Annotated in this window: 52 protein-coding genes and 1 pseudogene (1 of these 53 running past the window's edge); 31 read left to right on the forward strand and 22 right to left on the reverse strand. The window is 66.4% G+C overall.

All coding sequences use genetic code 11. From position 1 onward, the window contains the following. The 5 genes from HWX08_RS00005 to HWX08_RS00025 form a co-directional block, all read right to left on the reverse strand. Positions 1-411, reverse strand: a 411-nt coding sequence (locus HWX08_RS00005) for an acetyl-coenzyme A synthetase N-terminal domain-containing protein (protein WP_279610491.1), incomplete at its 3' end; no start/stop codon positions are given. A gap of 253 nt (positions 412-664) precedes the next feature. Further along, the gene (locus HWX08_RS00010; RefSeq protein WP_174920940.1) at positions 665-2,545 is read right to left on the reverse strand and encodes a sigma-70 family RNA polymerase sigma factor; all 1,881 of its coding nucleotides are present in this window, start codon (positions 2,543-2,545) and stop codon (positions 665-667) included. Further along, positions 2,529-2,843 carry a high-potential iron-sulfur protein gene (locus HWX08_RS00015; protein ID WP_069260646.1) on the reverse strand — a complete coding sequence of 105 codons (315 nt, stop codon included), beginning with the start codon at positions 2,841-2,843 and terminating at the stop codon, positions 2,529-2,531. Before HWX08_RS00015 ends, HWX08_RS00010 begins: the two co-directional genes overlap by 17 nt. A 97-nt stretch (positions 2,844-2,940) precedes the next feature. Beyond that, the gene (locus tag HWX08_RS00020) at positions 2,941-4,146 is read right to left on the reverse strand and encodes a c-type cytochrome (RefSeq protein WP_069260645.1); all 1,206 of its coding nucleotides are present in this window, start codon (positions 4,144-4,146) and stop codon (positions 2,941-2,943) included. A 79-nt stretch (positions 4,147-4,225) separates the two neighbouring features. Further along, positions 4,226-5,947 carry a methanol/ethanol family PQQ-dependent dehydrogenase gene (locus tag HWX08_RS00025; protein WP_174920939.1) on the reverse strand — a complete coding sequence of 574 codons (1,722 nt, stop codon included), beginning with the start codon at positions 5,945-5,947 and terminating at the stop codon, positions 4,226-4,228. Positions 5,948-6,381: 434 nt separating this feature from the next. Here HWX08_RS00025 and HWX08_RS00030 point away from each other — a divergent pair, with 434 nt between their 5' ends. Next, positions 6,382-8,712, forward strand: coding sequence for a TonB-dependent receptor (locus tag HWX08_RS00030; protein ID WP_174920938.1), 2,331 nt, complete (start codon positions 6,382-6,384; stop codon positions 8,710-8,712). 54 nt (positions 8,713-8,766) lie between these two features. On the opposite strand, the gene HWX08_RS00035 is transcribed toward HWX08_RS00030, so the two are convergent. Next, positions 8,767-9,783 (reverse strand): alpha/beta fold hydrolase, encoded by a 1,017-nt coding sequence (locus HWX08_RS00035; protein WP_174920937.1) that lies wholly within the window; start codon positions 9,781-9,783, stop codon positions 8,767-8,769. A gap of 287 nt (positions 9,784-10,070) precedes the next feature. Between HWX08_RS00035 and HWX08_RS00040 the strand changes: the two genes are divergently transcribed. From HWX08_RS00040 to HWX08_RS00070, 7 genes are all read left to right on the forward strand, one after another. Next, on the forward strand, positions 10,071-12,089 hold the full coding sequence (locus tag HWX08_RS00040) for a sigma-54-dependent Fis family transcriptional regulator (RefSeq protein ID WP_174920948.1): 2,019 nt from the start codon (positions 10,071-10,073) through the stop codon (positions 12,087-12,089). Between the two features lie 321 nt (positions 12,090-12,410). Next, positions 12,411-12,485, forward strand: a complete 75-nt coding sequence (gene pqqA, locus HWX08_RS00045) for a pyrroloquinoline quinone precursor peptide PqqA (protein WP_006485436.1) — start codon at positions 12,411-12,413, stop codon at positions 12,483-12,485. Between the two features lie 61 nt (positions 12,486-12,546). Beyond that, positions 12,547-13,470 (forward strand): pyrroloquinoline quinone biosynthesis protein PqqB, encoded by a 924-nt coding sequence (pqqB, locus tag HWX08_RS00050; RefSeq protein ID WP_174920936.1) that lies wholly within the window; start codon positions 12,547-12,549, stop codon positions 13,468-13,470. Between the two features lie 2 nt (positions 13,471-13,472). Next, a complete protein-coding gene (gene pqqC / locus HWX08_RS00055) occupies positions 13,473-14,192 on the forward strand; it encodes a pyrroloquinoline-quinone synthase PqqC (protein ID WP_069260639.1) in 720 nt (239 codons plus the stop codon). Next, a complete protein-coding gene (pqqD, locus tag HWX08_RS00060; protein ID WP_069260638.1) occupies positions 14,189-14,470 on the forward strand; it encodes a pyrroloquinoline quinone biosynthesis peptide chaperone PqqD in 282 nt (93 codons plus the stop codon). The genes pqqC and pqqD overlap by 4 nt, the downstream gene beginning before the upstream one ends. A 1-nt stretch (position 14,471) precedes the next feature. Continuing rightward, positions 14,472-15,611: a pyrroloquinoline quinone biosynthesis protein PqqE gene (gene pqqE / locus HWX08_RS00065; protein ID WP_069260637.1), complete on the forward strand. Its 1,140-nt coding sequence runs from the start codon at positions 14,472-14,474 to the stop codon at positions 15,609-15,611. A gap of 470 nt (positions 15,612-16,081) precedes the next feature. Further along, the gene (locus HWX08_RS00070; protein WP_174920935.1) at positions 16,082-16,435 is read left to right on the forward strand and encodes a TonB family protein; all 354 of its coding nucleotides are present in this window, start codon (positions 16,082-16,084) and stop codon (positions 16,433-16,435) included. A gap of 18 nt (positions 16,436-16,453) precedes the next feature. On the opposite strand, the gene HWX08_RS00075 is transcribed toward HWX08_RS00070, so the two are convergent. Further along, positions 16,454-16,792 (reverse strand): helix-turn-helix domain-containing protein, encoded by a 339-nt coding sequence (locus HWX08_RS00075; RefSeq protein ID WP_174920934.1) that lies wholly within the window; start codon positions 16,790-16,792, stop codon positions 16,454-16,456. Positions 16,793-16,870: 78 nt separating this feature from the next. Here HWX08_RS00075 and HWX08_RS00080 point away from each other — a divergent pair, with 78 nt between their 5' ends. Together HWX08_RS00080 and HWX08_RS00085 are read left to right on the forward strand one after the other, a co-directional pair. Next, the gene (locus HWX08_RS00080; RefSeq protein WP_069260634.1) at positions 16,871-17,770 is read left to right on the forward strand and encodes a hypothetical protein; all 900 of its coding nucleotides are present in this window, start codon (positions 16,871-16,873) and stop codon (positions 17,768-17,770) included. Between the two features lie 207 nt (positions 17,771-17,977). Further along, positions 17,978-18,211 (forward strand): hypothetical protein, encoded by a 234-nt coding sequence (locus HWX08_RS00085; RefSeq protein WP_069260633.1) that lies wholly within the window; start codon positions 17,978-17,980, stop codon positions 18,209-18,211. Positions 18,212-18,308: 97 nt separating this feature from the next. Here HWX08_RS00085 and HWX08_RS00090 read toward each other — a convergent pair whose 3' ends face one another. From HWX08_RS00090 to HWX08_RS00120, 8 genes and pseudogenes are all read right to left on the reverse strand, one after another. After that, positions 18,309-19,316: an aldo/keto reductase gene (locus HWX08_RS00090; protein WP_174920932.1), complete on the reverse strand. Its 1,008-nt coding sequence runs from the start codon at positions 19,314-19,316 to the stop codon at positions 18,309-18,311. 60 nt (positions 19,317-19,376) lie between these two features. Then, entirely contained in the window at positions 19,377-19,703 is a 327-nt protein-coding gene (locus HWX08_RS00095; RefSeq protein WP_069260631.1) for a carboxymuconolactone decarboxylase family protein, read from the reverse strand. 133 nt (positions 19,704-19,836) lie between these two features. After that, positions 19,837-20,730 (reverse strand): LysR family transcriptional regulator, encoded by an 894-nt coding sequence (locus tag HWX08_RS00100; RefSeq protein ID WP_174920931.1) that lies wholly within the window; start codon positions 20,728-20,730, stop codon positions 19,837-19,839. A 102-nt stretch (positions 20,731-20,832) separates the two neighbouring features. Next, a complete protein-coding gene (locus HWX08_RS00105; protein ID WP_174920930.1) occupies positions 20,833-21,711 on the reverse strand; it encodes an alpha/beta hydrolase in 879 nt (292 codons plus the stop codon). A 162-nt stretch (positions 21,712-21,873) separates the two neighbouring features. After that, a pseudogene (locus HWX08_RS34655) lies at positions 21,874-21,948 on the reverse strand (alpha/beta fold hydrolase); the annotation flags it as partial. Further along, positions 21,945-22,751 carry a DinB family protein gene (locus HWX08_RS00110; RefSeq protein WP_174920929.1) on the reverse strand — a complete coding sequence of 269 codons (807 nt, stop codon included), beginning with the start codon at positions 22,749-22,751 and terminating at the stop codon, positions 21,945-21,947. The pseudogene HWX08_RS34655 and the gene HWX08_RS00110, both read right to left, overlap by 4 nt. 104 nt (positions 22,752-22,855) lie before the next feature. Next, on the reverse strand, positions 22,856-23,287 hold the full coding sequence (locus tag HWX08_RS00115; protein WP_069260627.1) for a YciI family protein: 432 nt from the start codon (positions 23,285-23,287) through the stop codon (positions 22,856-22,858). A gap of 163 nt (positions 23,288-23,450) precedes the next feature. Beyond that, positions 23,451-25,217: an ATP-binding protein gene (locus tag HWX08_RS00120; protein ID WP_069260626.1), complete on the reverse strand. Its 1,767-nt coding sequence runs from the start codon at positions 25,215-25,217 to the stop codon at positions 23,451-23,453. A gap of 163 nt (positions 25,218-25,380) precedes the next feature. On the opposite strand from HWX08_RS00120, the gene HWX08_RS00125 reads away from it, so the two are divergent. Continuing rightward, entirely contained in the window at positions 25,381-25,611 is a 231-nt protein-coding gene (locus HWX08_RS00125; protein WP_069260625.1) for a hypothetical protein, read from the forward strand. Between the two features lie 48 nt (positions 25,612-25,659). Here HWX08_RS00125 and HWX08_RS00130 read toward each other — a convergent pair whose 3' ends face one another. From HWX08_RS00130 to HWX08_RS00145, 4 genes are all read right to left on the reverse strand, one after another. Beyond that, complete coding sequence (locus HWX08_RS00130; protein WP_069260624.1) at positions 25,660-26,361, reverse strand: oxygen-binding di-iron domain-containing protein; 702 nt, start codon at positions 26,359-26,361, stop codon at positions 25,660-25,662. 200 nt (positions 26,362-26,561) lie between these two features. Continuing rightward, entirely contained in the window at positions 26,562-27,980 is a 1,419-nt protein-coding gene (locus HWX08_RS00135; protein WP_069260623.1) for an MFS transporter, read from the reverse strand. Positions 27,981-28,129: 149 nt separating this feature from the next. Further along, on the reverse strand, positions 28,130-28,891 hold the full coding sequence (locus HWX08_RS00140) for an ABC transporter permease (protein WP_069260622.1): 762 nt from the start codon (positions 28,889-28,891) through the stop codon (positions 28,130-28,132). A gap of 3 nt (positions 28,892-28,894) precedes the next feature. Further along, complete coding sequence (locus HWX08_RS00145) at positions 28,895-29,842, reverse strand: ABC transporter ATP-binding protein (protein ID WP_069260621.1); 948 nt, start codon at positions 29,840-29,842, stop codon at positions 28,895-28,897. A gap of 423 nt (positions 29,843-30,265) precedes the next feature. Between HWX08_RS00145 and HWX08_RS00150 the strand changes: the two genes are divergently transcribed. The 15 genes from HWX08_RS00150 to HWX08_RS00220 all read left to right on the forward strand — a co-directional run bounded on the left by HWX08_RS00150 (position 30,266) and on the right by HWX08_RS00220 (position 47,230). Further along, on the forward strand, positions 30,266-30,562 hold the full coding sequence (locus tag HWX08_RS00150) for a cupin domain-containing protein (protein WP_069260620.1): 297 nt from the start codon (positions 30,266-30,268) through the stop codon (positions 30,560-30,562). A gap of 617 nt (positions 30,563-31,179) precedes the next feature. Next, a complete protein-coding gene (locus tag HWX08_RS00155) occupies positions 31,180-32,784 on the forward strand; it encodes a DUF2957 domain-containing protein (protein ID WP_174920928.1) in 1,605 nt (534 codons plus the stop codon). A gap of 71 nt (positions 32,785-32,855) precedes the next feature. After that, complete coding sequence (locus HWX08_RS00160) at positions 32,856-34,109, forward strand: DUF2957 domain-containing protein (protein WP_174920927.1); 1,254 nt, start codon at positions 32,856-32,858, stop codon at positions 34,107-34,109. 73 nt (positions 34,110-34,182) lie between these two features. After that, entirely contained in the window at positions 34,183-35,007 is an 825-nt protein-coding gene (locus HWX08_RS00165; protein ID WP_069260617.1) for an OmpW/AlkL family protein, read from the forward strand. A gap of 121 nt (positions 35,008-35,128) precedes the next feature. Next, complete coding sequence (locus HWX08_RS00170) at positions 35,129-35,632, forward strand: activator protein (protein WP_069260616.1); 504 nt, start codon at positions 35,129-35,131, stop codon at positions 35,630-35,632. 229 nt (positions 35,633-35,861) lie between these two features. Continuing rightward, positions 35,862-36,983, forward strand: a complete 1,122-nt coding sequence (locus HWX08_RS00175; RefSeq protein ID WP_174920926.1) for a hypothetical protein — start codon at positions 35,862-35,864, stop codon at positions 36,981-36,983. A gap of 131 nt (positions 36,984-37,114) precedes the next feature. Further along, entirely contained in the window at positions 37,115-39,631 is a 2,517-nt protein-coding gene (locus HWX08_RS00180) for a type VI secretion system Vgr family protein (protein WP_244122658.1), read from the forward strand. Then, positions 39,628-41,604, forward strand: a complete 1,977-nt coding sequence (locus HWX08_RS00185; protein ID WP_244122659.1) for a T6SS effector phospholipase Tle3 domain-containing protein — start codon at positions 39,628-39,630, stop codon at positions 41,602-41,604. Before HWX08_RS00180 ends, HWX08_RS00185 begins: the two co-directional genes overlap by 4 nt. Then, positions 41,601-42,335, forward strand: coding sequence for a T6SS immunity protein Tli3 family protein (locus HWX08_RS00190; RefSeq protein ID WP_174920925.1), 735 nt, complete (start codon positions 41,601-41,603; stop codon positions 42,333-42,335). Before HWX08_RS00185 ends, HWX08_RS00190 begins: the two co-directional genes overlap by 4 nt. 233 nt (positions 42,336-42,568) lie before the next feature. Continuing rightward, positions 42,569-42,826 (forward strand): PAAR domain-containing protein, encoded by a 258-nt coding sequence (locus HWX08_RS00195; RefSeq protein ID WP_174920924.1) that lies wholly within the window; start codon positions 42,569-42,571, stop codon positions 42,824-42,826. Next, positions 42,823-44,232 carry a hypothetical protein gene (locus HWX08_RS00200; RefSeq protein ID WP_174920923.1) on the forward strand — a complete coding sequence of 470 codons (1,410 nt, stop codon included), beginning with the start codon at positions 42,823-42,825 and terminating at the stop codon, positions 44,230-44,232. Before HWX08_RS00195 ends, HWX08_RS00200 begins: the two co-directional genes overlap by 4 nt. Further along, positions 44,229-44,720, forward strand: coding sequence for a hypothetical protein (locus tag HWX08_RS00205; protein ID WP_174920922.1), 492 nt, complete (start codon positions 44,229-44,231; stop codon positions 44,718-44,720). The genes HWX08_RS00200 and HWX08_RS00205 overlap by 4 nt, the downstream gene beginning before the upstream one ends. Before the next feature lie 278 nt (positions 44,721-44,998). After that, the gene (locus tag HWX08_RS00210; protein ID WP_174920921.1) at positions 44,999-46,141 is read left to right on the forward strand and encodes an MGDG synthase family glycosyltransferase; all 1,143 of its coding nucleotides are present in this window, start codon (positions 44,999-45,001) and stop codon (positions 46,139-46,141) included. Beyond that, the gene (locus HWX08_RS00215) at positions 46,138-46,632 is read left to right on the forward strand and encodes a hypothetical protein (protein ID WP_174920920.1); all 495 of its coding nucleotides are present in this window, start codon (positions 46,138-46,140) and stop codon (positions 46,630-46,632) included. Before HWX08_RS00210 ends, HWX08_RS00215 begins: the two co-directional genes overlap by 4 nt. Before the next feature lie 13 nt (positions 46,633-46,645). Beyond that, on the forward strand, positions 46,646-47,230 hold the full coding sequence (locus HWX08_RS00220; protein ID WP_174920919.1) for a dual specificity protein phosphatase family protein: 585 nt from the start codon (positions 46,646-46,648) through the stop codon (positions 47,228-47,230). 84 nt (positions 47,231-47,314) lie between these two features. Here HWX08_RS00220 and betA read toward each other — a convergent pair whose 3' ends face one another. Genes betA through betI form a run of 3 tightly spaced genes read right to left on the reverse strand, consistent with a single transcriptional unit; the run spans position 47,315 to position 51,118 of the window. Further along, complete coding sequence (betA, locus tag HWX08_RS00225) at positions 47,315-49,015, reverse strand: choline dehydrogenase (RefSeq protein WP_174920918.1); 1,701 nt, start codon at positions 49,013-49,015, stop codon at positions 47,315-47,317. A gap of 16 nt (positions 49,016-49,031) precedes the next feature. Then, positions 49,032-50,501 (reverse strand): betaine-aldehyde dehydrogenase, encoded by a 1,470-nt coding sequence (betB, locus tag HWX08_RS00230; RefSeq protein WP_107310199.1) that lies wholly within the window; start codon positions 50,499-50,501, stop codon positions 49,032-49,034. A 32-nt stretch (positions 50,502-50,533) separates the two neighbouring features. Then, complete coding sequence (betI, locus tag HWX08_RS00235; protein ID WP_069260609.1) at positions 50,534-51,118, reverse strand: transcriptional regulator BetI; 585 nt, start codon at positions 51,116-51,118, stop codon at positions 50,534-50,536. Between the two features lie 719 nt (positions 51,119-51,837). On the opposite strand from betI, the gene HWX08_RS00240 reads away from it, so the two are divergent. From HWX08_RS00240 to HWX08_RS00260, 5 genes are all read left to right on the forward strand, one after another. Beyond that, on the forward strand, positions 51,838-52,740 hold the full coding sequence (locus HWX08_RS00240; protein WP_174920917.1) for an alpha/beta fold hydrolase: 903 nt from the start codon (positions 51,838-51,840) through the stop codon (positions 52,738-52,740). Between the two features lie 67 nt (positions 52,741-52,807). Next, complete coding sequence (locus HWX08_RS00245) at positions 52,808-53,377, forward strand: methyltransferase family protein (RefSeq protein WP_174920916.1); 570 nt, start codon at positions 52,808-52,810, stop codon at positions 53,375-53,377. Between the two features lie 16 nt (positions 53,378-53,393). Then, complete coding sequence (locus tag HWX08_RS00250) at positions 53,394-54,677, forward strand: glycosyltransferase (protein ID WP_174920915.1); 1,284 nt, start codon at positions 53,394-53,396, stop codon at positions 54,675-54,677. Next, the gene (locus HWX08_RS00255) at positions 54,674-56,263 is read left to right on the forward strand and encodes a DHA2 family efflux MFS transporter permease subunit (protein WP_174920914.1); all 1,590 of its coding nucleotides are present in this window, start codon (positions 54,674-54,676) and stop codon (positions 56,261-56,263) included. The genes HWX08_RS00250 and HWX08_RS00255 overlap by 4 nt, the downstream gene beginning before the upstream one ends. Positions 56,264-56,273: 10 nt before the next feature. After that, on the forward strand, positions 56,274-56,996 hold the 5' portion of the coding sequence (locus HWX08_RS00260; protein ID WP_174920913.1) for a glycosyltransferase family 2 protein. It continues 216 nt past the right edge of the window; only the first 723 of its 939 coding nucleotides appear in the window; its start codon is at positions 56,274-56,276; the stop codon falls past the right edge of the window.

The raw sequence follows: 56,996 nt of genomic DNA on the forward strand, positions 1-56,996 counted from the left end.
CTTGCCGATTCCGCGTTTCTTCAGCGCATTCGCGAAACGCGACACACGCGCGAGGAGATCCGCATAGGTGACGCGCGTGACGGTGCCGTCGTCGGCTTCGAAAATCACCGCGACGCGCTCGCCGTTGCCGGCTTCGACGTGACGGTCGAGGCAGTTGTACGACGCATTCAGCTCGCCGTCGTCGAACCACTTGTAGAACGGCGCGTTCGACTCGTCGAGCACCTTCGTGAACGGCTTGTGCCACGCGAGGCCCTCGCGCGCGAGGCGCGCCCAGAAGCCTTCGTAATCGTTCTCGGCCTCGGCGGCGAGCGCACGATAGGCCGGCATGCCGGAAATGGTCGCCGCCTGTTCGAGCGCCGCGGGCGGCGCGAACTGACGGGTTTCGTGAAGAACCGATTCGATCTTGGACAAGCGTGTCTCCATGCGTTCATGTGATTCCTGACTGCGCTCGGGAAAACGCAACATGCGTGCCAGTCGCCCGATTGGTTCAGCGATGCGGCGAAAGCCGCGACAGCCGGGCGCATGACGTTCGATCCAGTCCGACGGGAGCGTCCCGGGCGGTCGCGCGATACGGCGCGGCGTTCATAAATGCAGCAGGATATGTTGCAGTCCTGAGCAGATGGCGGCGAAGCCGGGGCCGGAAGCAGAAAGACGGTCGGCCGCGTCAGGCGAGTAGCGACCGCAGCGCCGGCGCGTGCCTGAATTGCCGGATGCGCTCCAGCGCCGCCACCTCGAGTTGGCGAACGCGTTCGGCCGACAGGTTCAGTTGGCGGCCGATCTCGCGCAGCGAATACTCGCTTTCGACATCGATACCGTATCTCAGGCGAAGAATCCAGGCTTCGCGCGCCGGCAGGCTGTCGATCAGCGACGCAACCGCCTCACGCAGCTGGCCGGCACTCGCGGCTTCCTCCGGGGTCGGCGCATCGGGATCGATCGTGACGTCGCATAACGTAAGGTCGCGATCGGGCGAAACCGGCATGTCGGCGGAGATCGGCTCACGCACGATACCCATCAGCTCGCGCACCTTGTCGACGGGCAGCCGCATCTGCGTGGCGAGCGCCCGCGCGTCGGCGACGTCGCCGGTTCGTTGCCGGTGGATTCGTGCGAGCCGTGACAGCTTGTTCAGCGAATCGACCGTATGCGCGGGCACGCGTATCGTGCGTCCCAGATCGGCGAGCGCGTGCGTGATCGCCTGCCGGATCCACCAGGTTGCGTACGTCGAGAATTTGAAGCCGCGCCGAGGGTCGTAGCGATCGACGGCTTTCATCAGGCCGATATTGCCTTCCTGGATCAGATCGGGGAACGGCAGGCCGCGATCGGCATACCGTTTGGCGACCGACACGACGAGCCGCAGATTGCTCTGGAACAGCTTCGTTCTCGCAGGTTGCATCGCATGTTCGATACGCGACACCCGTGCGTCGAGCGCGATCGCGATGTCGAGCGGCAGCGGCGACTGGGCGGCTGCGCGAGCGAGCGCGCTGCGCGCTTCGATCAGCGCAGGCGCATGGCGAGCGAGTGCGGCGCTGCATTCGGGATGTGCGGCGCCGCATGCGTGCAACCACGCGCGTACGTCGTCGCATCGCGTGAAGAGGTCGTGGCGTGCGGGTTCGGTACGTATCCCCGAACGGGCGAGCACGTCGACGAGTCGTTTTTCGAACTTGCGAGCCCGAGTCGCGCGCTCGCCGTTCGCATGTCCGATACGTTCGATCGCGCGCGACGTGAACCGGATCCTGCCGGTCAACGCCGCGGCCTCGCGCAGCAGCGCCCGGTAACCGGCCGACGCGAAACCGTCGGCGTGCAACGCGCGGTGCATCGCCGCGGCCAGCTCGCCGGCACGTTCGAGCGCGTCGACGACCGTATCGCGCCACGCCGGGCTGTCGAGCGGCAGGCCGCCGGCGTCGTCCGGTGCCGAGGATTCCATGGTCGAATCGTCGGGTAGCGTCGGCGGCGCGCCCGCGGACGATTCGGCATTGCCCATCAACCCCGTCACGTAAACCGACGAAGCCACCTTGCCGGCGCGGATGTCGTCCGCGATCGCCGCGATGGCGGCGAGCGCGGCCGGGTCGCGGCTCAAGGCATCGACGCATGCCGCGCGACCGCTTTCCAGACGAAGCGCGAGTGCGATCTCTTCGTCGCGTTCGAGCAGCGGTGTGGCGCTCATTTCCCGCAGATAGAGCCGGACCGGGTCGCGGGTCCGGCCCGCGAGCAGATCGTCGGCCGCGAGCGGCGATGCGGCATGGGCGAGCGGCGACGTGACGTCCGACGCTTGCGCGAAATGCCCGTCGAGCGTCCATGCGGTGCGCGCGCCGGCATCCTCGCGCACCTCGATGCCAAGCTCGCGCAGCATCGACGCGGCCGCATCGAAATCCGCGCCTTCGGCTGCATCGTCGGGCAGCGCATCGGCGATGTCGCCGTGCGTGACGTACCCGCGGTCGATGCTCAGCGCGATCAACGCATGCAGGTGTTCCGCGCGTACGGCATCCGCGTCGCGGGGCGGGCCGCCGTTGCCCTCGCGAGCGGGCCCGGCATCAAGCGAGCTTGGCATAGACGTTGCACCAGCCTTCGGCGGCCACCGCCTTGCCCGCGAACATCGGGCATGTGCCGACGGATTCCCCGGCTGCGGCCTTGTAGAAGCGGCAGTTCGAACACGTCTGGCCGGCCTGATACTTCGGAAACTTGCCTGTATCGACAGTCGTTGCCTTGGCGCGGTAGCCGAGCGTCTTCGCTGCCGCGTCGTTTTCGTCGACGGGCGGCGCGGCGGCGAACGCGCGGGTGCCGGCTGCGAGTGCGGCGCACAGGCCGGCAGCCTGCGCGAAGAAGATTCTGCGATTGCGGGAAATCATGGGGTCATCCTGAACGAAGTGAAAGAAAAAGCCCGGCCCGCGCGCCGGGCGTGCGTCCCGGCGCGGCGGTCTGCCGAAGCGAAAGCGGGCGGGAAGGTTACTTGCGCGGCCCGGCGATGAGCGGCGCCTTCGATGCGTTGGCGATATCGGCGGTCAGCTTGCCCTTCGACGCGTCGTAGCCGTTCGAGTACAGCAGGAACGCCATCAGGTCTTCGTATTCCTGTGCCGTCATCTTGCCGGGGCGATCGGCCGGCATGTTGCTCGACATGTACAGGAAGATGCCGCCCACCGTGATATGCGACTTGCCCTCGGGAGCGAACGCCTCGCCGCTCAGCGCGGGAGCCGTATTGCCCTCGAGCTGGTCGCCGTGGCATTTCGCGCAGGCGTCGGCGTAGAGCTTCCTGCCGTGCTGCACCTGGGTCTCGTCGAACGACGGGATGCCGCTGCCTTCGCCGGTCGACACCTTGATGAAGCCGGTCCCTGCCGGCCGCTGCGTGGACGCGATCGCGCCGTCGAGAAACCTGCCGGGCGTCCGTGCGGCGGCCGCTTGCGCGACGGACTCGGGAAGCGTCCATCCGCGCGTGAGCGACGCGAGGCGGCCGTCGCCGCTCATCGTCGTCAGCGCGGCGTCGATGCGCTGTTGCAGCGCGACCTTGCCCGGCCCGAATGCGAACGACAGTTGCCAGTCGGAGTACGGCGACGAGGTTGCCGCGACCCGGAAGTGCAATGGCCGGTGTGCGTGCTCGTATGCGACGACGCTCGGATACCAGACGATCGCGCGCTGTGCGCGACCGGCGGCGAGCGCGCCGATCGTTTTCTCGCTGGTGTTTTCGAGGTCGAAGCGGGCATTCGCCTGCTGCGCGGCGATCAGTTGCGACGGGCTACCGTACGTGGCGGCGATCGTTTCCTTCGCACCGGACGGCGCCTGCGCATCACGCAGCGACACGCTGACGTAGCCGGAGCGCAGGTAGCCCTGCGAGAACGTCATCTTCGATCCCGACGCATCGGCGATGGCCGAGCGCGGGAAGCCGGCGATCACGTCGCAATCGCGTTCGAGCGATTTCGTCAGCTCGCCGGCGGAGATGCCGTCGTCGTCGCCGTTGTCGTCGACGCCGCGCTTGTTGAAGGTTGCAGCGATGCCCGCGGTGCGGAACACTTCGCGTGCGACGGATCGGTCGAGTGCCGTGGTCGGGCTGCCGGGCAGCGTGCAGATGCGCACGCCGGCCGCCGCGGCTGTCGGTGTCATCGCCACGCCCACGGCGAGCAGACTGGCGACGGTAACGGAAGTGAGACGAGTATTCATGGTCGTGTGTCCGGTTGAAGCGGGTGGGCGTCGCGCCCGCATCGGGCGCATGCGGGCGCGACTCGGGCCTGGCGTGCGTTCAGTCGAGCGCGAACACGTAGAGCGTGCCGCCGCGCGGAACGTCCTTCGCGATGTCGGCCATCGGGCCGCCCCAGATCGGGTTCGCGCCGCCATAGCCGGCAAGCACGGCGACATACTCCTTGCCGTCGACCTCGTACACGGACGGCTGCGAAATGATGCCGCTCGCCAGTTGCGGGCTTTCCCAGAGCACCTTGCCGGTCGTCGTGTCGAACGCGTACAGGTGGCCGTCGAGCGAACCGCTGAACGCGAGGCCGCTCGCGGTGGTCGCGACGCCGCCGTTCCACGGCTTCTTCGACCAGTGGCTCCACAGCTTCTTGCCGGTGTTCACGTCGATGGCCGTCAGCTCGCCGTAGCCTTCGCTGCCCGGTTCGGGCTTGATCTCGAAGCCTTCGCCGAGATACGGCAGGCCTTCCATGTAGCTGACCGACTTGCCGGTCAGGCTCATGCACGCATGTAACGCGGGCACGACCGCGATGTTGCGTTCCTGGTCGTACGAGATCGACCACCAGTTCTTGCCGCCGAGGAAGCTCGGGCACGTTTCGATCGTCGTGCCGGCCTTCGGGAACTTCGATTCGTCCTGGATCGGCTTGCCTTCGGCCGTGTAGCCGGTGACCGACAACGCCTTCACGAACGGGGTCGCGTAGATCAGCTTGCCGGTGGTGCGGTCGATCGCATGGAAGAAGCCGTTGCGGTCCGCGTGAATGATCGCGTCGTAGTCCTTGCCCTTGTACTTGATGTCGGCAAGGACGGCCGCGTTCACGCCGTCGTAGTCCCACGTGTCGTTGTTGGTGTACTGGTAGTGCCACTTCAGGTTGCCGTTCTTCGCATCGAGCGCGAGCAGCGAGTCGGAATACAGGTTGTCGCCGGGGCGCAGCGCCGCGAGCCACGGGCCGGGGTTGCCGACACCCCAGTACAGCGTGCGGGACGCGGCGTCGTACGTGCCGGTGAGCCACGCGGCGCCGCCGCCATGGCTCTGCATGCCGTCGGGCCACGTTTCGGCGCCTTTTTCGCCGGCAGCGGGGATCGTGTAGCGTTTCCAGACCTGTGAGCCGTCCTCTGGATTCAGCGCGGTGATGTACCCGCGAATTCCGTATTCGCCGCCGGACGTGCCGACGACGATCGCGCCGTCGATCGCGAGCGGTGCGAGCGAGAACGCGTAGCCGAGGCCCGGCTCGAACATCTGCTTCTTCCACACGAGATTGCCGGTCTGCGCGTCGAGCGCCGCGATTTCGCCGCTCAGCATCGCGATGTAGACGTTCTTGCCGTACAGCGCGACGCCGCGGTTGACGACGTCGCAGCATGCGGTCTTGAACGATGCCGGACCGAGCTTCGGCTCGTACTTCCACAGCTGCCTGCCGGTCTTCGCGTCGAACGCATAGACGTTGTCCTTCGGCGTCGTCACGAACAGATAGTTGCCGTTGACGATCGGCGTGGCCTCGAAGCCTTGCTTCAGGTCGGCGGGGAACTTGTACGCCCACACCTGCTTGAGATCCTTCGCGTTCGACGTGTCGATCTGCTTGAGCGGCGAGTGCGAGCGGCCGTCGTAGGTGCGGTAGTAGGTGAGCCAGCCGGGATCGCCATGCGCATCGGTCAGGCGCTGGTAGGTCACGGCCGGATAGTCCGCGGCCGCTTCGACGAGGCCGGGGTTCAGCGCGACGGCGGCCGCCACCGCGATTCCGATCGTCGCCAGCCGGCTCGCTGAAGCCGAGAATTTCTTCATGGTTGTCTCCTGGGTCATTGTGGTCGCACCGCCGCGCACGTTTCGTCGCGCCGGCACGGTTGGGTTCCGGGCCGAGTGCACTGCCTGTTACGCAAATCGCATGCCATTGCGGCGCGAGCGCGGTGTGGCGCGGCATACCGGGGCATCGCAGGCGATGTGTCGATGGACGACGCGCGCCATGGCGCTCGCGAAGGTGTTGCATTCGGATACACCGCCGCGCACGAAGTGTTGCCAAACATGACAGGTGGCGCAGGACGCAGCACGGTGGGCGGTCGCCGTCGCCGGTGCATGCCGTTCGAATGCGGTGCGCGGTGCCGTGCGTGCCGCATGCGCTCGCCGCGCTGGCACGGTTTTCGCACGCCAGCATCGCGACAACCCGTCGCGCGCGGTACCTCGTACCGGGTGGGCGGAATACAAATAGGGAGACGACGGAAATGATCAGGAGACCAAAGGCAGGCGGACGACACGGCGCGATGCGAAGCGACCGGCGTGCGCAATGCGTCGGCACGACCCTCGGGGCGCTCGCGCTGTTCGGCATGTCGCCCGGTGGGGCGCACGCGCAGCAGCAGGCGGACGGCGCCGCCCTCGCGCCGCACGAGTCGACCGTCATGCTGCCTGCGGTGGTCGTCGTCGGCACGACGCCGCTGCTCGGGATCGGCACGCCGCTGTCGAAGGTGCCGGCGAACGTGCAGACGGTGCGCGCGGCGGAACTCGACGTGCAGCACCGCGCGACGCTCGCCGATTTCTTTGCCGCGAACCTGCAGAGCGTGACGATTTCGGACGCGCAGGGCAACGCGTACCAGACGGACGTCAACTATCGCGGCTTCACCGCGTCGCCGCTGCTCGGCACGCCGCAGGGATTGTCGGTGTTCGTCGACGGCGTGCGCGTGAACGAGCCGTTCGGCGACGTCGTGAACTGGGACATCCTGCCGATGCAGGCGATCGATCGCGTGCAGCTGATTCCGGGCTCCAACCCGGTATACGGGCGCAATACGCTCGGCGGCGCGCTCGCGATCACGACGAAGAACGGCAAGTCGAATCCGGGCGGCGAAGCGGAGGTGTCGGGCGGCGCGTGGGGTCGCAAGACCGCGGGCATCGAGCAGGGCGGGACGATTGGCTCGAACCTCGACTACTACGCGACCGCGAACGTCGCGAACGACGGCGGCTGGGCGGACCATAATGCGAGTCGCGTGCGGCAGGCGTTCGGCAAACTGCGCTACACCGATGCGGACACGACGCTGTCGATCGCCGCAGGCGGCGCGGACAACACGCTGTCCGGCACCCAGACGATCCCGCGCTCGTTCCTCGACAACCCGAGGCAGGCGTACACGTATCCCGACCGGAACCGCAACATCGCCGGATACCTGACGCTGTCCGGCGACCGTTTTTTCGGCGAGCAGGTCGAGTTGAGCGGCAATGCGTACTACCGGCACCTGCGTAACACCAACACCAGCAGCAACAACAATACGGACTACGGATCGGCGGACGATGACGGAGCAGTTGACACGCTGCAAGGCAGCAATGCACGATCGACGGTCGTTACCGACAGCTACGGCGGCAGCGTGCAACTCACGCTGCTCGGCAAGCTCGGCGGGATGGCGAACCGGTTCGTCGCGGGCGTTTCGGCGGATGTCGCGAACTCGAGCTACGTCGCGTCGTCGCAGGACGCGTATTTCACCGATGCGCGCGCGGCAATCGGCCTCGGCGATTTCGTCCAGCAGACCAGTGCGAAGACGCGCAATGCGAATTTCGGCGTATACATGAGCGACGCACTGTCGCTGACGCCGCACTGGACGCTGACCCTGTCGGGCCGCTACGACTGGTCGAAAGCGCAGGTCGGCGACGAGAGCGGCATGCAGCCGCTGCTCGACGGCAACCATGTGTTCTCGCGCCTGAACCCGGCGGTCGGGCTCAACTGGAACCCGATCGCGGGTATCACCGCGTATGCGGCCTACAACGAAGGCATGCGTTCGCCGACCGCGATCGAACTCGCCTGCGCGGATCCCTCCGCCCCGTGTTCGCTGCCGAACGACTTTATCGCCGACCCGGCGCTCAGGCCGGTGATTTCGAAGACGTTCGAAGCCGGCGTGCGTGGCCGCATCGGCGCCGCGACGACCTGGAGCGCCGCGGCCTATCGCACGACGTTGACCGACGATATCCAGTTCATCAGCAGCCCGGCGAGCGCGCAGGGCTATTTCCGCAACGTCGGCGATACGCGGCGGCAGGGCATCGAGCTCGCAGGCCATACGCGGCTCGGCCTGCTCGGCGTCGGGCTGTCGTACAGCTACGTCGATGCGACTTACCGATCGTCGTGGACCGAACACAGCCCGGCGAATTCGGCGGCGGACGCAAGCGGCAACGTGACGGTCAAGCCGGGCGATCGCATTCCCGGTATTCCCGCGCATACGATCAAGCTGCGGCTCGACTATGCGGCAACGCCGGCGTGGGACATCGGCACGAATCTCACGTGGCGCGGCGGCGTCTACGCGCGCGGCGACGAGAACAACGCGGACGTCAACGGCAGGCTCGCGGGGTACGTGCTGGTCGACCTCGACATGCGCTACCGGATCACGAAGCGGTTCGAGGTGTTCGCGAGCGTGACGAACCTGCTCGACAAGCGCTACGCGAGCTTCGGCGCGCTTGGCCAGAATTTCTTCAACGGGCCGAACCACACGTTCAACGGCGCCAATCCGGTAAACGAACAGTTCGTCGGGCCGGGCGCGCCGCGCGGCGCATGGATCGGCGTGCGCTATGCGTGGGATTGAGCGCGGCGCGGTGGCGCGGGTCGTCGCGCCGCGATGCAGCCCGCGCGGGGGGCGTCACGGGAACGGCGCCGTCGCGAACATCGCACGCACGGCGTGTGCGACGCTGCGCGCCAACGCGGGATCGCTTGCCAGATGTCCTGCCTTCACGCGCTCGATAACGACGTCGGGTGCGGCCCGCGCGAGGCGGTCGACGTTGTCGATCGGGCAGACGGGATCGTGCATCCCGTGCGCGGCGAACAGTGGCACCCCGGCCTGCACGGCCCGACGCGCGAGCGCGAGCACGCGGCGCTCGCCGAGCCAGCAATCGCGCTGCAGGTAGTGCGCCTGGATCCGGTATTTGTCGATCAGCAGGGCGGCGGTCTTGCCCGAGCGGACCGCACGCACCGGCGAGCGCCGTGTGCGTGACGATGCGAGGAGGGCGTTTTCGTACGCGTGCCATGCGAGCGCCACCGCGCGCTGTCGGCCCGTGCTCGCGCCGCGGCGCAACCGCTGCGCGCAGCGCGCCAGCAGGCGCTCCGGCGGCCCGCCGCCGGCTGCCGCATGCAGGCGCCGCCATTCGCGGGGCGCACGCGTGCGGGAGGTCATGAACAGCCCGCGGATTTCGCGTGGCGACGTCAGGAACAGGCCGCGCAGTACGACACCGGTCACCCGCTCCGGATGCGTGCCCGCATACGCGAGCGCGAGCGCGGCGCCCCACGAGCCTCCTACGACGCCCCAGCGCGCAATGCCGAGCCGCTCGCGCACCGCCTCCAGATCGGCGATCAGCTGCGCGGTGCGGTTGTGACGCGTGCCGCCGCGCGGTGCCGACGCGCCCGCGCCGCGCTGGTCGACGAGCACGACACGCACGCGCGCGAGGTCGAACACTCGCAGGATGCCGGTCTGGCTGCCGCTGCCGGGCCCGCCGTGCAGCACGACGACCGGATGGCCCTGCGCGGCGCCGGCCGTTGCGAAGGCGATCGATTGCGCGTCACGACGCATGCGCCGGCGGGCAGGCGTTGCTCGCGACGTCGGTGTGTCGGGCGGGACCCGCAGCGCGGGCGACGGCGTGGAGGGAATCGGGCGACGCATCATGGCGATAGGGTTCTGGCGGAATCGGGAGGCGTGAACGTTGACGGCCGTGCAGCCTGATCTGTGTCAAAGCCAGAAACGCGCCAGCCGCGAAGATCGGGATTCGCACGGGTAGTCACGCGCCGGGAAATCGCGGTATCACCGGGGCCATGCTGTCGCGCGACAGTGTCAGGACGACTTTATTACGTCGTGCTTTCGGTTCGTGCCGCGGAGCCGGCGTGGCCCGATGCTTGCTTGCAACCAGGGCAAAGAGCCCGGCAATTGACCGGAACGATTCCCCGGAGGAGACGATGCGCGAAGACGTAGAGCAGGCGGCCGGGTCACCGGCCGCGCATCCCGCTGGCTGGCCCGCGCCGTCGATCCAGAAGGCCCACGAGCGCTCGGAGACGTTCGGCCTGCAGGTAACGGCACGTCCCGACTACGATGTGCTGTCGAACTCGGCGCTGGTGCTGAAGCGCGAGCAGAGCCGGGTGCTGTGCGTGCACGCGATGCCGGTGATGGAGACGTTGCACGAGCAGATCGTCAACACGCAGAGCATGATCGTGCTGACCGATGCGGAAGGGCTGATCCTGCATTCGATCGGCGACGACGACTTCCTGCGCCGCGCGGAGAAGGTTGCGCTGCGCCCGGGCGCGAACTGGGCGGAGAACCGGCAGGGCACCAACGCGATCGGCACGGCGCTGGCCGAGCTGTGCCCGATGGTCGTCCACGGCGACCAGCATTTCCTGGCCGCGAACCGCTTCCTGACCTGTTCGAGCGTGCCGATCCTCGATCCGTATGGCGATGCGATCGGCGTGCTCGACGTGACAGGCGACCACCGTGGCTATCACCAGCACACGATGGCGCTCGCGAAGATGTCGGTCCAGATGATCGAGAATCATCTGTTTACGACGACCTTTCAGGAAACGCTGCAGGTGTCGTTTCATGGGCGCCCCGAATTCCTCGGCACGCTGATGGAAGGGATCGTCGCTTTCACCGCCGACGGTCGCTTCCTGTCGGCCAATCGCAGCGCTCAGTTCCAGCTCGGCATGCCGCTCGCTGCGCTGCGCGCGCACACGCTGTCGTCCCTGTTCGACGTCACGAGTGCGCAACTGATCGACCGTATGCGCGCGAACACGGACCGGCACCTGACGCTCAATCTGGGCAACGGCGCGGTGGTCTGCGCGCGCGTGCACTTTCGCCGCGTGACGCTCGCCGAAGGCAGCCGGCCGACGGACGTGCACGACGCGGCGCAGGCCGCGCGCGCGAACGCGGCGCCCGCTCCGGCGGCGGCCAAGTCGGCCTGCCTGTCGCGGCTCAATTATCTCGACACCGGCGATGCGCAGGTCGCCAGCGTGATCGCGAAGGTGCGCAAGGTGATCGGCAAGGACATCCCGATCCTGATCACCGGCGAGACCGGCACCGGCAAGGAGCTGCTCGCGCAGGCGATCCACAACGACTCGCCGCGGCGCGATGCACCGTTTGTCGCGGTCAACTGCGCGTCGATTCCGGAGACGCTGATCGAGTCCGAGCTGTTCGGCTACGAGGAGGGCGCGTTCACCGGCGCGCGCCGCAAGGGGGCGGTCGGCAAGCTGCTGCAGGCGAATGGCGGCACGCTGTTTCTCGACGAGATCGGCGACATGCCGTATCCGCTGCAGGTGCGGCTGCTGCGCGTGCTGCAGGAGCGCCTCGTCAACCCGCTCGGGTCGACGAAGACGATCGCGGTGGACATCGCGATCATCTGCGCAACGCACCGCGATTTGCGCGACATGATCGCGCAGAACCGTTTTCGCGAGGATCTCTACTACCGGTTGAACGGCCTCGTGGTGCGCCTGCCGCCGTTGCGCGACCGCACGGATCTCGAGGTCGTCGTGCAGAAGATGCTGCAACGGGAAGCGTTCGCGAGCCCGGGCCGGCCGCCGCTGTCGGTCGCCCCGGACGTGATGGCGCTGTTCGAGCGCTGTGCGTGGCCGGGCAACTTCCGCCAGCTCGGCAACCTGCTGCGCACGGCGGCCGCGATGGTCGACGACGATGGAGAAATCCGGCGCGAGCATCTGCCCGACGACTTCTTCGACGACCTGCGACGCGACGATGCGCCGGCCGTGTCCGATCCGGCCGCCGCGGCGAGTGCCGGACCCGGCGTCGCGGACGCGTTCCCGCCTGCCGACGCGCGGCTGCAGGACGTGGCCGCGTCGGCGATCGCCGCGGCGCTGGCCCGTCACGGCGGCAACGTCTCCGCCGCGGCGCGCGCGCTCGGCGTATCGCGCAACACGATCTACCGGAAGATGCCGACGGTCGACCCGGAGCGCCACCCGTCGGACGAAAGCTGACACGCGGGCCACGCGGTATCGGCCGTCGCGCGGCGCGCGACCTGTCACAACCGGTGTGTCAAGTTGCAACACCGGTGTTCAACGTTTCAACACCTGTCACCCCCGGACGCCGCGCGCGGTCGGGGCGGCGGACTGCATTCGCGCGAATCGTGTCGGCTGTTCGTAAGGTCGGCGGCCCGATGCCCGGATGATGGCCGCAGGCCGCCGCCTGGCCGCGAAAGTGCGACATCGGCACGCTCCTTGCTGATGAGGAACCGACCGCATGATTGCCGCGGTTGTTCGACTCACCCAGCAACGCATCAACTCAACAGGAGACACACCATGCAGTGGACGACACCGTCATACACCGACCTGCGCTTCGGCTTCGAAATCACGATGTACATCGCCAACCGCTGATCGCCGTGCGTGCCGCCCGTTTCGCCGTGGTCGGCGCGGGCGGCCTCGGGAGCTGACGCCCATGAAGATCAAGATACTCGGCTCGGGAGCCGGCGGCGGGCTGCCGCAATGGAACTGCAATTGTGCGAACTGCCGCCGTGCGCGCAGTGGAAGCGGCCACGTGTTGTCGCGCACGCAGTCGTCGATCGCGGTCAGCGACGACGGCATCGACTGGGTCCTCGTCAACGCGTCGCCCGACATTCTTGCCCAGTTGCGCGCCGATCCGGACCTGCAGCCGGCGCGCGCGATCCGCGACAGCGGCATCGCGGCCGTCGTGCTGTGCGACGCGCAGATCGATCACGTGACGGGCCTGCTGATGCTGCGCGAGCGATCGGCGCCGTTGCCGCTCTACGCGAGTGCGCCGGTGCTCGACGATCTGTCGACCGGCTTGCCGCTCGTGCCGCTGCTCGGCCATTACTGCGGCGTCGCCGCTCATACGATCACCCCCGGCGAGGCGTTTTCGGTGCCGGCGGCGAGCGGGATTCGTTTCACCGCGATTGTCGTCGACAGCAAGCCGCCGCCTTATTCGCCGCGGCGCGCGTCGGCCGCACCCGGCGACAATATCGCACTGTCGATCGAAGACGTCGCGAGCGGGCGGCGCGCGTTCTATGCGCCGGGGCTCGCGGCGGTCACCGACGACGTGCGTGCTGCGATGGACGGCGCCGATCTCGTGCTGGTGGACGGCACGTTCTGGACCGGGACCGAGATGATCGATCTCGGCTTGTCGGCCAAGCACGCGGCCGACATGGGGCACCTCGCGCAGTGCGCGGAACACGGGCGGCCCGGCATGATCGACTGGCTCGATACGCTGCCCGCGCAGACGCGCAAGGTGCTCACGCACATCAACAACACGAACCCGATTCTCGATCCGCATTCCGTCGAGCACGCGCACCTGCGCGCGCATGGCATCGACGTCGCTCACGACGGCATGCAATTCCAGGTCTGACGATGAACGCACCGATCCCCGCTACGGCGTTGCACGCGACGCCCTGGAACGCGACCGAATTCGAGGCGCGACTGCGTGCGCTCGAATCGCGCTATCACATCCATCATCCGTTCAACCGGCGGCTCAACAGCGGAGCATGTTCGCCCGCGCAGATCCGCGGTTGGGTCGCGAACCGCTTCTACTACCAGATCAGCATCCCGCTCAAGGATGCCGCGATCCTGTCGAACTGCCCCGACCGCGACACGCGACGCCGCTGGGTCCAGCGGCTGATCGACCACGACGGGCAGGGCGACCACGAAGGCGGCATCGAGGCGTGGGTGCGGCTCGGCGAGGCATGCGGGCTCACGCGTGCCGAACTGTGGTCGCTCGAACACGTGCTGCCCGGCGTGCGCTTCGCGGTGGACGCGTACGTGAACTTCGCGCGGCGCGCGCCGTGGCAGGAAGCCGTGTGCTCGTCGCTGACCGAGATGTTCGCGCCGCAGATCCATCTCGACCGGCTCGCGGGCTGGCCGTCGCATTACCCGTGGATCGAGCCCGCCGGGCTGCACTATTTCCGCAGCCGGGTGCCGCTCGCGCAGCGCGACGTCGAACACGGGCTCGCGGTCACGCTGGCGCATTTCACGACACCGGATGCGCAGCAGCGCGCGCTCGGCATTCTGCAATTCAAGCTCGACATTTTGTGGTCGATGCTCGACGCCGTCGAAAAGGCCTACCCCCTATGAACGCGATCGAAGCTGCCAGCGGCGTACCGCTGCGCCCCTGCCTCCGGGGCATGTACCGACTGCAATGGGAGGCGGCGCAGGATGCGTACGTGCTCCTCTATCCGGAGGGCATGGTCAAGCTCAACCCGAGTGCGGGCGAGATTCTCGCGCGCTGCGACGGCACGCATGAACTGGACGACATCATCGGCGAACTCGAGCGCCTGTTCAGGCAATCGGATCTGGCGACCGACGTCTACCGTTTCCTCGATCATGCGCGCCTGCGCGGCTGGCTCGACTGACATGGCCCCCGACACTTCACGCCCGTCCGCGCCGCTGTGGCTGCTCGCGGAACTCACGTACCGGTGCCCGCTGCACTGTGCGTTCTGCTACAACCCCGTTGATTTCGCGACGCATGGCGCGGAACTCGACACCGATGCGTGGCGCACGGTCATCAGCGATGCGCGCGCGCTCGGCGCCGCGCAAATCGGCTTCTCGGGCGGCGAGCCGCTGCAGCGCGGCGACCTCGAGACGCTCGTCGCGCATGCGCGCGGGCTCGGCTTCTATACGAACCTGATCACGTCGGGCATCGGGCTGAACGTCGCGCGCATCCAGCGGCTCAAGGAGGCCGGGCTCGACCACATCCAGTTGTCGCTGCAGGATTCGACGCGCGAACTGAACGATTTCCTGACCAGCACGCGCACGTTCGAACTGAAGCGCGGCGTGGCGCGGCTGATCAAGGCGCACGGCTACCCGATGGTGCTCAACTGCGTGCTGCATCGCTACAACCTGCCGCACGTGGGGCAGATCATCGAGATGGCGCTCGACCTCGGCGCCGATTACCTGGAACTCGCGAACACGCAGTATTACGGGTGGGCGATGCTCAATCGCGACCAACTGATGCCGACCGTCGAGCAGGTGCGCGAGGCCGAGGAAACGGTGAACCGCTATCGCAAGCTGGTCGGCGAGCGCTGCCGGATCCTGTTCGTCGTGCCCGACTATTTCGAGCATCGCCCGAAGGCCTGCATGAACGGCTGGGGCTCGGTATTCGTCGGCGTCGCGCCGGACGGTACCGCACTGCCGTGTCACGCCGCGCGATCGCTGCCGGGGCTCGCGTTGCCGAACGTACGCGACCGGTCGCTGAAGGAAATCTGGTACGACAGCGACGCGTTCAACGCGTTTCGCGGCGACGACTGGATGCGCGAGCCGTGTCGCACGTGCGACGAGCGACATGCGGATCACGGCGGTTGCCGGTGTCAGGCTTACCTGCTGGCCGGCGACCCGAAGGAGGCCGATCCGGTGTGTGCGAAGTCCGCCCATCACGGCCAGGTCGAGCAGGCGGTGCAATTCGCGCGACGTGGCACGACGCGCGACGAACAGCCGCTGGTTTTCCGCAGCCGGGAGAATTCGCTCGCGCAATGCGGAGCGACGCCCGACTGCTGACGGCGCGCGACGAACACGACGGCCGGTGCGAACGGGGGCATGGCGCGATGGACTCTGGAGCGATCGATATGCATTCCTATTCATATCGCTGGCGAGGGTCGGGCGGGCAAGGACGGCCGGGCGGCATGCGCATCGTGTTGGCTGTCGCTGCGACCTGTGTGATGCATGCGGGCGTATTCATGCTGCTCGCACGCGAACCGGTGGCGCGCAGCGTGCCCGTGCAACGTCGACTGATGATGGCGATACTGATTGCGCCGGCCCCGGAGGGGGCGACAAGGGCGCCTGTCGCGGCGCCGTCGAAGGCCGCGTCACGCGCGCTGCATCGCGCCGTGCCTGCGGCCCGATCGTCGCAGAGCGGCAAGTCGCCGGCGATCAAACCCGTCGCGCCCGATCGCGCCGGACCGCCGGCCCATGATGCGTCGACGCCGTTACGGCCCGTGCCGGCCGCTACGTCGGTCGAGCGACGCAGCATGCCCGACGACGATCCGAGTCCCAACGCCGGGCAGACGCGAGCCGTCTCGCACGCAATTCCGGCATCCGCGCTGCCGCGCTTCGTCGTGCATCCCGAATGCGTGCTCGCTCCACCCGACTACCCGCCGCAGTCGCTGCGCACGGGCGAGCATGGCACGGCGCTCGTCGAGCTGGAGACCGATGCGGCGGGCAGGGTCGTTGCCGCGCGTGTCGTGACAGGCAGCGGCTATCCGCGTCTCGACGCGGCAGCGCGCGAAGCCGCGCTGGCGAGCCGCTGCACGCCGTACTTGGAGAATGGCGCGCCGTCGCCGATGCGGGCGCGCGTGCCCGTTACGTTCAATCTCGATGAATGACCGGGCACGTCGCCCCCATCACCCATCGTCGGCCTTCCCCTGCAGCCCCTTCAGCCCCTGAATCACGACCAGCAGCGCGCGCCCGTGCTCGTCCGACCCGTCCCATGCGTCGACGATCGCGTCGCGCAGCAGGTCGTTGTAGCGGCGGCGCGACGGCTCCGTATCGACGCCATAGAAACTGCATAGCTTGTTGAATGGCGCGCTGCGGCGCAGCCGCCGCCCGTTCGACAGCCGAAGGCGCGACACGGTCGGCTGGCTGACCCCGGAAAGTCGCGCAATTTCGCTGGACGAACGTGTATCCGCCAGCAGACGGCGCAACAGGTCTTGAACGGGAAAATCTTGGTCCGGGGCTTCCATGCGATGCATTATACCTATACAGTAACGGCTGTTGAATGGGCTTGCTGTCACCAGCGAGGCTGTATCGCGAGAAAGTTGATGACACTGAAACACCTCCCCCCCACGTTCTGCTGGACCAAGATCGGTACCGAGTCCGGCGAGGAACTGCCGACCGTCGTGCTCCGCAAGGAATGGGAGCGCCGGCTCGGGGGCGGACGTTTTCTGTGGGGCATCAACCAGCCGCTCGGCAGCAGCGCGCAAGTCGCCGCGCATCGCACGGGCTCGCTGCTCGCGCTGTTTTCGCCGGTCGCATCGCGCCCGCGCGCAGGCGAGCGGAAAAACATGCTGCTGTGGAATGCATGGATCGACGCCAACGGGCAGGTGCGGCCGTTGCCGCCGCACACGTTCATCGCCAGCCGCTCGACGCTGCCGTCGGGCCGGCGCCGCGAACAGCACTACGCGCTCGTGTGCGCGTCGTCCACCGCGCTGACGGTCGGCACGCAATTGCGCGTGTTTCCCGATCACCTGCGCAGCGTGAGCACCGGCAAGCCGCTCGGTGCCGCCCAGGGCGCGGCCGTGGTCGATTGCGTCGGGCGCGCGAAGGAGCAGACGGGCAAGAGCTATCCGCTCGCGTTGTCGGTCGAGCTCGAAGCGCCGTATTTCGTGCGGCTCGCGCAGCCGTGCGTGCTGAAGGCGCGCGATCTCGCGGAAGTGAACAAGGCCACGCGCGCGGGCGATTTCGATCGCTTCGTCGAGCTCGTCGCGCGCTTGCGCGGCCGCTCGCCGACGGACGCCGTGCGCGGCGTCACGCGCGACCTGTTCGACGTGCCGCCGATCGAAACGGCGGCCGCGTATGTTGCGCCCACGCATGTCGCACGTTTGCGCAACCGGCCGGCGGCCGAGCATCCGCGCGATCTCACCGGCGACCTGTTCGACCTGTCGCCGGGCGACGCGGCCGCGTTCGCGGGTCTGGCGCATCCGCGCATCGGGCGTGCATGACGAAACGCGCGCCGCGCGTCGCGCAAGAATTTGTTGCAATCTCGCCATAGCGGAGCGGCGAGCGTAGAGGGACAATCGGCACGAAGCGCGCTGCGCGGCGGCCGATGCGTCGACCCTCGATGGGTCGTGGTTCACGCCGCCGACATGCGCACCACGCACACTGAGCGTCGGCGTGCTTCACACTGCAATCCTGAGGGAGAAGTGTCGATGTCGACCCACATCTGTTCGCGGGAAGCCCAGGCCGCGCAACGCTTCGTCGAAGCCACGCGCAACGTCGATCAGGCGTTTCGCGCCGTGCGCGGCGAAAGCGACGACGACGTCTCGTCGGCCGAATACGCACGCGCGATGTCGCGCCTCGATCGCGCGCTCGACGAGCTGGCGCGTGCGCAGGAATTCTTCGATCGCATAGCCGGCGCCGACACCACCGCGCACGACAACTGATCCCGCGGCGTTCACGCTTTCGCGCGTCGGGCGACGCGCGTTCACCTTCATGCCGGGCATTGCGCCCGGCATGCCGTTCGATCATCCCGTTCCGGCTTCAGACCTTGCGGCCTTCGACCGGATAGCCGGGATCGGTATAGCCGTGCGTCGACGCATGCCCGGGGGGCACCAGCGAATCGACGAACCGTTCGTCGTCCGGGCCGAGTTCGAGCGTCAGCGCGTCGATGTAGCTGTCCCAGTGCGCTTCGGTGCGCGGCCCGGCGATCGTCGAGCTGACGATGCGATTCTTCATCACCCATGCCAGTGCGAATGCAACCGGGGTCGTGCCGCGCGCGGCGGCATGCGCGGCCACCTGCTGCGCGATGTGCAACGATTCGGGCCGCCATTCCGTTTGCCGGATACGCCGGTCGCCGCGGCCCGCGCGCGAATCGGCGGGCGGCTGCGCATCCGTCGCGTACTTGCCGGTCAGCACGCCGCGCGCGAGCGGGCTGTACGGCACGACGCCGATCCCGTAGTGCGCGGCGGCCGGCAGCTGTTCGACCTCGGCCGTGCGATCGACGAGGTTGTACAGCGGTTCGCTCGCGACCGGGCGATCGATGCCGAGCTGGTCCGCGAGCCGCACGATTTCGGCGATACGCCAGCCCTTGAAATTCGACAGCCCGAAGTAGCGCACCTTGCCTTGCCGGATCAGGTCGGCGATCGCGCGCATGCCTTCGTCGAGCGGCGCATCGGTCAGCGCGCGATGGAAATAGAGGATGTCGATGTAATCGGTGCCGAGCCGCTTCAGGCTCGCGTCGACCGATTCCATGATCCATTTGCGCGACTGGCCCTGCCGGTTCGGCCCGGCGTCCGGGCCGGCCGGATAGCCGAACTTCGTCGCGACGACCCAGCTGTCGCGACGCGGCGCAATCGCGCGGCCGACCACTTCTTCCGAGCGGCCGGCGTGATAGACGTCGGCCGTGTCGATGAAGTTGATGCCCTGGTCGAATGCCTTGTCGATGATGCGTGCCGAGGTCGCTTCGTCGGTCTCGCCGCCGAACATCATTGCGCCGACACACAGCGGCGACACCTTGAGCGCGCTGCGCCCGAGATAGCGGTAATCCATGGAAGCTCCATGCGGGCGCGTGCCCGCCGGTTGAATGAAGGGGGGCGCTTGTCCGCCGGCTTACACGCCGGCTTCGTCGAACACGCGCTGCGCGATCGGCAGCGCCGAGCTTGCGGTCGGCCAGCCCGAGTAGAACGCGAGGTGCGTGATCGCCTCGATCAGCTCGTCGCGCGTGAGGCCGTTGTCGAGCGCTTTTTTCAGGTGGAACGGCAGTTCGTTGATGCGATACAGCGACACGAGGCTCGCGACCGTGACGAGGCTGCGATCGCGCGGCGACAGGCCGGGGCGCTGCCACACGTCGCCGAACAGCACGTTGTCGGTGTAGTCGGCGAGCGCGGGGGCGATGGCGCCGAACGCTTTGCGTGCGGCGGAAGTCGGTTCGGACATCGAGGGCTCCGGTGGCGGTTGGGGAACCCCGACGATGGTAGCCGCCGCTGCGCGTGTCGATAATCCCCGGCGAAACGCATGCACTTATCGACCCGGCTCATGAATCGCGGCGCCGACGCGGCGCCTCGACCGCTCATGCGCGATAGCGCAGCGCGTCGACGATCACCGCGAGCGCGCGCGACGACTGCCGCCGGCTCGCGTAGTACAGGTGATGGCCGGGGAACGTCGGGCACCAGTCGTCGAGCACGCTGTCGAGGCGGCCGGCGGCGACATGCGGCGCCGCGAGTTCGGCGGGCACGTAGGCGAGCCCGTAGCCCGCGAGCGCCGCGTCGAGCGTTTCGTAGGTGCCGTTGAACGTGACCTGTCCGTCCACGCGCACTTGCAGCACGTCGTCGCCGCGCGCGAGTTCCCACGCATACAGCGCGCCGTGTGTCGGCAGGCGCAGGTTGATGCAGTCGTGCTCGACCAGATCCTGCGGCGACACGGGCCGCGCACGTTCGGCGAAATACGCGGGCGCGCCGACGATCGCCATTTTCATGTCGGCCGAGATGCGCACGGCGATCATGTCCTTCGCGACCTGGTCGCCGAGCCGCACGCCGATGTCGAAGCGCTCCGCGACGATGTCGGACAGCCCGTAGTCGTTCACGAATTCGACCTTCAGGTCGCGATAGTCGCGCAGGACCGGCGCGAGCTTCGGCCACAGCAGCGTGCGGATCGCGAAGTCGGTCGCGTTGATGCGCACGGTGCCCGCGGGCTGGTCGCGCAGCTCCGCGAGCGCCGTCAGTTCGGCGTCGATTTCGTCGAAGCGCGGCGCGAGGTTGCGCAGCAGGCGCTCGCCGGCTTCGGTCGGCGCGACGCTGCGGGTCGTGCGCGTGAGCAGCCGCACGCCGAGGCGCGTTTCGAGCGAGCGGATCGTATGGCTGAGCGCGGATTGCGACACGCCGAGCTGGGCGGCCGCACGCGTGAAACTGCGCTCGCGCGCGACGGCGATGAAGGCGAGAAGGTCCGCAAAGTTGTCGCGCGGCATGGCAGGTGTCGGAGGGTCGATGCCAGCGCATCGTACCACCGGGGTCGCCAGCCCGCGATGCGACGGGAAGCGATGCGATGCTTTGCGACGATGCCGCGCGCGTCAGCCGGCGCGCGTCATGTTCGGCGCACGGGGCGCGGGATGGTACGCGTAGCCGCCATGCTGGAACGACATCGCGAAGAACCGCATCTGGTAGCGGATCGCATTCGCCCAGTAGTCCCACGTGTGGCCGCCGGGCCGCTCCGCATAGTCGTGCGGCACGCCGAGCGCGACGAGCCGTTCGTGCAGCGTGCGGTTCGAGCCGACGAACGCGTCGTCGCGGCCGCAATCGATCGTCAGGTCGAGGTGCGCGCGCACGAACGCGCCGGCGCCGGCGACGATCACGTTGCGGTTCCAGAACGACGGATGGCGGCCGGGGTCGCCGAACACATGGTCGATGCCGGGTTCGTCCGCGCAGCAGCGCGGATCGACCGCGCCGCTGATGCTGCCGACCGCGCCGAACGTGTCGGGCCGGTCGAGCGCGATGCGCAGCGCGCCGAAGCCGCCCATGCTGAGCCCGGTGATCGCGCGGGCGCGCTGCGTCGCGATCGTGCGGAAGTGCGCATCGACGTAGGACACGACTTCGTCGCCGATGAAGGTTTCGAAGCGGCTGCCCGAGTCGAACGGACTGTCGATGTACCAGCTCTCGTGCCCGCCGTCGGGCATCACGAGGATTACGCGGTAGCGGTCGGCCAGCGCGGCGATATGCGTGTTCGACGTCCAGTCGGTGTGGTCGCCGCCCGAGCCGTGCAGCAGATAGACGACCGGATAGCGGTCGCCGTCGCGGGCGCCGCGCGCATAACCGTCGGGCAGCACGACGGTCGCCCTGAGCGTCTCGTTCATCGCGGCGCTGGGGATCGCGACGACCCGCGCCTGGAAGGCGAGAGCGGGACCGGAAATGGCGACTAGCAGAAACAGCCAGAAGGCGCGTGCCAGATTCATCGATCTTTGCATGTGTCGACCCTGTCCGGCGCCGGGCACCGGGAAAACCCTGTTCGACCGACTCTAGCAACCGCGCCTTTCAGCCATATTTCGGCGAATCCTACGGGTTGTCAGGCGGGCGGCGCGCGCAGGATGCGCTCTGGCGCGCGTCGAGAAACGCATCGGGCCGTTCCATCCGCGCACGTCGAGCGTGCCGATGAAACCGTGGACGAAGACGACGGGTGTGGGCTGGGTCATTGGGCGGGAGAGGAAGGAAGGGGCGGCAATGCGAGTTCGGCGAGCAGTTCGTCGAGTTCGAGCACGTGCGTGCGGTCGTGGTCGAGCAGTTCGCGCACGAGTTCGTCGAGCGACATGCGGCGGATGCCGTCGCGCAACCCGCAGCGCGCGAGTTGCTCGGGCGCCAGCGCGGCTGCCGTTGCGCACAGCGCGGCGCGCCCCGTGCGGAACGCGGCGACGGCCGCGTCGAGCGGCTGGGCGAGATAGTCGCGCTGCGCGGCGAGCACGGTGCCGTCGACGGACGCGATCACCGGCAGCTCGAGCGTGCGCACGGCGTCGATGCGAGCGGCGAACACCGCGTCGAGATCGCGCAGATGGCACGCGTGCTCGACGAGCGAGAAGCCCGTGCCGTCGGGGCGGCGTGTCCACAGCGCGGTCGGCACGTGCGCCGCATAGGCGGCGAGCCGATCGGGCAGGCGGCCCAGCGCGGCGACGACGTCGGCGAACGGCAGCCGTTGCGGCGCGGCGCTGAACACCGCGCCATAGCTGAACAGCGTGCCGTCGAGCCGCCCGCGCGCCTGCACGACGTCGTGGCCGTGACGGCGCATGACGTCCGCGACCATCGCGCCGCAGAACTGGCGGGCCGTCGTGTCGGTTTCGATTTCGGGGAATTTCAGCGCGATCTCGTGCTGGATCGCACCGATCGCGGCGACGCCGACGCGCGACAGCGCCGCGAATTCGGCGTAGCGCGCGGGATGCGCGATCAGCGCTTCGAGCTGGGCGCCGAGCGCGGTGGTGCGGAAACGGTCGAAACGGGAATGCATGGCGAACGGGCTCCGTCGAGTAACGTGTCAAAACGATACGTTACTCGACGGAGCCCGTCAACCTACCGGTCAGGACGGGCGCGAGTGTCGCGCCCGTCCGTCGCTCAGGACTTCTGCCGGGCGTCGACTTCCGCGCGCATCCGCGCTTCCTGCTCCTGCAGCTCGGGCGTGAATGCGTCGCCGAAATCCTCGGCTTCGAACAACGGGCGGATCTCGATGTCGGAATCGCCGGGCATCGGGTTCGGGCAGCGCTTCACCCATTCGACCGCTTCTTCCATCGATTTCACCTGCCACAGCCAGAAGCCGGCGATGAGTTCCTTCGTTTCGGCGAACGGGCCGTCGACGACGGAGCGGTTCTTGCCGGAGAAATGCACACGCTTGCCGCGGCTGCTCGGGTGCAATCCGTCGGCGGCGAGCAGGATGCCGGCTTTCACGAGTTCCTCGTTGAAGCGGCCCATCTCGGCCATGAGTTCGGTGTCGGGCAGGCGGCCGGATTCGGAATCGGCGGTGGCTTTGACGATGACCATGACGCGCATTGTCGAGTCTCCTTGAAAAGGTATGAAGGTATCCGCCGCAGGGCGACGGCAAATCGATCGGTTACGACAGTACGACGCGCGGCGGCGACGCGAATCGACATCGCGGCAGAAAAAAATCAGCGGTGATCGGAACGGGGCGAGAGCGCGTGGCGCCGGCAGTGCGTCATGCCGCGCCGGCATGCGCATCGAGCACGCTGCGGATCCGCGCGGCGAGTTCGTCGCGCCGATACGGCTTGCCGAGCAGCATCACGCCCGGGTCGAGCCGCCCCGCATGAAAGATCTCGTCGTGCGTATAGCCGGACGTGAACAGCACGGGCAGCGGCGGCTTGCGCCGCGCGGCGCGGCGCCCGAGTTCGCCGCCCTTCACGCGGCCGGGCATGATCACGTCGGTAAACAGCAGGTCGATCGGCGTCTCGCTGTCGAGCACGCGCAGCGCGGCTTCGCCGTCGGAAGCCGTGATGACCTTGTAGCCGAGCTGCGCGAGCATGTCGACCACCGTCAGGCGGACATCCGCATCGTCCTCGACGACGAGGATGGTCTCGCGGCCGCGCACCGCGTCGTGCTGCGGCGTGCGGGCGGGTTCGTCGGCCGCTTCGTGGCAGCGCGGAAACGTGAGGCGTACGGTCGTGCCGCGGCCCGGCGTGCTGTCGATCGACACGTGGCCGCCGCTCTGCTTGACGAAGCCGAACACCATGCTGAGCCCGAGCCCCGTGCCTTCACCGTTCGGCTTGGTCGTGAAGAACGGCTCGAACGCGCGCTCAAGGACGTCCGCCGTCATGCCGGCGCCGGTGTCGGCGATCTCGAACACCACGTATTCGCCGGGCGGGATCGGCGTGCGGCGTGTGCCCGGCGTGTCGACCGGATGGGTGTCGTTGTACGCGGCGATCGTCAGCGTGCCGCCGCCCTGCATCGCATCGCGCGCATTGATCGCGAGGTTCAGCAGTGCGTTCTCGAGCTGGTGCCGGTCGGCGAGCACGTTGCCGACGTCGGGCGACAGCGCCGGGGCGATCCGGACCGTTTCGCCGAGCGCGCGCCGCAGCATCTCGCTCATGCCGTCGATCAGCCGGCGCGGGTTCAGCGTCGTCGGCGAAAGCGGCTGGCGTCGCGCGAAGGCGAGCAGGTGCGACGCCAGCTGCGCGCCGCGCCGCACCGCGTTGTTCGCGCTCTCGATCCGCGGTTGCGCGCTGGCATGCTCGCCGAGTTCGACCGAGAGAATCTGAAGATTGCCGCTGATCACCTGCAGCACGTTGTTGAAGTCGTGCGCGATGCCGCCCGTCAGGCTGCCGATCGCTTCCATCTTCTGCGCGTGACGCAATTGCTCCTCGATCGCCGCGCGCTCGGCGATCGCGTCGGTCACGCGCTGTTCGAGCGTTTCGGTCAGGCTGCGCAGCTCGGCATTGGATGCCTGGAGTGCCGCTTCCGCGCGATCGCGATGGCGCGTGGCGAGCACGCGTTCGGTGGTTTCGACGACGACGGCGAGCACGCCGCCCGGCGCGCCGTCGTCGTCGGGCATCGGGCTGTAGTGCAGATCCATCCAGACGTCTTCGGGGCGGCCGCTGCGCAGCAGCACGAGCGCCTTGTCGCGATAGGTCAGCGTGCCGCCGGCGAGGCACGTGTTCATTACGTTGCGGTTGAAATCGGCGACCTCGGGCCAGCCGAGTTCGACCGGCTGGCCGAGCAGATAAGGGTGGCGGCCGCCCGCGAACCCCGCATACGCGTCGTTGTAGATCATGTAGCCGGGGCGGTCCCACAGCATTACCAGCGGCAGCGGCGACGCGAGCACGATGCGCACCGCGGCGACGAGGCTGGCCGGCCACGCGTCGAGCGGGCCCAGCCCGGTGGCCGCCCAGTCGAACGCGGCGATGCGCCGGGCCATCTCGCCCCGCCAGCCGGGGCAAGCGTGATGCTGTGCGAACAACTCGACCTGCATGGAAGCGCTCCGGTGAGGACAGGCGGCCGCGGGCGGCGCGGCCAATCGTGAAAGCGTGCTCCATTTTAGTGCGGATCGGCCCGCATGGCGGCGCGTCGGCCGTCGCGGAACCCGTCGCCAAAACTGATATGCTGATCCTCACCACGTTCACGCGGAGGGCGCCATGGCTGCTAAGGAAGTGTCGAAGAAGAAGTACCTGAAAATCCTGAACAAACGCTTGCGCGCGGAACCGGCCGCCCCGGCCGGTGCGTCGTTCGTCTTTTTCCCGCCGGGCGCGAAGGCGAAGCACGCGACGGGCGTCGTGTCCGCCGACGTGCGCAGCAAGCGCGAACTGGCGGTGATGGCCGCGGTGCATCGCAAGGCGGCCGAAGAGTTCGTCGTCGCCGGCGCCTGACCGGCATCGGCTGCACCCCAATCGAAAGACGGCCGCCGCCGCGTTTGACTACACGGCGGCGGCTTCGCAATGAGCGATCGCCCCGGCGAGCACGCGCGGGATGTCGTGCGTGATCGCCGGGCCGTGCATCGGCAGGATCACGTCGAGATCGAGCGCCTGGATTCGCCGCAGCGCATTCGCCAGGTGTGCGAGCGAAGGCAGGTAGTCCGAGCGGCGGATCGAATCGACGATCGCCGGCAGCGGGTCGTCCGCCGCTTCGTCGCCGAAGCGCATCAGGATGTCCGACGACAGCAGCGCCTTGTATGCCGGCAGGTACACGACCAGCGCATCCCATTGATGCACGTGCTTTGTGAAGACCGGCACGACGTCCACCCCTGAAATCGTCGTCGGCTCGCCGTCCTTCAACGGCTCCGCGCGCACGCCGAAGATATCGGCCAGCCCGTGCGTGCAGATCGGATGCGCATACGCGACGAGCGCCGGATTGGCCGCGAGGAAATCGGGCAGCGCGCCCATCTCGTCGACTTCGAAATGCGGAACGATCACGCTGCTCACCCTCGACGGCGCGATGCCGACGGTCGCGAGACTCGCGGCCAGTTGCGGAAAATTGGCACGCGTGCCCGTTTCGATGCAGACGACGTCGCCGTCCGGCGAGCGGACGAAGAACTGGCTGAAGCCGAGCTTCAGCTTGTCGACATAAGTCGTTGCGCGAAACAGGCCGCTGCGGATTTCTTCGATACGGGCGTGGTCCATCGATGCCATCCTTGCGCGGGCAGTGGGGGCCGGACACCGCCGTCGCACGATCGCCGCGATGTATCCGGGGCCGCGCGACGCGGTGCCACGATGCAGTCTAGCAGCGTCGGTGCACGCACGAATCCTGTCAGGTCATGCGGCAGCAGTCGCCGCCGGGCGTGGCACCGAACGCCGCGCCGGCCGTCGGGCACCTGCGGCGATCAGGACACGTTGTCGGCTGCCGGCGCGTAGCGGCCGCCGCCTGCTTCGTCGCCCGCCGCGAGCTGTTCGAGCGCGAGCCCCTTCGTCTCGATCCCGAGCGTCCACACGGCGATCGCGGCCGCGACGAACGACAGCGCGCCGAGCGTGAACACGCCGCCCTGGCCGAACACCGGCAGCACGACGCCGACCACGTAAGGCCCGATCAGCGAGCCGACGCGCCCGATCGCCGATGCGAAGCCCGAACCGGTCGCGCGCGCGCCGGTGCCGTACAGCTCGGGCGTGTACGTGTACAGCGCGGCCCACATCCCGAACAGGAAGAACTGCATCGCGAGGCCCGTGACGATCAGCAGTGTCGTGCTGCCGCCGTACAGCGCGCTCTGGCCGTACGCATACGCCATGGCGCCGCCGCCGATCAGCGACGCGATGCAGGTCGGCTTGCGCCCCCAGCGTTCGACGAGCCACGCGGCGCACAGGAAGCCCGGCACGCCGCCGAGCGAGATCAGCACCGTGTAGAACACCGATTTCGTGACCTCGAAGCCGGCCTGCTGCAGCAGCGCGCCGAGCCACGACGTGAGGCCGTAGAAGCCGAGCAGTGCGAAGAACCACAGCAGCCACACCATCACCGTGCGGCGGCGGTACACGCCGCTCCAGATCTCGCGCAGCGCGCCGCGCCCGCGGGCGGCGGCCGGTTCGGCGAGCCGCGACGGCGGCGGCAGCGTCGTGACGCCGGCCGAGCGCATCACTTTCGCTTCGATCGTGTTCATCACCGTGTCGGCTTCCGCGTGCCGGCCCGCGTGTTCGAGCCAGCGCGGCGATTCGGGCACGATGCGGCGCACGACGAGCACGAACACCGCCGGAATCGCGAGTAGCGCGAACACCGTGCGCCAGCCGAACTGCGGCAGCACGAAATACGCGACGACGCCGGCCGTGATGAAGCCGAGCGGCCAGAAGCCGTCCATCAGCGCGATCAGGCGGCCGCGCTTTTCGGTCGGCACGAATTCGGACAGCAGCGTCTGCGCGACCGGAAACTCCATCCCCATCCCGATGCCGAGCAGCACGCGGTAGACGATCAGCGCGTCGACGCTCTGCGCGGTCGAACACAGGTAGGACGCGGCGCCCCACAGCACCATGCTCCACTGGAACACGGGCCGGCGGCCGAAGCGGTCGGCGAGCAGGCCGGCGACGGCCGCGCCGAGCACCATGCCGAAGAAGCTCGCGCTCGCGACGAGGCCGGCGGCGGCGGTCGACAGCCCGAACTCCTTGCGGATCGAACCGAGCACGAAGGTCATCGTGCCGAGGTCGACCGAATCGAAGAAGAACGCGATCGCGATGATGAAGAAGATCCGCTTGTGATAGCCGGAGAACGGCAGGCGTTCGAGCCGGGCGGCGGCGGAGGCGGGTGCGGTGGCGGCGGGCATGGCGTCCTCTGAAATGAAAAGGGGCCGCGAAGCGCATGCTCCAGGGCCCCGATGCTTCATCTTCAGTAGACGCGACCACAAACTGCCGCATCAGAGGAAAAGCGCCGCCTGCTTGCCCAAATGCGTCATCGGCGGCGGCGCGTGCCGTGTCAGTTCTTCAGCTTGTAGCCGGTGCGGAACATCCACGCGACGATCGCGAGCAGGATCACGAGGAACAGCCCGGTGGCGGCGAGGCTGATCCACACATGCACGTCGGCGATCCCGTAGAACGACCAGCGGAAGCCGCTGATCAGATAGACGATCGGGTTGAACAGCGTGATGACGCGCCATGCGGGCGGCAGCATGTCGACCGAATAGAAGCTGCCGCCGAGGAACGTGAGCGGCGTGATGATCAGCAGCGGCACGAGCTGCAGCTTCTCGAAGCTGTCGGCCCAGATGCCGATCACGAAGCCGAACAGGCTGAACGTGACGGCCGTCAGCACGAGGAACGTCACCATCCAGAACGGATGGAGGATATGCAGCGGCACGAACAGGCCGGCGGTGGCGAGGATGATCACGCCGAGCAGGATCGACTTCGACGCGGCCGCGCCCACGTACGCGATCACGATCTCCCAGTACGACACGGGCGCGGACAGGATCTCGTAGATCGTGCCGGTGAAGCGCGGGAAGTAGATGCCGAACGACGCGTTCGAGATGCTCTGCGACAGCAGCGACAGCATCACGAGGCCCGGCACGATGAACGAGCCGTAGCCGATGCCGTTCACGTCGCTGATGCGCGAGCCGATCGCGGAGCCGAACACCACGAAGTACAGCGACGTCGAGATCACCGGCGCGATGATGCTCTGCATCAGCGTGCGGCGCGTGCGGGCCATTTCGGCGCGGTAGATCGCGCGGATTCCATGCAGGTTCATGCGTCAGGCTCCTTGCTGCACGCCGTTGCGGCGGTTGTCGATCAGGCTGACGAAAATGTCTTCGAGCGAGCTCTGCGTCGTGTGCAGGTCGCGAAAGCCGATGCCGGCCGAGCCGAGCGCATTGATCAGCTTCGCGATGCTCGCGTCGTCGCGTTGCGAGTCGTACGTGTAGACGAGCGCGGTGCCGTCGCCTGCGCGTTCGAGCCCGAACGGCGCGAGCGCGGGCGGCACGTCCGCGAGCGGATGCTCGAGCTGCACGGTGAGCTGCTTCTTGCCGAGCTTGCGCATCAGCTCGCGCTTTTCCTCGACGAGCACGAGCTCGCCGCCGAGGATGATGCCGATCCGATCGGCCATTTCCTCGGCTTCCTCGATGTAGTGCGTGGTCAGCAGGATCGTCACGCCGCTCTCGCGCAGCGAATCGACGAGCTTCCACATGTCGCGGCGCAGCTCGACGTCGACGCCGGCCGTCGGCTCGTCGAGGAACAGGATGCGCGGCTCGTGCGACAGCGCCTTCGCGATCATCACGCGGCGCTTCATGCCGCCCGACAGCGTCATCAGCTTGTTGTCGCGCTTGTCCCACAGCGACAGCGCCTTCAGCGTCTTCTCGATGTACGCGGGATCGGGCGCCTTGCCGAACAGGCCGCGGCTGAACGACACGGTCGCCCAGACGGTTTCGAACGCGTCGGTGGTCAGCTCCTGCGGCACGAGGCCGATCATTTCGCGGGCCGCGCGGTAGTGATCGCGGATGTCGTGGCCGCCGACCGTCACGCGGCCTTCGGTCGGCGTGACGATCCCGCAGATCGAGCCGATCAGCGTCGTCTTGCCGGCGCCGTTCGGCCCGAGCAGCGCGAAGATCTCGCCGGGGCGGATGTCGAGGGTCACGTGCTTCAGCGCCTGGAAGCCGGACGCGTAAGTCTTGGAGAGGTCGGAGACGGAAAGGATCGGTTGCATGCTCACGGCTGGCACGGCCGGCCGGCGCGACGGCGTGCGCCGCGCGTGCCCGGCGTCGGCGCCGCTGCGAAGCGGGCGGAAGCGGGAACGGCATGGCGGACGGGCGTCATGTCGAACGGTATTGTGGTGCGGGATCGCGGGACCGCCATATTAGCAATCGGTAGATGGAAATGCATTCTGGTGGAAAGGACGGGCGGTGCCGGTGCCGGATTGGCGTGAATTGCGCGTATCTCGCTCGATAAAGTGGCGATTTATTTGACTGGAGCGAACAATACGGACGCGTTTGCGCGAATCAGGCCGCGATCGCATGGCGGCGCGGACGTCGTGCCGACCGGCCTGCCCGGCGGCTCCTGCGCCGTACCGGGACGGCGTGCGCCGCGCACGTGATAATGCGTTCCTTTCATCGTTGACGGAGCGGCGCGGATGTCTTTGATCGATTTCAAATCCGTCGCGGCGGCGCAGGCCGTCGCATGGAAATCCACGATCGTCGGCGAGGTCGGGCCGGCCCGGATCAAGGTGCTGCGCATGGACGCGCAGCCGTACGAAGCGGAAGTGCACGACTACAACGAGGGGCTGCTGGTGCTCGACGGCCGGATGATGCTCGAGGTCGGCGGCGAGACGGTCGTGGTCGAGGCCGGGCAGATGTACCTCGCGCTGGCCGGCACACCTCACGCGGTGCTGCCCGGAAGCCACGGCACGCTCGCGATCGTCGACGTGTAAGGTTGCGCCGCAGCATGCGTGTGAGCCGCCGAGGCCCGGCCGGCCTGATTCGGCGCGAGTTGATGGCTGCCGTTCAAACGCGTGTTGGACAGGCTGGTTATTTGTCTGAGCAAATAAAATGAAGGCTGTTTGAAAATCTGTCAAATACCGTGTAAACGCTAGGATCGCGCCATTTCATTCGTTTGGAACTCTGCATCCATTTACTTGTTGGAATGGTCCGATCATAGTCTCGACAAACGACGCATCACGATAACGAATCAAGCGTACGTATGGAGACCACACGATGAGACGCCTATCCGCCGGGCCAGCCGGACTGCCGTTTCCCGACTTTTCGCTGAATGCAGGCGCGATGCCGATCGCGTCTCTGCGTTGCCATCTCGCCGTGTAGCGGCGAACCATTTCCCGTTTCGATCGTTCCGACGGTGCCGTGCCGCATGACGGCGCCGCGGGAGAGCGCTCGTCCGTCGCCGCGGCATGTGCCGCATCTGCCTGACCGGCAACGCGGCTGACTTGCGCGCTTCTTCATGCGCCGCGCGTTCGCGCCGCGGCGCGATACCAACCGGCGGGCCATGCAGCCTCGCCGGACGAGACTTTTCGTACCCGAAAAGGAGGGGTTGATGATTTGCATTCCTGAATGGCGGAAAGCGATTCTGTCGTGCGCGGTGCTCGCTTTGCCGTTCGTCGCCGGTTGCGGCGGCGGCGACGATCCGGGGCCGATCACGGTGCCGCAATGCTCGGGCGCCGCATGCGGGCCGAGCGGCGCAGAAACCACGCCGCCCGTCGTGAAGAAGCTGTGTCCGGATGCGCTCGATTACACGACGACGTATACGGGCGGTGCGGGCAGCGGCGAGTACGTGAAGGTGAAGTTCGACACGACGAAGCTCACCTATCAGATGCAGTTCCTCGACTCGTCGGTGCCGACGTCGGCGGGGCAGATCAACAATACGCGCGCGGGCCTGACGATCAGCGGCGCGTTCCATCATCCGACCAATCTTCCGACGGCCGAGCAGAACCGCTGCGCATTCGTGCTCGACAGCGGCGCGACGAGCGACGGCACGTATTCGGTGACGATCAATCGCGCGGACCCGCCGATGCTGTTCGTCGGCAACGGCGTCGTGGGCGGCGGGATTCCGGGTGCGACGATCGCGTTCGAGGGGATCGAGGTCGTGCCCGGCTACTTCCTCGGTACCGTACCGTCGCGCACGTTCGACTTCTATCCGTTCATCGGCTTTACCGACACGGAAACGGATTTCACGAAGGTGGCCGGCACGTACAACGAAGTCGGCATTCACCTGTCGCCGACCGGCACCGGCTTTCAGACCACTACGCCGCAGGGCTGGCAGCCGGACGTCGTGAACTGGAACCAGACGCTCAATGCGGACGGCTCGTGCACGATCACGCAAGGCAGCGACTACTCGTGCCAGACGACCGGCACGCCGTGGATGTTGCGCAAGAACGCGGACGGCACGTCCGACAACGTATTCGTCAGCCAGGCGCAGACGGGGCAGGCGTATCCGTCGGCCGGCCAGGGGCAGCCGATCGTGCTTCTCGTGCCGAGCCAGGCCCATGGCGTGATGATCGTCGGCAAGCTGAACGGTGCACTGGTGCCGGTGGTGATCCGCGTAGGGTACGCGTATGCGCCGCCGGGCAATCCGTTCGGTTCGGTGGCCGATGCGGAAGTCGGCATCTCGATGCTCGCGCCTTCCACACCGGTTGCGGCCAACGTGCTGAAGGGCGGGTTCATCGGTGCGACGAGCGCGTCCGCGTGCGGTGTGGTGACGAACAACGGGCCGTCGAGCAATGCGGCTGCTGCGCGACCGAGCTTCGACCCGATGATCCCGCATCCGGACCTGCCGGGCGTGTTCAACACCAGTTTCAATTACTTCACGCCGTCCGCCGGCAACTGTACCGACGGCACCGCCGTATCGACCATCGCGGCGAACTACACGTCGACGCTCTTCCAGGGCAATACCGCGGCGTTCATCGATCCGCAGACGTCGTCGGAGACGGCTCAGTTCGGGCTGGACTATACGCAGGCATCGCCCGGCAAGATCGCGGTCACGGCCAACAGCGACTTCAACGCGAAGGGCGCCAGCGGCAACGTGGCGATCTTCAAGAAGGGCGACAAGGGCTGGATCGTGACGGCCGGCAACGTCTACGCGATGGTCGTCAACAACAGCCAGGTCAACCCGTTCTTCACGGTCGGCGCGTTCGTCCAGTAACCCTGCACTGAACACGTCACACCGGCGGCGCATGCGTCGCCGCCGGCGAATCGAATTTCAATAGGATTCCTATGAATTTTAAACAGTGGATGGCCGCGGCGTCGCTCGCGCCCGTGCTGGCCGCCTGCGGCGGAGACGGTGACCCGCCGCCCGCGCCGGTGGTCCGGCTGTGCCCGCAGACGATCGACTACAACACGGTTTTCATCGGAGGGTCGGGGTCGGGCGAGCTCGTGAAGGTGCAGCTCGATACGACGAAGATGACGTACCGGATGACGTATCTCGCATCGCCGGTGCCGAGCACCACGGGTACCGTGCAGCCGACCCGCGACACGGCGCCGGCCAACGTGGTCGACGGCACGCTCGCCGACGAAACGGGGCTGCCGACGGTGAAGCTGAACCAGTGCACGTTCCGGATGCAGAACGCGAGCCTCGACCCGAACCGGCCCGCGCGGCTGTTCCTCGGCGAAGGCGTGCTGGGCGGCGCGATTCCCGGCGCGACGATCCAGTTCGACGGCGTGATCGGCGTCGGCAAGATTGCGCAGACGACGTTCCCGTACTACCCGTTCATCAGCTTCTCGTCGCTGGAAACCGATCTGACGAAGATCGCCGGCAAGTACAACCAGCTCGGCTATCACCAGGTGCCGTCGCAGAACTTCCAGCCGGTGGCGCTCGACCAGCAGGTGACGATCAACGCGGACGGCAGCTACGTCGAAACCGACAACTTCGGCAAGAAGAACGGCGGGCAGCCGCTCGCGTCGAGCGCGACCGTCAACCAGCCGTTCACGCTGCGGCCCGATGCGCCGGCGTTCCAGTCGCTCAACTACCTGCCGCAGATTCCGCCGACGCTCGCCGCGCTCGATCCGGCGAAGGCCGGCAAGGGGATCCTGATCGTCGGCAAGCTGCGCAACCAGCTCGTGCCGATCTTCATCCGCACCGGTGCTGCCAACGCGGACCTCACGCAAGGCTCGCCGAGCGCGGACGACGAATCGGGCATCTCGTTCCTGAGCCCGCAGACGGCGATCGCGCAAGGCTCGCAGAACGGCGAGTACACGGGGGTCGACAGCGCATTCAACTACCGTGCGACCGCGCTCGTCGGCGCGCAGGCCACGCTGCTCGATCCGTTCAATGCGTCGCAGGCCGCGCTCACGCGTGCGCTGAACCTCGACTACACGCAGAAGGTGCCCGGTGTCGTCACGACCGTGCATGCGGACGCGGCGTCGGGGCCGGCGACCGGCAAGTTCGTGTTCACCGGTGGCGTATTCGGGTTCCTCGACATGAACGATACGAGCAACCCGTACTTCACGGTCGGCGCATTCGTGCAGTGACGCACGCCTGGATGGAGACACGGTGGCGCCGCGCGCAGATGCGCGGCGCCCGGACAGAATGAGGGGAGACTTCATGAAGAAGCTGATTGTCGCGGGTGTCGTCGCAGGCGTGTCGACGCTCGCATCGGCCCAGCAGGCGGGCGACAACGTCGCGACGCTGGGCTGGCTGCACATCATGCCGCAGGATTCGACCAACGGGCTGACGACGAATCTCGCGAGCATGCCGATCAACGGGCCGCTGCGCCTGCCCGGATCGTTCACGTCGCCGGGCACGAGCCTGACGGTCAACAATGCCGATACGGTCGGCCTCACGCTCACGCACTTCTTCACCGACCATATCGCGGTGACGTCGGTGCTCGGCGTGCCGCCCGAGTTCACGCTGACCGGGCACGGCACGATCCGGCCGCCCGGGCCGGCCGGCGCGCTCGGCAGCGTCAACATGGACGATCCGGCGAACCAGCCTGCGGTGAAGAACGCGCGGCAGTGGAGCCCGACGATCATTCTGCAGTACTACTTCAATTCGTCGACGGCGCGGTTCCGCCCGTTCGTCGGGATCGGCGTGGCCTACAGCTGGTTCAGCAACATCGAACTGAACGGCAACTTCGCGAAGGACATCAACGAGAACCTCGGCAGCGTACTCGCGGCCGGCGCCGGCAAGCCGGGGCCGACGTCGGTGGAGGGCAAGGCGTCGTCGTCGTTCACGCCGGTCTACAACGTCGGCGCGAGCTATGCGATCGACAAGCACTGGGGGCTCACGGCAACGCTGACGTACATGCCGCTGAAGACCTATTCGTCGCTCGTGATCAAGGCGGCCGACGGCTCGACGCTCGCCACCACGCGCACGCGGCTGAAGGCCGATCCGCTGATCACGTTCGTCGGGATTTCCTACAAGTTCTGAGCCGTCCGGCGCGCATGACGCGCGCCGGCGGCTTCCTGCGACCCGTTGGCCGGACCCTTCCGGCCGGGAGGTCGCGTTCCTGGCGGCGTGCCGCCATTTGTGAAGAGAGGGGGCAGTTCAAATGAGCATTCGCAAAATCGTATCGCTTGTTGCTGCAGTGGCTTTCACCGCGGTTTCGGCCGCGCCTGCTTTCGCCGTCACCGTTTCACGTGCCGACGGCCAGCCGATGAACCCGAATGGCGAGCCGTTCTCGGCGTCGGGGATCACGAATCTCAGCAAGGGGTCGATCAGCGCATCCTGTACCGCGACCTTCAACGGCACGATCACGTCGACCGGCATCGTCAACATCACGTCGACGCAGTTCACCGGCGGCGGGACGTGCGGCCTCATCGCCGGCAGCGCGAGCAGCGCGTCGCCGTGGACGGGGCAGGCCGACAGCACGACACAGCTGTCGATCAACAACGCGAAGGTGACCGTGACGCTGCTCGGCACTTGCGGGCCGAGCAAGGTCGTGACGGCGTGGAGCGATTCGAACTCGTCGCTGACGTTCAACAACGCCGTGCTGACGCCGGATTGCACGGTGGGCGGCACGGTCCTGACGTCGCCGAAGTTCCACGTGCAGTAAGCGTCGCAGATCGAAGCGGGGCCCGCCGCGCACGAGGGCCGTGCGTCACGCGCGGCGGGTTTCCACCGCTTCGACGGATTCATTCCGTCGCGCGCATGGGCGCGGCGGCGGGTTGGCCGCGCTGTCGCGATCCGACGCGCGGTCTTGCGGGGGCGGCACGGCGTATCGCGCCAGCCGATCCGACTGAATCACCCTTATTCCAATTGGCCAGAACACTCCCGGACCACCCATGCTTACCGATCCAGCAAAGTATGGAGATGCCCGCGGCGCGACGCCCGACCGGCTGCGCACCGCCGCGTGGCTGCAGTACCTGATCGACCATCTCGATGCGGCTGCCTGCGCGGCGCAGGCGGGTGACGCAGACGATTCGACCGTCGTTACGTCGCATGCGATACGCATGCGGGCCGGCGCGGATCTGCCCCGGCAAGCCGCGGCGATGCTTCACCGGCTCGCGCCGTGGATCGCATCGGACGGCGGGGCGTGCGCATGCGACCTGACCGACCCGCGCCGCGCGTGCTCGCATATGCCGTCGATGCAGCAGCTCGCCGACGCCGAACGCAGCTGCCCCGGTTCGCGCGCCGTGTTCGACACCGCGCACGGCGTGATCGATGCCTGCGCATTCGACGATCCCGATATCGGCTGGGCCGCGCTCGAGCGGATTGCCGGCGGTGTCGAATGTAACGTGGGCGAGGGCGGCGAAAGCACTGAACATGAAAAGGGTGCGCAGGACGAGATGCCGCCTGCGAAGAACCTGAGAGAAAGGCTGGCGGTCGTCGCGGCGGCGGGTGGGGAAACATCGGCCATGCCGGGCGCCGTCATCGACGCGATCGTGTTGCGCGCTTGCGGGCCGCGCGACGATGCATCCCGCATCGACGAGATGGCGGCGCTCGTGACGTTCTCGGCCGCGCTCGCTGCTGGCAACGGGCCCTCCATTGCCGCGTACGGCGGTCAGCACAACCTCGTTGCGCAGGCGATCCGCACGCATCGCGCCGATCTCGCATCGGTGGACGGGCTGCTCGCGGCGGTATCCGTGTGCCGGCTCGATCGGCTCGTCGGCGCGGGCAGCTTCTGGGCGTATTACCTGCTGGCGGGCATCGTGATCGCCGCACCGGACGCCGTGCGGGAAACCGGTCGCCGCTTTCATGGTGACGAGTGGCACGCGTGGCTTGATCACGTGCTCGCGTGGCCGGCGGTCAGCCGCTTCGGGTCGAAGGAGGATGCCGAATTCGATCGCCTGCAACGCGCAATGAGCCTGACTTCGCGATGGAATCCGATCGTTCGGGGGAAGGGAGGGCGGAAGCGGGGCGGCGGGACGGCTCGGCTCGGTGGGGTTGAAAGGAAGCCCGGGTGACGCGCAGATGGTGTCCGACTTCCAGTTTTTCGTTCAATTGAATTTTCGAACAGGTTCTATTTGATTTTTTAGTTTCGTAGATTAACGTCTTGCAGGGATCAATTCGATAATGTTTGACCACGAGAAAATCCTTGGCCACGAGCAATGTCCTTGTCGATGCCGGCGTGCGTGCCGGTATCGACGTTCACCAGTTCTACCGTCTCGATATGCGTCAGGCAAAGCGTGCCGCGCTCGCGGATATCTTTGCATTCGAGGGTACGTCCGGCATAGGTGAGCCGACGAAATTCACGATCCAGTTTACGCATCCCGAACACGATCTGTCTCGGATCGAATTCTTGAACAGGCCGTGCAGGTTCGTCATTCAGCCTCCTCCTCGCGACCGTTGGAGTGAGCCTGAGCCGGCACGGTCCGTCCACGGCATCGTAACGGGCTTTGCACACTTGAGCAGCAACCGGGATCAATCCACTTACGAGATCGTGCTGGAGTCGCGCCTTGCACTGTTGCGCGGTTCGCGCCGTTGCCGATTTTTTCTGGACATGAGCGAGCCTGAAATCATCAGGCAGATTCTGAAGGAGCACGAGTTCAATCAGACTTTCGCGAGCTTCGAAATCTCGTTGTATCGGGAATACCGGAAACGTGCATTCGTGATGCAGTGGGGAGAAGACGACCTCACGTTCATTACGCGGCTTTGTCGGCGCACGGGAATCTGGTTCGTTTGTGATGCGGGGGAGAAACGCGAGCACGTGAGGTTCGGCGACGACTTCACGCATTACCGCCGCGACAATGCACTGGCGGTTCCATACCGCGAGCATAACGGCTTGATGACCGACGGGCGCGAGTCGGTCCATTCGCTCGAAATGCATGCGACAACGGTGCCGAAGCGCCATACCGTGCGCAGCTATCACACAGAACGACAGCCGGCACAGCCGATCGAGGCGTCGAACGACATTCGGGAAGATCGGACCGCGTACGGCGAGGACTATGCATGGGGCGCGCCGTATTCGACCGAGGACGAAGCAAAGCGGGAGGCGCTGCTGCGGCACGAAGCAGCGTTGGCGGAGCAGGTCACCTATCGCGGTGCGTGCGACCTGCTGAACCTTGTGCCGGGGGCTGTACTGAAGTTGACGAATCGCGCGCTGCCGGACGCGAAACACGGGTTGCTCGCGGTGCGTGTGACATGGCGGGCATCGCGCAAGAAGGGGTATCAGGTCGAGTTCGATGCGACGCCTTCCGATCGGCTCTACCGGCTTCCGCTCAAGGAAGCGACGTGGCCCCGTGTCGAAGGTGTCATCACCGGAACCGTGGCGTCGTCCGGCGGCTGGAAAAGTCCGTATCTCGACGCCCAGGGACGCTACATCGTCCATATTCACGCCGACAAGGACAAGCGCACGCCGGGGCTCGAGAGTTGCCCCATGCGGCTGGCAAAGCCATTCGCGGGTGCGGGGCAAGCGGGTTTCCATTTTGGGCTGGTCGAGGGGGCGGTCGTGACGGTCGGGTTTCTGTGGGGTAATCCCGACCTGCCGTATATCAGTCAGGTTCTGCATACGGCGGAGAATCCCGATCCGATCGTCGGCGCGTATCCATGGGATACCCGCAATACGATCCGAACCCGGTCGAACAACACGTTGCAAATGGAAGACCGGGAGGGCAAGGAGCATATCAAGCTCGCGACCGAGCGTGGCAAAACGCAGTTGAATCTAGGTCACGCAGTCGATCGCGACAACCAGAATCGGGGCGAAGGATTCGAGCTGCGTACGGACATGCGCGGTCATGTGCGAGCGGGTGGTGGCGTTCTGGTGTCGGCCGACATGCAGGAGCGGGCGCGTGGCGAACAGACGGACATGCACCCCGTGGCGAGCCAGTTTCAGCTCACGCAGGCACAGGCCGGCGCGCTGGCCGAGGCCGCCGCGGTGGCCAAGGCGGAAATCGCGGACCTGCGGGCGGAAAACGCATGGTTGAAAGACGAATTGACGGGATTGAAGAAATCGGTCATCGCGTTGTCGGCGCCGCATGGCATCGGTATGGCGACACCGGACCGCGTGATGGTTTCTGCAGGCAAGGATGTGAGCGTGGCCACGTCGGCCAGGTTCAGCGTGAATGCGATCGGGAATGTTGCGATCGCGGCTGGAGGCGTCCTGTCGCTGTTTGCTCACAAGATGGGGGCGCGGCTCCATGCGGCGAGAGGGAAGGTGCAGATCCAGGCGCAGTCGGATGCGATGGAACTGGTCGCGCAGAAGGACATGCGAATCACGAGCGCCGATGGCGTCGCGACCGTGAATGCCGCCAATGGCGTTGTTCTGAGTGGAGGCGGGTCGGCCTACGTCAAGGTGCACGGAGACAACGTGGAGATTGGCGGGGCCGGTTGCCTGATCCTGAAGATCATCGAGATTCAGAAGGAGGGGCCGGGTGCGCTGTCGCTCCCGCTGCCGAAATTCGGGCAGGTCGGCATTCCAAACGATGAGCGCTTCATTCTGACCGATCACATCACCGGCCGGCCGGTGGCTAACCGGGCATACCGGATACGGCTTGCGGACGGGCAGATCGTCGAGGGCGTTACCGACGAGAAAGGAGAAACCTCGCTGAGCCGACAGGATGTCGCACAGGGGCTCAAGCTGCTGCTGAAGAAAGACGAGGGGCTTGATACGTGACCGATCGGAACATTTCGACAGACGATGACGCGGTAGCCGACAATGCCGCTCCTCCGGAGGCTTTTCGGCTTCATACCGCCACGCGGATCGTGCCAATGCAGCGTGATCATCTTGGGCAACCTTTTTGGGAGTCCTATCACACGCCGACCAGCTTCGAGGTGCGGGCGGAGTGCCGGATTCCGCCGCACATGCCGGGGGTGATCATTTTCGTGCATGGCGTCAATTCGACGGGGGAGTGGTATGACGCGGCGGAAGAGGCGCTGTGTGACGGTTTGAATGAACGCTTGCGTCGAACGGAAGAAACCAAACTGAGATCCAATGTATATGTGACAGAGGATCCCAATACCGGGCGTTCTATTCCTCGCCAGATTGATCCGACCAAACCGGGACGTTCACCAGTGGTCCGTTTCTATTGGGGCTACAGCGCAGTTTCGGGAAAGGAGAGAGAGTGGCGCGTACTGCTACGCAATCGGAATGATGCCGATTTCTGGGCTCATCACTGTACGAACGAAAACGGCGGGTGGCTGGACCGCGACACTCCGCCAGGACCATGGTTTTGGGGAGGCGGCCCATTTCAGAACGGTACAAACAACCTCCAGCAGTTGTGGAGCGACACTGGCTTCAAACGCCATGTCCTCGGCTTTGATATGGAAAGCCTGAATACCGAGGCAGATCGTCAGCTTCAGGACGCACCACCGCGCAGCTACTACGCGCATGCCGCACAACGGTTGGCGAAACTGATCGACAGGATCAGAGACAAATGCCCGCGCGATACCGTGACGGTCATGTCGCACAGCCAGGGCACCATGATCGCGATGGCGGCCACCGCACTATGTACGACGCGCGCGCCGGATGCCCTGTTCGTGATGAACTCGCCTTATGCACTTGACGACAAGATCACCGACGCCCTTTCATGCGGCCCCGATCGTCCGACCGGGGCGGCTCGTGTCAATACGTTTCGGAACATTGCGTCGCGCATCAAGCGGGACAAACGTGTCATGACCGAAGCGCAGATGCAGCAGCTTCAATGTGGCGCGTCCGAAGACATGGACTTCTGGCGGCCCGACAACAAGCGTCGGTCCGGCATACACGAACGCGACAATCATGGCCGACTGTACGTGTACTTCACGCCGCATGATCGGGTGATGGGGGCTGCACCGCTGAAAAGCATCGGTTGGCAAGGCGTGGACGACGAACTGCTCAGGGATTTGGGAGATACCGTCAAGCAACGCATGCTGGCGCGCGGTACGCCGGTCGGCGATGAGCCGGGCGTAAAGAAGTTCGGCACGCTGCCGCCAACGCCCGAGGATAAGCTGGTTCCAGGTGCAAAGCCGACTGACTTCTGGAACGGCAACCGGAACATCATTCCTCCTCTCTTGACGCTTTGGGCGGTTCCACATCCCGACAAGACGGTCACGATCAACGCCGAGCGGGTACCACAGCCGGTCACGGGCGACGAGATGACGAACTTTGAAGAGTCTCGTGCAGATGCTCCTCAAATGGGAGAGTGGAAAGTGAATCCGAATGACCCTGACACCGGTAGCTATGCCGACAAGGACTACCGCTTCAATCGATCAATCTTTGAACCGAAGCTGAACCTGACGACGGAGGATATTTATACGTCCAGGCGTGGGGTCCGGCTTGAAAGTCAAGATGAAATGCTTGAGCGACTCGACACTTATAAGGCCGAACCAACCAATCACAGCACGCTGCCTCAGCATCAGGCATTCATGGCGCGTGTGGTGGCCTACGATCTTCCCGTTGGATTCTGCGATTCCTATGAGATGCCGTCCTTCTGGACGTCCTTGATGAAACTGGCTGACTGGACCCAAGGTACGGATCCGTACCTCGAGAGTGGTATGCCAGACACCGTCGTCAAGCCGACTCTCATTGATTGGGACACGGTGGCCGAGGAGCAAAGCAGGCTGGACGGCGAGCGTCTCGTTCGGCAGCAGTATGGGGGATCGGCATGAAGTCCTTCTCGGTTGTGATAACGCTGGTCGTATTGACATCGGGATGCGCAACGCAGCAGCCGCAGCACCCGACCTTCAAACTGAGCGATTTCAGGAGTTCGACGCTCAAGGAATTGCCATACGATTCACCGCCGCAGACCATCTATCGGATCGACGATCACCGGTTTGTAACACTTGAACGTTATCGGGACTGCAATCACGGAGAGAGCTACTACAACGACACGCGTACGGGTATCCGAAAGTACCTTGGGCGAGGTCGCTTCGAGAATTTTCAAGGCCGCATCATCAACGCAGATCCAACCGGGATGAACATCGTCTTGCCGCTGGCGTATCCGCCGCGAGCATTTTGCGGTAATGGCGAGAAAGGTTGTGTGGTTCCTTTCTGGTACTCAACAGATGGTGGACGGACGTTTCATGTAAAAGACTACGCGGATCATAGTTTCAAACCATTCGATGATTCGAAGCGGTATACATTCGCAGTCGTGAATGGAAGGCTTTTTGTTGCGAAAAACGGCTACGCTGACGAGTCGGAAGCATATGTGCGCGAGTACCCAATGGTTTATGGAATCGATCTCAGCAAGCCGTATCCTCCAGGAATCAGAGGTTCCAGTTTTGCGGCATTCAAGCGCCCGAACTACCTTCTGGGAGCCTCGACACCCTCCGGCCAAGATCGAATCACCTGCGATTCATCGCTCAAACCTACCAATCCCGACGCGCCTCTGACACCGTGAAGTGCATGACTACCATTCAGAAGGAGAAAATTAAATGAGAAACAGAGGAATGCGAATTTTATATTCGATGCTTGTCTTGACGCTCGTGACGGGATGTGCGGTTCCACTTGGCTTCTACCCATGACCGCTGCGCGAGAGTCGGAAGTCGTCGCTCGCCGCCGGAAATTCCGGTCTCGCCGTGGAGCGCGTGCAACCGCGCCCACGCATGCATTTAACCCACGGATCCACTGCTGATGAAAATCCCCGTTCGCCTTGGCGACCCCACCACACACGGAGGCATCGTCAAAACCGCCTCGTCGAACTTCACCCTCAACGGCTGCAAGGTCGCCCTGCATCACGATATCGTGTCGTGCCCCGAGCACGGCGACAACCGTATCGTCGAATCCGGCGAAGGCTACAGCGAAGGCGGCCGCCGTTGGGCACTCAACCGCTGCCGCACCGAATGTGGCAGTGAAGTCATCGCCAGCGGCACCGGAATGACAATCTCATGAGCATGAATTGGCATGTCCCGGATGTTGCCGAATACCAGTATGGCAAGCCGCCGTCGATCTGGTGGTACGTCGTCGCGTTCGTCGTCATCCAGGGTGGTGGAATCGTCGTAACGGTCCTCAACTGGGAGCAAGGGAAGCCGATGATATCCGGTGCGTTCTTCGGGCGCGCCGTGTTGGTTCCGCTGCTCTTGTGGGGTGGCGTCAGCGCGTGGATCTATAACCGATACGAGGACTGGGTCGCGCGGGTCGACTGGTGGAACTATCTGTGCCGGCTCCAGCGCGCCCGGCGGCGGGAATGGGCACGTGCCCACGTGGCGATACTGGGCAGCGTGGTGCTGACACCCGAACCCGATCTGGCGGAACGTCTGCTCGGACTCGAAGGGAGGGCACCGATGAATCCGGGCAAGATCATGGCCTTGCCTCAGATGGCCGTTTCGGCGGGCGTGTCGCGTATGGCGCAGGCAATCGAGCAGTTGATCAAGCCGTTCACCGTGCATATTTCGAACGTCGCGGATATCCACCTCGTCGACGTGATCCTGCATTCCGATGACCGGCACCACGAAACCGAACTGCGGGAGGTCTGGCGGAAACTGGGTTTGTCCGATCTTGCCTGTCTGCAATGGGCACCGTGCGACGCAAAGGTTGATCAGATGGAGCGGTGGTTCGATCCTGGCCTGAGGTCCAGCTTCCGGTTGGTACTGGGTTGCCAGTTGCACGCGGAGGGAAAGGAGCCGTCCTGCTCGGAGATAGCGGTTGCAATGCTGCTCGCTCCGTCCTCGGTCGTCGCGGCGTTCAACGGGAAGCTCAAGCCGCAAGCTTGCCTGTTTCGCCCGATTTCGACACCATCCGACTCCGTCCCGGACGCGCTGGAAAGACTCCTGTCGGCCGAACAGACAACCCGTGCGCGCATCCGCCACGGCTGGTCGAGCGGGTTGTCGCGACAGAGCCGCCACGCGACGAGCGGGGCGATCAAGGATGCCGGCCTTAACCTGGTCGAACACGATCTGGACGGTGCAATCGGTGAGCCCGGCCCGGTGAGTGCATGGCTACTTCAGGCGCTCGCGGCGCAAATGGTGGAGCATGGGCAGGGCGCTCAACTGGTCGCTTCGCCGCAAGGCCAGGACGTGACGCTGAATCTGGTCGGGACCCGGCATACGCCTGTTCAGCGCGTTGACGAGGCTAGCGGAAGTGTCGTCGATGTGTCCGTTTTCATTGGCTTGACCTGCGGCCTGGCCATGTCCATGTTCCTGTTCGATACGGTTGGGGCGTCCGATGCCTGGTTCCTGGGGGCAATTGCGGCGTATGCGCTGATGGCTTTGCTTGTGATCGTCGGATGTTGGGCCCGGCGCCATGTGGTGGAAGATGACTTTAACGACAGATTGCGACGTTCGACGGAGCTGACGTGAGCGAGCGCCGGTCACGCAACGACGATGCACGCCCCGAGTACAAGGGTAAGGCTCGATACCGACCCGCGCTCAGGCCTTATCTGCTGCTCGTCTCCTGCTGGAGCGAAATCGTGGCCTGCGCACTCTATACGACCGTCGTCGGATGGTTTGCCGCGTTGGATCTCGGCAGTGCCATTCCGCTTCAATGGGCACTCATCCTGTGGGGTGCCACATTCGGCTGGATCGTCGCGGAAGCGTTCTACGAGTGGCAGCTCCATCTCGCAGCGCGGCTCTACTACGAAGACATTGCCGATGGCGTGTGCCCCGATCGCGGGATGGAGATGACATCTGCGAACGCCTGGAAATGGTATCGGCGGCATGGTTCGCCGTGGTGGATCAGTTCGAAACGCGTTCGGCCTGGCACGCATCCGGCCGACGCGATTGCGCGCCTGAAGGGCTGCAACCCGCCCCGCCGCAACGCTCAACCGGACAAGCACGATCTCCGGTGACGGGACCGTCGCCAAGGATCGTGTAGGCTTCGCGCCGGGTACGTAGCGACTCCTCTACCGTCCTGATTCGTGCGAACGGCGTTTTGCGTCGGCACGCGGAGAGGCTCGACTCCGACCATCGAAAACCGGACGGCCGAGCGGGCCGCACACCGGAATCCGGACGAAGTATGATCCGGAAGCGGGCGGCAACGGGGATCGACGTCATCCAATGTCGGTGAACCCGCGATGGCTCCCACCGTCCCCGCCTCCGGACCCCCTTCATCGAAACGGTCAGTCAGATGTCAAAGCCAAGCAAGAAGATCCTCCTCCTGAGCGTCAGCGCCGGCGCCGGCCATACCCGTGCGGCCGAAGCGATTCGCGCGTTCGCCGACCAACATCCGGCCGGCATCGAAGCCACCCACCTGGACGTGATGGATTTCGTGTCCACCGGCTTCCGCAAGTTGTACACCGATCTCTACATCAAGCTCGTCAGCAGCCAGCCGGCGCTGTGGGGCTACCTGTACCAGAAGACCGACGAAGTCGATCCCGCCGCGCCGTCGCAGAAGATCCGGCGCGCGATCGAGCGGCTCAATTGCCGGGCGCTGCTCGCCGAAATCGAACGGCAGCGCCCCGACGCGATCATCTGCACGCACTTTCTGCCCGCCGAACTGCTGTCGCGCGAAATCCGCAAGGAGCGCGTCGATACGCCGGTGTGGGTGCAGGTCACCGATTTCGACCTGCACAGCATGTGGGTCGTGCCGAACATGCGCGGCTATTTCGCGGCCAACGACGAGATCGCGTGGCGCATGCATGCGCGCGGCATGGCACCCGACACGGTGCACGTCAGCGGCATCCCGATCATGCCGGCGTTCGGCCAGCCGCTCGATCGCGTGGCTTGCGCAGCCGAATTCGGCCTCGATCCCGCGCGCCCGACGTTCCTGATGATGTCCGGCGGCGCGGGCCTCGGCGGGCTCGATGTGCTGGCCGCGCGCCTGCTGGAGATGGATGCCGACTTCCAGCTGATCGCGCTGGCCGGCAAGAACAAGGCGATGCTCGCGTCGCTGCAGGCACTGGCCGCGCGGCATCCGGGCCGGCTGTTTCCGCAGGGCTTCACGCAGCAGGTCGAACGCCTGATGGCGTGCGCGGACCTCGTGATCACGAAGCCGGGCGGCCTGACGACGTCCGAATGCCTCGCGATGCAGTTGCCGATGATCGTCAACTCGCCGATTCCGGGCCAGGAAGAGCGCAACGCGGATTTCCTGCTCGAACAAGGCGTCGCGCTGAAGGCGATCGACGACGATGCGCTCGTCTACCGGATCCGCGCGTTGCTGCAAACGCCGGAGCGTCTCGCCGACATGCGCCGCCGTCTCGCGCCGCTCGGACGGCCGCTCGCCGGCCGCTTCGTGCTCGATCGCGTGCTGGGCCTGGAGCCTGTCGCATGAGCGGCGCGCGTTTCGTGCCGACGCGGCACACGCTGTTCGTCGTCGCATGGGTCATGTTGCTCGCGTATTGCTTCGCGAACGTCGAGATCCAGATCGAAGGCAGCGCGGGCTGGGCGGCCAACCTGCCGACCTGGCGCATCGAGCATCACTGGCTGCTCGACATCTTCTGGGGTGGCCGACCGATGACGGGCTACCACGCGTGGGTGTTCCCGTTCGTCGCGCTGTTCTTTCACCTGCCGGCGGTGTTCAACGGACGGTGGTCGTGGCGCATCGAAGCCCGCATCATCGCGTGCATCATGGTGTTCTGGCTGACCGAGGATTTCCTGTGGTTCGTGCTGAATCCGGCTTATGGCCTGGCCCGCTTCAATCCGGCGAACGTGCCGTGGCACATCCACTGGCTGGGTGTAGCGCCGACCGACTACTGGACGATGAGTGCGGCCGCGATCGTGCTGTTCATCGTTTCCCGCGAGCGCAAGCGTGCCTTCTATTGATCCCCGACCCGACATGAAAATCGCCTTCCTCGCCGCGCTGGCCGTCGCGCTCGCCGCGCTCGTGCCGCCGGCCCATGCGGACCCGGCCGCCGCGTCGTCCGTCCGGCCGATCAAGTGGGCGCAGAGCCTGACCGACGGGCATGTGAACAACCTGCATCGCATCACGCCGACGCTGTACCGCAGCGCCCAGCTGTCGCGCGCGGACGTGCCGGAACTGCAGAAGCTCGGCATCCGCAAGGTCATCAGCTTCCGTTCGTTTCACTCGGACGACGCGATCCTGGCCGGCACGCAGATCAGGATGCAGCGCATCCGGATCAACACGTGGGACATCCGCGACGAAGACATGGTCACCGCGCTGAAGGCGCTGCGCACGGCCGACCAGGATGGCCCGGTGCTGATCCACTGCCAGCACGGCGCCGATCGTACGGGCCTCGTGTCCGCGCTGTACCGGATGGTGTACCAGGGCTGGACGCGCGAGCAGGCGCTCGACGAGCTGCAGCACGGCGGCTACGGGTTCCACCCGATCTGGCAGAACATCACGAACTATCTGATGCACGTGGACGTCGAGCGTTTGAGGCAGGCAGTGAACAGCGGCTGACGAACGCATGAAAAACGCCGCCGACAATCGCTGTCGGCGGCGTTTCGTCGGTACATCGATGAGCGGGCGGCGCACCCGCTACCGTCAGACCGTCTCCGGCTGGCGCACCGCCTTCGCGACATTCCTCGCCATCGCACCGTTCGCGACGAAGTACGGCACGTCGACCCGCGCGAGCGGCTGGCGGCCGCGGATCTTGTCGGCGATCTTCTCGGCGATCATGATCGTCGGCGCGTTCAGGTTGCCGGTCGTGATGATCGGCATGATCGACGCATCGACCACACGCAGCCCTTCGAGCCCGTGCACGCGGCCTTCTTCATCGACCACGGCCATGTCGTCGTAACCCATCTTGCACGAGCACGACGGATGGAACGCGGTCTCCGCGCGGGCCCGCACGAACGCGTCGAGTTCCTTGTCGCTCTTGCAGTCGGCGCCCGGGTTCAGCTCGCGGCCGCGATAGCGGTCGAGCGCCGGCTGCCGCATGATCTCGCGCGTCGCGCGGATCGCATCGCGGAACTCGCGCCAGTCGAGCGCCTCGGCCATGTAGTTGAACAGGATGCTCGGATGATCGTTCGGATCGCGCGAGCGCAGCTTCACGCGGCCGCGGCTCGGCGAACGCATCGAGCCGACGTGCGCCTGGAAGCCGTGCATCTCGATCGCGTTGGAGCCGTTGTAGTTGATCGCCACCGGCAGGAAGTGATACTGGATGTTCGGCCAGAGATCGTCGTCGCGCGTGCGGATGAAGCCGCCCGCTTCAAAGTGGTTGCTCGCGCCGAGACCGGTGCCGTTCAGCATCCATTCGAGGCCGATCTTCGGCTGGTTCCACCACTTGAGCGCCGGGTACAGCGACACCGGTTCCTTGCACTCGTACTGGATGTACATCTCCAGGTGGTCCTGCAGGTTCTGGCCGACACCGGGCAGATCGAGCACGACCGGGATGTCGAGCGCCTTCAGCCACGCGCCGGGGCCGACGCCCGAGCGCTGCAGCAGTTGCGGCGACGCGATCGCGCCGCTGCAGACGAGCACTTCGCGGCGCGCATGCGCGGTCGCGCGCTCGCTGCCGCGCAGGTACGTGACGCCCGATGCGCGCTTGCCGTCGAACAGGACGCGGTCGGCGAGCGCGTGCGTGACGATTTCGAGGTTCGACCGCGTCTTCGCCTGGTCGAGGTAGCCGCGCGCGGTGCTGGCGCGGCGGCCCTTCGGCGTGACCGTGCGGTCCATCGGGCCGAAGCCTTCCTGCTGATAACCGTTCAGGTCGTCGGTGCGCGGATAGCCTGCCTGCACGCCCGCGTCGACCATCGCCTCGAACAGCGGGTTCACGCCCGGCTTGCTGGTCGTGACCGACACGGGGCCGCTGCCGCCGTGATAGTCGTTCGGGCCGACGTCGCGCGTCTCGGCTTTCTTGAAGTACGGCAGGCAGTCGAGATACGTCCAGTTCTCGAGGCCCTTGTGCGTCGACCAGTTGTCGTAGTCGAGCGCGTTGCCGCGGATGTAGCACATCCCGTTGATCAGCGACGAACCGCCGAGCCCCTTGCCGCGGCCGCATTCCATCCGGCGGTTGTCCATGTGCGGCTCGGGGTCGGTTTCGTACGCCCAGTTGTAGCGGCGGCCCTGCAGCGGGTAGGCGAGGGCGGCCGGCATCTGCGTGCGGAAGTCGAAGCGGTAGTCGGGGCCGCCCGCTTCGAGCAGCAGCACCGTCACGTCCGGATCTTCCGTCAGGCGCGTTGCGAGCACGTTGCCCGCGGAACCTGCGCCGCAGATGATGTAGTCGTATTCGCGTGTCGTCATGACGGGTTCTCCTCCTTTAAAACACCGGGTTGTAGCGGCCGAGCTCGACCTGCACCGACTTGATCCGAGTGTAGTGCTCGAGCGTCGTGATGCCGTTCTCGCGTCCGACACCGGATTGCTTGTATCCGCCAACCGGCATCTCGGCCGGCGATTCGCCCCACGTGTTGATCCAGCAGATGCCGGCTTCGAGGCGATGGATCGTGCGGTGCGCGCGCGACAGGTTCTCGGTCACGACGCCGGCCGCGAGGCCGTAGTGCGTGTCGTTCGCGCGGGCGATCACTTCGTCCTCCGATTCGAAATCGAGAATGCTCATCACCGGCCCGAAAATCTCTTCGCGCACGATCTTCATGTCGTCGCGGCAATCGCCGAACACGGTCGGCGCGACGTACTGGCCGCTGCCGAAATGGCCGTCGGTCAGGCGCGTGCCGCCCGCGAGCAGCTTCGCGCCCTCGGCCTTGCCGCTGTCGATGAAGCCGAGCACCTTGTCGAGCTGCGCGGCCGACACGAGCGGGCCGAAGTTGGTGTCGGCATCGGTCGGCTTGCCGACGCGGATGCGCTTCACGCGTTCGAGCACCTTCTGCGTGAACGCGTCCTTCACCGAACGGTGCACGAACACGCGCGTGCCGTTCGTGCAGACCTGGCCCGAGCTGAAGAAGTTGGCGGTCACCGCGATGTCGGCCGCGCGGTCGAGGTCCGCATCGTCGAACACGATCAGCGGCGACTTGCCGCCCAGTTCCATCGTCACTTCCTTCAGCGACGACGCGCCGGCAAGCGACATCACCTTCTTGCCGGTTTCGACGCCGCCGGTGAACGACACCTTCGCGATGTCCGGGTGGCCCGTCAGCAGCGCGCCGACCGAGCCGTCGCCCTGCACGACGTTGAACACGCCGGCCGGCACGCCGGCTTCGGTATAGATTTCCGCGAGCTTCAGCGCGGTGAGCGGCGTGACTTCGCTCGGCTTGAACACCATCGCGTTGCCGGCCGCGAGCGCGGGCGCGGTCTTCCAGCACGCGATCTGGATCGGGTAGTTCCACGCGCCGATGCCCGCGCACACGCCGAGCGGTTCGCGGCGCGTATAGACGAACGACTCGGCGCGCAGCGGCACCTGCAGCCCTTCGATCGCGGTCGCGAGGCCAGCGTAATACTCGATCACGTCCGCGCCGGTGACGATGTCGACCGCGAGCGTCTCGGCGATCGGCTTGCCCGTGTCGCGCGTTTCGAGCGCCGCGAGCTCGTCGTTGCGCTCACGCAGCAGGTCGACCGCGCGGCGCAGGATGCGCGAGCGCTGCATCGCGGTCATCGCGGCCCATTCGCGCTGACCTGCCTGTGCGGACGCCACCGCGCGGTCGACGTCGGCCGCGCTCGCCTGCTGCACCTGCGCGAGCAGTTCGCCGGTGGCGGGATCGAAGGTGTCGAAAGTCTTGCCGCTCGTGGCGTCGACGTAACCGCCGCCGATGTAGAGGCGCTGCAAACCGAATACGGACATGAGGATCTCCTTGAGGGCGACTGCGTGACGCGTCAGTCGGACGCGAGCAGCAGGTCGATGTAAGTGTGGGCGAGCTTCAATGCCGCCCGGGTGTCGATCGGGCCGCCGGCGAGCGCGCCGCGCAGCCACAGGCCGTCGATCAGCGCGGCGAGGCCGCTGGCGGCTTCGCGCGCTTTCGTGCGCGGCAACGCCTTCGCGAATTCGGCGCACAGGTTCGAATGGAGGCGCCGCGTGTTGACGTGCTGCAGGCGCTTGAGCATCGGGTCGTGCATGCTCTGCGACCAGAACGCGAGCCACGTCTTCATCACGGGCGCGCTGACCTGCGTGTCGTCGAAGTTCGCGGCGACGATCGCGCGCAGCCGCGAACGCGGATCCTTGCGCGCGGCGACGCGGCGGTGCGTGGTAGCCGACCACAGGTCGCGCAGCACGTGCCGCATCGTCGCTTCGAGCAGGCCGTCCTTGTCGCCGAAGTAGTGGCTGACGATACCCGTCGAGATGTTCGCGCGCTGCGCGACCGATGCGAGCGTCGTGCCGGGCAGGCCTGCTTCGTCGATCGAGCGCAGCGTGGCGTCGATCAACTGTGCGCGGCGAATCTCCCGCATTCCGACTTTCGGCATCGCAACTCCCTTCGCCCGGACGGGCCGTTCCTGGAAGTCGAGAGCTTAGCGGTTTTTTATTGATCGTTCAATCAACAAAAAATCGGGGTCGGACGGTGATGGAGCTGCGGGGTCGGCCAAATCGGCAGCGGATCGCGCGTTGTGCAGGTGCGGAAAAATAATTGAAAGATGATTAAGAATGCTGAAGTTTGTTTAAAACGATTCGTGAAGTTGACGATCAATCCGGGTAATCGTTGCGGATGTCGAAGCGATTACGGAATGAAAGAATATTGAGCTGTGTGATATTCGATGAAATATGACGGACGGTGGGCGAAACGACGTCACGATTCATTCATGAAAATTCGTTTTAAATGGATGAATGAAACTGCTTAAGTTGTTGATTGAAAACTAATTTATAGAAGTTTACCGGGGGCTGACTGCTGTCGCGCAAACGATTGCATTCGCCTTCGAGTGCACAGTGCTTACCATAAAAAATGACGAAATAATTTGAAATCGCCGTATTTCCTAGCAGAGTAGAGGGTATCGTTTGGATGACTTGAGTCAGTAATATTGTCCGTATTAGTATGGCGCCGCACTACGAAGAATGAATCGATGCCGCCGGGATTGCTGCGGCGCATTGGCCGGCCGCGCCGTTCGGCGCGCGCGCAAGAACCGGCGCAGTCATTGCGCATCTGCAGCATGCCGCGACGTCGAGACGCCGCATCCACCGGAGAACGACGATGCTGACCGAAAAACACGTGGTCCCGCTGCCGAATGGTCTGAAGGTCTACGTCGAACGGAACGTGTTCGACCCGGCGTTCGACACGGCGATGCTCGTCAACGGCGCGCTCGCGACGACCGCGTCGTTCGGGCAGACCGTCCAGTATCTCGGCGAGCGGATGAACACGATCTGCTTCGACCTGCCGTACGCGGGGCAGTCGCGCCAGCACAATCCGGGCTGCTTCATTCTGACGAAGGACGACGAAGCCGCGATCCTGCAGCACCTCGTCGAGCGCTTCGCGCCGGCCTACCTCGTGTCGGTGTCGTGGGGCGGCGTCGCGTCGCTGTTCGCGCTCGCGCGCGGCTGCCCGAGCGTGCGGCGCGCGGCGATCTGCTCGTTCTCGCCGTTCCTGAACGACGCGATGGTCGACTACGTGACGCGCGCCCGCGACCACATCGCGGCCGGCGAAAACCTGAAGGCCGCGCAGTTGCTGAACGACACGGTCGGCCGCTACCTGCCGCGCATCATGAAGCTGTACAACTACCGCTACCTCACGCGCCTGCCTCGCGACGAGCAGGACCAGGTCGCGTTCCACGTCGACCAGATCCTGTCGCTGCAGCCCGAGCGCTACCTCAGCGAGTTCTCGAACATCGGCTGCGAACTGCTGTTCCTGAACGGCGAGCGCGACGAATACACGACGCCCGCCGACGTGCGCCAGCTCGGCGCGCACGTGCCGCGCGCACGGTTCGCGACGGTGCCCGACGCCGGCCACTTCCTCGACATCGAAGGCCGCGCGCAGCGCGAGCACACGCGCGCGGCGCTGCTCGACTTTTTCTGCGGCGGCGCGTCGCTCGCCGCCGGCCTCGCGCTCGCCGCCGCGCAGGCGTGCGCGCCGGCGCCGATGCACGCGCTGTCGTCGTGACGCCGCACGCCGTGCGTCCGGTACGCGCGGCGCACCCGAATTTCCATCCCAACGAGGCAGGCCCGCCGTGAATATCGTTCAGACCATCGCCATCGTCGTTCCGTGGGCCGCGTGGCTCGCCTACTGGATCGCCACGTCGCAACGCGTGAAGACGACCGTGCGCAAGGAAGCGTCGCGTTCGCGCACGCTGCAGTCGATTCCGCTGATCGTCGGCGGCGCGCTGATCATCCTGCCCGATCTGTCGTGGCAGGCGCTCGTGCCGGACTGGCAGCGCTTCGGCCTGCAGGCGCAGTGCGGGCTCGCGGTGCTCGTGGCCGGCCTGCTGTTCTCGGTGTGGGCGCGGCTGCACCTCGGCACGAACTGGAGCGTGTCGGTCACGCTGAAGGAAAACCACGAACTCGTTCGCACGGGGCCGTACGGGCTCGTGCGTCACCCGATCTATACGGGTTGCCTGATCGCGCTCGTCGGCGCCGCGCTGATCGGCGGCGAATCGCGCGGCGCGATCGGCGTGCTGCTCGTGTTCGCGTCGCTCGCGTACAAGGTGCGCGTCGAGGAGAGCTGGCTGACCGGGTATTTCGGGCCGGCGTACGCGCAGTACCGCCGCGAGGTCGCGGCGTTGATTCCCGGCTTCTACTGAACCCGCGAGGCGCGCGATGGCGAAGATGATCGTGACCGCGATCGGCTCGGCGGGCGACGTGCATCCGCTGCTCGGCGTCGCGCGCACGCTCGCGGCGCGCGGCCACGACGTCGTATTCTGCACGCATGCGCCGTTCGAGACGGTCGTGCGCCGCTTCGGCTTCGAATTCGTGCCGATCGGCACCGCGGCCGAATACGAGGCCGCGATGGCGAACCCCGCGCTGTGGGATTCGCGCACGTCGTTTCGCACGCTGTGGCAGGTGATCGCGCCGACGCTGCGCCCGCATTACGACACGCTGCGCGCGCTGACCGACGGCGACACGGTGCTCGTCGGCACGCTGTGGGCGTTTTCCGCGCGCTTCATGCAGGAACTGCACGGCACGCCGTACGTGTCGGTGCAGGTATCGCCGTCGACGCTGCTGTCCGCGCATGCGCCGCCGACGCACCCGCGCCTGACGATTCCCGCGCGCTGGCCGCTGCCCGTGAAGGCGGCGCTGATGACGCTGATCGAGCGCCTGGTGCTCGATCGCACGTGCGGCCCCGCGCTCGACGCGGTGCGCCGCGATCTCGGGCTCGTGCCCGCGCGGCGCGTGCTCGGCCGCTGGCTGCATTCGACCGACGGCGTGCTGTGCCTGTTTCCCGGCTGGTTCGCGCCGGCGCAGCCCGACTGGCCGGCGAACCACCTGCAAAGCGGCTTCCCGTTGTTCAACGACGTTGCGGCCCCCGACGACGATGCGGCGCTCGACGCGTTTCTCGCGGCCGGCGAGCCGCCGGTCGTGCTGACGGCCGGTTCGACGCGCGTCGATCACGCGGCCTATGCGCGCGCGGCGGCGCACGCGCTGCGCGCGACCGGCGCGCGCGGCATCCTGCTGACGCCGCACGAGGCGGCGCCGGACGGCGACCGGCTGCTCGTGCGCCGTTTCGTGCCGATGCGCACGCTGCTGCCGCGCTGTCGCGCGCTCGTGCATCACGGCGGGATCGGCACCGCGGCGCTCGCGTTCGAAGCCGGGATCGCGCAGGTCGTCACGCCGTTCGCGCACGACCAGTTCGACAACGCGCAGCGGGTGGCCGTCAGCGGCTGCGGGGTGCGTGTCGACGGCCCGATCGACGGTGCGCGCCTCGGCGCGGCGCTCGCGCGCGTGCTCGGAGAGCCTTCCTTCGCGGTGCATGCCGCACGGGCGCGTGCGCGGCTGGCGGCCGAGCGGGACGGCTGCGAAGCCGCCGCCGATTTCATCGAACGGTTCGCGCCGACGCGCGGGCGGGCCGCCGCGCGGCCCGAAGTCGCGGCGGCCGGCGCATGAGCACCGCGTCGCCGCTTCACGACGGGCCCGTCGCGCCGTCCGCGTTCGACGCGCCGGCCCCGGCTACACAGCCGGTGCGCGGCATCCGGCTCGCGCTGCTGACGTTCGCGCTGTCGCTCGCGACCTTCATCGAGGTGCTCGATTCGACCGTGACGAACGTCGCGGTGCCGGCGATCTCCGGCAGCCTCGGCGTATCGAACAGCCAGGGCACCTGGGTGATCAGCTCGTATTCGGTCGCGGCCGCGATCGCGGTGCCGCTGACGGGCTGGCTCGCACGCCGCGTCGGCGAGTTGCGGCTGTTCGTCGGCGCGGTGCTGCTGTTTACGCTGACGTCGCTGCTGTGCGGGCTCGCGCGCGACCTGCACGTGCTCGTGATCTGCCGCGCGCTGCAGGGGCTGTGTTCGGGGCCGATGGTGCCGCTGTCGCAGACGATCCTGCTGCGCACGTTCCCGCCGGACAAGCGCACGATCGCGCTCGCGCTGTGGGCGATGACGGTGCTGCTCGCGCCGATCTTCGGGCCGGTGGTCGGCGGCTGGATCGTCGACAACTTCTCGTGGCCGTGGATCTTCCTGATCAATCTGCCGATCGGGCTGTTCTCGTTCGCGGTCTGCACCGCGATGCTGCGCCCCGACGCGCAACGCGGCGAGGCAGGCCCGATCGACGTGCCGGGCATCGTGCTGCTCGTGATCGGCGTCGGCTCGCTGCAGGCGATGCTCGATCTCGGCCACGATCGCGGCTGGTTCGGTTCGCCGCTGATCGTCACGCTGGCGGTGGTCGCGGCGCTGTCGATCGTGTCGCTGCTGATCTGGGAGGCGGGCGAAGCGCATCCCGTCGTCGACCTGAGCCTGTTTCGCGATCGCACGTTCTCGTTCTGCGTACTGATCATCTCGCTCGGGATGATGAGCTTCTCGGTGGTCGGCGTGGTGTTTCCGTTGTGGATGCAGGCCGTGATGGGCTACAACGCGTTCCACGCGGGGCTCGCCACGGCGTCGCTCGGCGTGCTCGCGCTGGTGTTCTCGATCCTCGTCGGGCTGCATGCGCACCGCTTCGACGCGCGCGTGCTCGCGACCTTCGGCTTCCTCGTGTTCGCGGCCGTGCTCGCGTGGGATGCGCATTTCACGCTGAAGATGACGTTCGCGCAGATCGCCGCGCCGGGGCTGATCCAGGGGATCGGGCTGCCGTGCTTCTTCATTCCGCTGACGGCCGCGACGTTGTCGCGCATTCCGGACGACCGGCTCGCCGCCGCGTCGAGCCTGTCGAACTTCCTGCGCACGCTGTCGGCCGCGTTCGGCACCGCGATGAGCGTGACGCTGTGGGACAACCGCGCGACCTATCACTACGACGTCGTGTCGCAATCGGTCACGCATGCGTCGGCGAACACGCAGCGCTTCGTGCACACGCTGAACGCGATGGGCGTGGACGGTGTGCGCGAGCTGACGACGCTGCACCAGGTCGTGATGCAGCAGGCGTACATGATGGCCACCAACGACATGTTCTGGATGGCGAGCATGACGTGTCTCGCCCTCGCGGCGATGATGTGGCTGACGCGCCCGAAGCGCGGCGCGGCGGCGTCGTTCGGGCATTGAGGAGAGCAACATGACGACACTCGGCGCACTCGTGATCCTGTATCACCCGAGCAATGCGCAGCTCGACGCGCTCCGCGCATGGCGGCACGCGTGCGACGCACTGCTCGTCGTCGACAACACGCCGCAGCCCGACGCGCGCGCCCGCGCGCTGTGCGCGCGCGAAGGCATCGCGCTGCTGCATCACGGCAATCGCGGCGGGATCGCGGGCGCCTATAACGCGGGCCTCGCGGCGCTGTTTCGCGACCACGTCGATGCGGTCGCGCTGTTCGACCAGGATTCGTCGGTGCCGGCCACGTATTTCTCCGCGATGCGCGAGGTCTGCGCGGGGCTCGCGGGGCGCGCGTTCCTCGCCGGCCCGCGCATCTTCGACGAGAACGCGCGCAGCTTCCTGCCCGAACTGTCGACCAACGGGATCGGGCTGCGCCGCCTGCGCATCGAGCCGGGCGCGCCGCTGCAGCGCTGTGCGTTCCTGATTTCGTCGGGCTGCGTCGTGTCGCGCGACGCGTTCGACGTGCTCGGCCGCTTCGACGAAACGCTGTTCATCGATCACGTCGATACCGAATACAGCTTCCGCGCGCTGTCGCGCAACGTGCCGCTCTATGTCGTGCCGTCGCTGGTGCTGCCGCACCGGATCGGCGCGAAGCAGCGTCACGCGATCGGCCCTTTTGAAATGACGTCGATGAATCATTCGTGGCAACGGCGCTACTACAGCGCACGCAATGCGGTGCAGCTC

Source organism: Burkholderia metallica (genome assembly GCF_902832845.1).
Lineage (GTDB): Bacteria > Pseudomonadota > Gammaproteobacteria > Burkholderiales > Burkholderiaceae > Burkholderia > Burkholderia metallica.

What these genes read in the sequence shown, in the direction of transcription:
- HWX08_RS00010 (WP_174920940.1), bottom strand. Translation starts at nt 2,545, where the DNA reads ATGCCAAGCTCGCTTGATGCCGGGCCCGCTCGCGAGGGCAACGGCGGC.
- HWX08_RS00015 (WP_069260646.1), bottom strand. Translation starts at nt 2,843, where the DNA reads ATGATTTCCCGCAATCGCAGAATCTTCTTCGCGCAGGCTGCCGGCCTG.
- HWX08_RS00020 (WP_069260645.1), bottom strand. Translation starts at nt 4,146, where the DNA reads ATGAATACTCGTCTCACTTCCGTTACCGTCGCCAGTCTGCTCGCCGTG.
- HWX08_RS00025 (WP_174920939.1), bottom strand. Translation starts at nt 5,947, where the DNA reads ATGAAGAAATTCTCGGCTTCAGCGAGCCGGCTGGCGACGATCGGAATC.
- HWX08_RS00030 (WP_174920938.1), top strand. Translation starts at nt 6,382, where the DNA reads ATGATCAGGAGACCAAAGGCAGGCGGACGACACGGCGCGATGCGAAGC.
- HWX08_RS00035 (WP_174920937.1), bottom strand. Translation starts at nt 9,783, where the DNA reads ATGATGCGTCGCCCGATTCCCTCCACGCCGTCGCCCGCGCTGCGGGTC.
- HWX08_RS00040 (WP_174920948.1), top strand. Translation starts at nt 10,071, where the DNA reads ATGCGCGAAGACGTAGAGCAGGCGGCCGGGTCACCGGCCGCGCATCCC.
- pqqB (WP_174920936.1), top strand. Translation starts at nt 12,547, where the DNA reads ATGAAGATCAAGATACTCGGCTCGGGAGCCGGCGGCGGGCTGCCGCAA.
- pqqC (WP_069260639.1), top strand. Translation starts at nt 13,473, where the DNA reads ATGAACGCACCGATCCCCGCTACGGCGTTGCACGCGACGCCCTGGAAC.
- pqqD (WP_069260638.1), top strand. Translation starts at nt 14,189, where the DNA reads ATGAACGCGATCGAAGCTGCCAGCGGCGTACCGCTGCGCCCCTGCCTC.
- pqqE (WP_069260637.1), top strand. Translation starts at nt 14,472, where the DNA reads ATGGCCCCCGACACTTCACGCCCGTCCGCGCCGCTGTGGCTGCTCGCG.
- HWX08_RS00070 (WP_174920935.1), top strand. Translation starts at nt 16,082, where the DNA reads ATGCCCGACGACGATCCGAGTCCCAACGCCGGGCAGACGCGAGCCGTC.
- HWX08_RS00075 (WP_174920934.1), bottom strand. Translation starts at nt 16,792, where the DNA reads ATGGAAGCCCCGGACCAAGATTTTCCCGTTCAAGACCTGTTGCGCCGT.
- HWX08_RS00080 (WP_069260634.1), top strand. Translation starts at nt 16,871, where the DNA reads ATGACACTGAAACACCTCCCCCCCACGTTCTGCTGGACCAAGATCGGT.
- HWX08_RS00085 (WP_069260633.1), top strand. Translation starts at nt 17,978, where the DNA reads ATGTCGACCCACATCTGTTCGCGGGAAGCCCAGGCCGCGCAACGCTTC.
- HWX08_RS00090 (WP_174920932.1), bottom strand. Translation starts at nt 19,316, where the DNA reads ATGGATTACCGCTATCTCGGGCGCAGCGCGCTCAAGGTGTCGCCGCTG.
- HWX08_RS00095 (WP_069260631.1), bottom strand. Translation starts at nt 19,703, where the DNA reads ATGTCCGAACCGACTTCCGCCGCACGCAAAGCGTTCGGCGCCATCGCC.
- HWX08_RS00100 (WP_174920931.1), bottom strand. Translation starts at nt 20,730, where the DNA reads ATGCCGCGCGACAACTTTGCGGACCTTCTCGCCTTCATCGCCGTCGCG.
- HWX08_RS00105 (WP_174920930.1), bottom strand. Translation starts at nt 21,711, where the DNA reads ATGAATCTGGCACGCGCCTTCTGGCTGTTTCTGCTAGTCGCCATTTCC.
- HWX08_RS00110 (WP_174920929.1), bottom strand. Translation starts at nt 22,751, where the DNA reads ATGCATTCCCGTTTCGACCGTTTCCGCACCACCGCGCTCGGCGCCCAG.
- HWX08_RS00115 (WP_069260627.1), bottom strand. Translation starts at nt 23,287, where the DNA reads ATGCGCGTCATGGTCATCGTCAAAGCCACCGCCGATTCCGAATCCGGC.
- HWX08_RS00120 (WP_069260626.1), bottom strand. Translation starts at nt 25,217, where the DNA reads ATGCAGGTCGAGTTGTTCGCACAGCATCACGCTTGCCCCGGCTGGCGG.
- HWX08_RS00125 (WP_069260625.1), top strand. Translation starts at nt 25,381, where the DNA reads ATGGCTGCTAAGGAAGTGTCGAAGAAGAAGTACCTGAAAATCCTGAAC.
- HWX08_RS00130 (WP_069260624.1), bottom strand. Translation starts at nt 26,361, where the DNA reads ATGGACCACGCCCGTATCGAAGAAATCCGCAGCGGCCTGTTTCGCGCA.
- HWX08_RS00135 (WP_069260623.1), bottom strand. Translation starts at nt 27,980, where the DNA reads ATGCCCGCCGCCACCGCACCCGCCTCCGCCGCCGCCCGGCTCGAACGC.
- HWX08_RS00140 (WP_069260622.1), bottom strand. Translation starts at nt 28,891, where the DNA reads ATGAACCTGCATGGAATCCGCGCGATCTACCGCGCCGAAATGGCCCGC.
- HWX08_RS00145 (WP_069260621.1), bottom strand. Translation starts at nt 29,842, where the DNA reads ATGCAACCGATCCTTTCCGTCTCCGACCTCTCCAAGACTTACGCGTCC.
- HWX08_RS00150 (WP_069260620.1), top strand. Translation starts at nt 30,266, where the DNA reads ATGTCTTTGATCGATTTCAAATCCGTCGCGGCGGCGCAGGCCGTCGCA.
- HWX08_RS00155 (WP_174920928.1), top strand. Translation starts at nt 31,180, where the DNA reads ATGATTTGCATTCCTGAATGGCGGAAAGCGATTCTGTCGTGCGCGGTG.
- HWX08_RS00160 (WP_174920927.1), top strand. Translation starts at nt 32,856, where the DNA reads ATGAATTTTAAACAGTGGATGGCCGCGGCGTCGCTCGCGCCCGTGCTG.
- HWX08_RS00165 (WP_069260617.1), top strand. Translation starts at nt 34,183, where the DNA reads ATGAAGAAGCTGATTGTCGCGGGTGTCGTCGCAGGCGTGTCGACGCTC.
- HWX08_RS00170 (WP_069260616.1), top strand. Translation starts at nt 35,129, where the DNA reads ATGAGCATTCGCAAAATCGTATCGCTTGTTGCTGCAGTGGCTTTCACC.
- HWX08_RS00175 (WP_174920926.1), top strand. Translation starts at nt 35,862, where the DNA reads ATGCTTACCGATCCAGCAAAGTATGGAGATGCCCGCGGCGCGACGCCC.
- HWX08_RS00190 (WP_174920925.1), top strand. Translation starts at nt 41,601, where the DNA reads ATGAAGTCCTTCTCGGTTGTGATAACGCTGGTCGTATTGACATCGGGA.
- HWX08_RS00195 (WP_174920924.1), top strand. Translation starts at nt 42,569, where the DNA reads ATGAAAATCCCCGTTCGCCTTGGCGACCCCACCACACACGGAGGCATC.
- HWX08_RS00200 (WP_174920923.1), top strand. Translation starts at nt 42,823, where the DNA reads ATGAGCATGAATTGGCATGTCCCGGATGTTGCCGAATACCAGTATGGC.
- HWX08_RS00210 (WP_174920921.1), top strand. Translation starts at nt 44,999, where the DNA reads ATGTCAAAGCCAAGCAAGAAGATCCTCCTCCTGAGCGTCAGCGCCGGC.
- HWX08_RS00215 (WP_174920920.1), top strand. Translation starts at nt 46,138, where the DNA reads ATGAGCGGCGCGCGTTTCGTGCCGACGCGGCACACGCTGTTCGTCGTC.
- HWX08_RS00220 (WP_174920919.1), top strand. Translation starts at nt 46,646, where the DNA reads ATGAAAATCGCCTTCCTCGCCGCGCTGGCCGTCGCGCTCGCCGCGCTC.
- betA (WP_174920918.1), bottom strand. Translation starts at nt 49,015, where the DNA reads ATGACGACACGCGAATACGACTACATCATCTGCGGCGCAGGTTCCGCG.
- betB (WP_107310199.1), bottom strand. Translation starts at nt 50,501, where the DNA reads ATGTCCGTATTCGGTTTGCAGCGCCTCTACATCGGCGGCGGTTACGTC.
- betI (WP_069260609.1), bottom strand. Translation starts at nt 51,118, where the DNA reads ATGCCGAAAGTCGGAATGCGGGAGATTCGCCGCGCACAGTTGATCGAC.
- HWX08_RS00240 (WP_174920917.1), top strand. Translation starts at nt 51,838, where the DNA reads ATGCTGACCGAAAAACACGTGGTCCCGCTGCCGAATGGTCTGAAGGTC.
- HWX08_RS00250 (WP_174920915.1), top strand. Translation starts at nt 53,394, where the DNA reads ATGGCGAAGATGATCGTGACCGCGATCGGCTCGGCGGGCGACGTGCAT.
- HWX08_RS00255 (WP_174920914.1), top strand. Translation starts at nt 54,674, where the DNA reads ATGAGCACCGCGTCGCCGCTTCACGACGGGCCCGTCGCGCCGTCCGCG.